49 protein-coding genes (2 of these 49 running past the window's edge) are annotated in these 57,671 nt (G+C 45.5%); 33 read left to right on the forward strand and 16 right to left on the reverse strand.

Translation table 11 applies throughout. From position 1 onward, the window contains the following. From MSG38_RS16990 to MSG38_RS17005, 4 genes are all read left to right on the forward strand, one after another. Nucleotides 1-417, forward strand: partial view of a sugar ABC transporter permease gene (locus tag MSG38_RS16990; protein WP_050619981.1) — the 3' end only. Its footprint begins 504 nt before the window's first position; 417 of the gene's 921 nt are visible here — the last part of the coding sequence; its start codon lies off the left edge, out of view; its stop codon occupies nt 415-417. Next, entirely contained in the window at nt 417-1,268 is an 852-nt protein-coding gene (locus tag MSG38_RS16995) for a carbohydrate ABC transporter permease (protein ID WP_050644910.1), read from the forward strand. Before MSG38_RS16990 ends, MSG38_RS16995 begins: the two co-directional genes overlap by 1 nt. A gap of 177 nt (nt 1,269-1,445) precedes the next feature. Next, entirely contained in the window at nt 1,446-2,672 is a 1,227-nt protein-coding gene (locus MSG38_RS17000; RefSeq protein ID WP_050649667.1) for an extracellular solute-binding protein, read from the forward strand. 162 nt (nt 2,673-2,834) lie between these two features. Beyond that, nucleotides 2,835-5,951 (forward strand): beta-galactosidase, encoded by a 3,117-nt coding sequence (locus MSG38_RS17005; protein WP_248402265.1) that lies wholly within the window; start codon nt 2,835-2,837, stop codon nt 5,949-5,951. Nucleotides 5,952-6,124: 173 nt separating this feature from the next. On the opposite strand, the gene ygjK is transcribed toward MSG38_RS17005, so the two are convergent. From ygjK to ebgR, 7 genes are all read right to left on the reverse strand, one after another. Continuing rightward, a complete protein-coding gene (ygjK, locus tag MSG38_RS17010) occupies nt 6,125-8,506 on the reverse strand; it encodes an alpha-glucosidase (RefSeq protein ID WP_248402266.1) in 2,382 nt (793 codons plus the stop codon). Between the two features lie 15 nt (nt 8,507-8,521). Next, nucleotides 8,522-9,586 (reverse strand): protein YgjJ, encoded by a 1,065-nt coding sequence (gene ygjJ / locus MSG38_RS17015; protein WP_248402268.1) that lies wholly within the window; start codon nt 9,584-9,586, stop codon nt 8,522-8,524. A 407-nt stretch (nt 9,587-9,993) separates the two neighbouring features. Further along, nucleotides 9,994-11,427: an amino acid permease gene (locus MSG38_RS17020; protein ID WP_248402269.1), complete on the reverse strand. Its 1,434-nt coding sequence runs from the start codon at nt 11,425-11,427 to the stop codon at nt 9,994-9,996. Between the two features lie 572 nt (nt 11,428-11,999). Further along, complete coding sequence (locus MSG38_RS17025) at nt 12,000-13,424, reverse strand: amino acid permease (RefSeq protein ID WP_048605567.1); 1,425 nt, start codon at nt 13,422-13,424, stop codon at nt 12,000-12,002. A 198-nt stretch (nt 13,425-13,622) separates the two neighbouring features. Further along, the gene (locus tag MSG38_RS17030; RefSeq protein ID WP_050644914.1) at nt 13,623-14,075 is read right to left on the reverse strand and encodes a beta-galactosidase subunit beta; all 453 of its coding nucleotides are present in this window, start codon (nt 14,073-14,075) and stop codon (nt 13,623-13,625) included. A gap of 3 nt (nt 14,076-14,078) precedes the next feature. Next, complete coding sequence (gene ebgA / locus MSG38_RS17035) at nt 14,079-17,180, reverse strand: beta-galactosidase subunit alpha (protein ID WP_248402270.1); 3,102 nt, start codon at nt 17,178-17,180, stop codon at nt 14,079-14,081. A 324-nt stretch (nt 17,181-17,504) separates the two neighbouring features. Continuing rightward, nucleotides 17,505-18,488: a transcriptional regulator EbgR gene (gene ebgR / locus MSG38_RS17040; protein ID WP_050711725.1), complete on the reverse strand. Its 984-nt coding sequence runs from the start codon at nt 18,486-18,488 to the stop codon at nt 17,505-17,507. A 393-nt stretch (nt 18,489-18,881) separates the two neighbouring features. Between ebgR and galE the strand changes: the two genes are divergently transcribed. The 4 genes from galE to galM all read left to right on the forward strand — a co-directional run bounded on the left by galE (nt 18,882) and on the right by galM (nt 23,726). Then, nucleotides 18,882-19,892 (forward strand): UDP-glucose 4-epimerase GalE, encoded by a 1,011-nt coding sequence (galE, locus tag MSG38_RS17045; RefSeq protein WP_248402271.1) that lies wholly within the window; start codon nt 18,882-18,884, stop codon nt 19,890-19,892. Nucleotides 19,893-20,087: 195 nt separating this feature from the next. Next, complete coding sequence (locus MSG38_RS17050; RefSeq protein WP_050652440.1) at nt 20,088-21,143, forward strand: UDP-glucose--hexose-1-phosphate uridylyltransferase; 1,056 nt, start codon at nt 20,088-20,090, stop codon at nt 21,141-21,143. 231 nt (nt 21,144-21,374) lie between these two features. Then, nucleotides 21,375-22,535, forward strand: coding sequence for a galactokinase (gene galK / locus MSG38_RS17055; RefSeq protein ID WP_048612261.1), 1,161 nt, complete (start codon nt 21,375-21,377; stop codon nt 22,533-22,535). A gap of 111 nt (nt 22,536-22,646) precedes the next feature. Beyond that, nucleotides 22,647-23,726 (forward strand): galactose-1-epimerase, encoded by a 1,080-nt coding sequence (gene galM / locus MSG38_RS17060; RefSeq protein ID WP_248402272.1) that lies wholly within the window; start codon nt 22,647-22,649, stop codon nt 23,724-23,726. A gap of 219 nt (nt 23,727-23,945) precedes the next feature. Here the strand turns inward: galM and MSG38_RS17065 are convergent, their stop codons facing one another. Continuing rightward, on the reverse strand, nt 23,946-24,944 hold the full coding sequence (locus MSG38_RS17065; RefSeq protein ID WP_048605550.1) for a substrate-binding domain-containing protein: 999 nt from the start codon (nt 24,942-24,944) through the stop codon (nt 23,946-23,948). 197 nt (nt 24,945-25,141) lie between these two features. Here MSG38_RS17065 and MSG38_RS17070 point away from each other — a divergent pair, with 197 nt between their 5' ends. Beyond that, nucleotides 25,142-25,474 (forward strand): tRNA-binding protein, encoded by a 333-nt coding sequence (locus MSG38_RS17070; RefSeq protein ID WP_017060796.1) that lies wholly within the window; start codon nt 25,142-25,144, stop codon nt 25,472-25,474. A gap of 46 nt (nt 25,475-25,520) precedes the next feature. On the opposite strand, the gene MSG38_RS17075 is transcribed toward MSG38_RS17070, so the two are convergent. After that, on the reverse strand, nt 25,521-26,075 hold the full coding sequence (locus MSG38_RS17075; RefSeq protein ID WP_059020042.1) for a gamma-glutamylcyclotransferase family protein: 555 nt from the start codon (nt 26,073-26,075) through the stop codon (nt 25,521-25,523). A 288-nt stretch (nt 26,076-26,363) separates the two neighbouring features. Here MSG38_RS17075 and MSG38_RS17080 point away from each other — a divergent pair, with 288 nt between their 5' ends. Next, nucleotides 26,364-27,548, forward strand: a complete 1,185-nt coding sequence (locus MSG38_RS17080; protein WP_248402273.1) for an NnrS family protein — start codon at nt 26,364-26,366, stop codon at nt 27,546-27,548. A 68-nt stretch (nt 27,549-27,616) separates the two neighbouring features. Here the strand turns inward: MSG38_RS17080 and MSG38_RS17085 are convergent, their stop codons facing one another. Further along, nucleotides 27,617-28,624, reverse strand: coding sequence for an adenosine deaminase (locus MSG38_RS17085; RefSeq protein WP_248402274.1), 1,008 nt, complete (start codon nt 28,622-28,624; stop codon nt 27,617-27,619). 354 nt (nt 28,625-28,978) lie between these two features. Between MSG38_RS17085 and MSG38_RS17090 the strand changes: the two genes are divergently transcribed. Next, on the forward strand, nt 28,979-29,296 hold the full coding sequence (locus MSG38_RS17090; RefSeq protein WP_017056240.1) for a DUF3622 domain-containing protein: 318 nt from the start codon (nt 28,979-28,981) through the stop codon (nt 29,294-29,296). Between the two features lie 201 nt (nt 29,297-29,497). Here MSG38_RS17090 and MSG38_RS17095 read toward each other — a convergent pair whose 3' ends face one another. Then, complete coding sequence (locus MSG38_RS17095; protein ID WP_017060792.1) at nt 29,498-30,544, reverse strand: succinylglutamate desuccinylase/aspartoacylase family protein; 1,047 nt, start codon at nt 30,542-30,544, stop codon at nt 29,498-29,500. 271 nt (nt 30,545-30,815) lie between these two features. Here MSG38_RS17095 and MSG38_RS17100 point away from each other — a divergent pair, with 271 nt between their 5' ends. Further along, nucleotides 30,816-31,355 (forward strand): DUF3332 family protein, encoded by a 540-nt coding sequence (locus MSG38_RS17100; RefSeq protein ID WP_248402275.1) that lies wholly within the window; start codon nt 30,816-30,818, stop codon nt 31,353-31,355. Nucleotides 31,356-31,494: 139 nt separating this feature from the next. Here the strand turns inward: MSG38_RS17100 and MSG38_RS17105 are convergent, their stop codons facing one another. Continuing rightward, on the reverse strand, nt 31,495-32,967 hold the full coding sequence (locus tag MSG38_RS17105) for an aminoacyl-histidine dipeptidase (protein WP_248402277.1): 1,473 nt from the start codon (nt 32,965-32,967) through the stop codon (nt 31,495-31,497). Nucleotides 32,968-34,031: 1,064 nt separating this feature from the next. On the opposite strand from MSG38_RS17105, the gene MSG38_RS17110 reads away from it, so the two are divergent. From MSG38_RS17110 to pgpA, 14 genes are all read left to right on the forward strand, one after another. Continuing rightward, nucleotides 34,032-35,321, forward strand: a complete 1,290-nt coding sequence (locus tag MSG38_RS17110; RefSeq protein ID WP_017060789.1) for an NCS2 family permease — start codon at nt 34,032-34,034, stop codon at nt 35,319-35,321. A gap of 84 nt (nt 35,322-35,405) precedes the next feature. Next, on the forward strand, nt 35,406-35,870 hold the full coding sequence (gene tet(34), locus MSG38_RS17115) for an oxytetracycline resistance phosphoribosyltransferase domain-containing protein Tet(34) (RefSeq protein WP_009847475.1): 465 nt from the start codon (nt 35,406-35,408) through the stop codon (nt 35,868-35,870). A gap of 89 nt (nt 35,871-35,959) precedes the next feature. Continuing rightward, entirely contained in the window at nt 35,960-37,213 is a 1,254-nt protein-coding gene (frsA, locus tag MSG38_RS17120) for an esterase FrsA (protein ID WP_050619967.1), read from the forward strand. Between the two features lie 144 nt (nt 37,214-37,357). Continuing rightward, nucleotides 37,358-37,747: a sigma factor-binding protein Crl gene (gene crl / locus MSG38_RS17125; RefSeq protein ID WP_017060787.1), complete on the forward strand. Its 390-nt coding sequence runs from the start codon at nt 37,358-37,360 to the stop codon at nt 37,745-37,747. 76 nt (nt 37,748-37,823) lie between these two features. Further along, the gene (proB, locus tag MSG38_RS17130) at nt 37,824-39,008 is read left to right on the forward strand and encodes a glutamate 5-kinase (RefSeq protein ID WP_248402279.1); all 1,185 of its coding nucleotides are present in this window, start codon (nt 37,824-37,826) and stop codon (nt 39,006-39,008) included. 66 nt (nt 39,009-39,074) lie between these two features. Beyond that, nucleotides 39,075-40,325, forward strand: coding sequence for a glutamate-5-semialdehyde dehydrogenase (locus tag MSG38_RS17135; protein WP_017060786.1), 1,251 nt, complete (start codon nt 39,075-39,077; stop codon nt 40,323-40,325). Between the two features lie 156 nt (nt 40,326-40,481). Further along, nucleotides 40,482-40,931, forward strand: coding sequence for a transcriptional regulator NrdR (gene nrdR, locus MSG38_RS17140; protein ID WP_004734394.1), 450 nt, complete (start codon nt 40,482-40,484; stop codon nt 40,929-40,931). Between the two features lie 40 nt (nt 40,932-40,971). Next, nucleotides 40,972-42,090, forward strand: coding sequence for a bifunctional diaminohydroxyphosphoribosylaminopyrimidine deaminase/5-amino-6-(5-phosphoribosylamino)uracil reductase RibD (gene ribD / locus MSG38_RS17145; protein ID WP_248402280.1), 1,119 nt, complete (start codon nt 40,972-40,974; stop codon nt 42,088-42,090). A gap of 46 nt (nt 42,091-42,136) precedes the next feature. Continuing rightward, nucleotides 42,137-42,793, forward strand: coding sequence for a riboflavin synthase (locus MSG38_RS17150; protein WP_048612249.1), 657 nt, complete (start codon nt 42,137-42,139; stop codon nt 42,791-42,793). Between the two features lie 108 nt (nt 42,794-42,901). Then, on the forward strand, nt 42,902-44,011 hold the full coding sequence (ribBA, locus tag MSG38_RS17155; protein WP_048615539.1) for a bifunctional 3,4-dihydroxy-2-butanone-4-phosphate synthase/GTP cyclohydrolase II: 1,110 nt from the start codon (nt 42,902-42,904) through the stop codon (nt 44,009-44,011). A gap of 295 nt (nt 44,012-44,306) precedes the next feature. Then, nucleotides 44,307-44,777: a 6,7-dimethyl-8-ribityllumazine synthase gene (gene ribE, locus MSG38_RS17160; protein WP_004741508.1), complete on the forward strand. Its 471-nt coding sequence runs from the start codon at nt 44,307-44,309 to the stop codon at nt 44,775-44,777. Further along, nucleotides 44,777-45,244, forward strand: a complete 468-nt coding sequence (gene nusB / locus MSG38_RS17165; protein ID WP_248402281.1) for a transcription antitermination factor NusB — start codon at nt 44,777-44,779, stop codon at nt 45,242-45,244. Before ribE ends, nusB begins: the two co-directional genes overlap by 1 nt. A 114-nt stretch (nt 45,245-45,358) precedes the next feature. Next, nucleotides 45,359-46,333, forward strand: a complete 975-nt coding sequence (gene thiL / locus MSG38_RS17170) for a thiamine-phosphate kinase (RefSeq protein ID WP_017060783.1) — start codon at nt 45,359-45,361, stop codon at nt 46,331-46,333. Further along, a complete protein-coding gene (gene pgpA / locus MSG38_RS17175) occupies nt 46,333-46,839 on the forward strand; it encodes a phosphatidylglycerophosphatase A (protein ID WP_017060782.1) in 507 nt (168 codons plus the stop codon). The genes thiL and pgpA overlap by 1 nt, the downstream gene beginning before the upstream one ends. Before the next feature lie 111 nt (nt 46,840-46,950). Here the strand turns inward: pgpA and dxs are convergent, their stop codons facing one another. From dxs to xseB, 3 genes are read right to left on the reverse strand one after another with little or no spacing between them, the layout of a single operon-like run. Further along, nucleotides 46,951-48,834, reverse strand: coding sequence for a 1-deoxy-D-xylulose-5-phosphate synthase (gene dxs, locus MSG38_RS17180; RefSeq protein WP_248402282.1), 1,884 nt, complete (start codon nt 48,832-48,834; stop codon nt 46,951-46,953). A 21-nt stretch (nt 48,835-48,855) separates the two neighbouring features. Then, complete coding sequence (ispA, locus tag MSG38_RS17185) at nt 48,856-49,740, reverse strand: (2E,6E)-farnesyl diphosphate synthase (RefSeq protein ID WP_048612246.1); 885 nt, start codon at nt 49,738-49,740, stop codon at nt 48,856-48,858. A gap of 20 nt (nt 49,741-49,760) precedes the next feature. Beyond that, nucleotides 49,761-50,003, reverse strand: coding sequence for an exodeoxyribonuclease VII small subunit (gene xseB / locus MSG38_RS17190; RefSeq protein ID WP_004734405.1), 243 nt, complete (start codon nt 50,001-50,003; stop codon nt 49,761-49,763). Between the two features lie 298 nt (nt 50,004-50,301). Between xseB and pomA the strand changes: the two genes are divergently transcribed. From pomA to rlmM, 7 genes are all read left to right on the forward strand, one after another. Further along, nucleotides 50,302-51,066, forward strand: coding sequence for a flagellar motor protein PomA (gene pomA / locus MSG38_RS17195; protein ID WP_017060778.1), 765 nt, complete (start codon nt 50,302-50,304; stop codon nt 51,064-51,066). 12 nt (nt 51,067-51,078) lie between these two features. Beyond that, nucleotides 51,079-52,026, forward strand: coding sequence for a flagellar motor protein MotB (locus MSG38_RS17200; protein ID WP_059020020.1), 948 nt, complete (start codon nt 51,079-51,081; stop codon nt 52,024-52,026). Nucleotides 52,027-52,342: 316 nt separating this feature from the next. Beyond that, entirely contained in the window at nt 52,343-53,791 is a 1,449-nt protein-coding gene (gene thiI / locus MSG38_RS17205; protein ID WP_017060776.1) for a tRNA uracil 4-sulfurtransferase ThiI, read from the forward strand. Between the two features lie 671 nt (nt 53,792-54,462). After that, nucleotides 54,463-55,371: a transcriptional regulator GcvA gene (locus MSG38_RS17210; RefSeq protein ID WP_248402283.1), complete on the forward strand. Its 909-nt coding sequence runs from the start codon at nt 54,463-54,465 to the stop codon at nt 55,369-55,371. Next, nucleotides 55,364-55,987: an alpha/beta fold hydrolase gene (locus MSG38_RS17215; RefSeq protein ID WP_041472884.1), complete on the forward strand. Its 624-nt coding sequence runs from the start codon at nt 55,364-55,366 to the stop codon at nt 55,985-55,987. The genes MSG38_RS17210 and MSG38_RS17215 overlap by 8 nt, the downstream gene beginning before the upstream one ends. Continuing rightward, nucleotides 55,977-56,375 carry a DUF423 domain-containing protein gene (locus MSG38_RS17220; RefSeq protein WP_017060774.1) on the forward strand — a complete coding sequence of 133 codons (399 nt, stop codon included), beginning with the start codon at nt 55,977-55,979 and terminating at the stop codon, nt 56,373-56,375. Before MSG38_RS17215 ends, MSG38_RS17220 begins: the two co-directional genes overlap by 11 nt. Further along, nucleotides 56,372-57,463 (forward strand): 23S rRNA (cytidine(2498)-2'-O)-methyltransferase RlmM, encoded by a 1,092-nt coding sequence (gene rlmM, locus MSG38_RS17225; RefSeq protein WP_017070491.1) that lies wholly within the window; start codon nt 56,372-56,374, stop codon nt 57,461-57,463. Before MSG38_RS17220 ends, rlmM begins: the two co-directional genes overlap by 4 nt. Before the next feature lie 77 nt (nt 57,464-57,540). Here the strand turns inward: rlmM and xni are convergent, their stop codons facing one another. Next, nucleotides 57,541-57,671, reverse strand: the final stretch of a protein-coding gene (xni, locus tag MSG38_RS17230) for a flap endonuclease Xni (RefSeq protein ID WP_048612242.1). It continues 643 nt past the right edge of the window; the window shows 131 of its 774 coding nt (coding positions 644-774); its start codon lies beyond the right edge, outside the window — the gene reads right to left on this strand; its stop codon occupies nt 57,541-57,543.

A 57,671-nucleotide genomic window follows, 5' to 3' on the forward strand; every position in this document is an offset into this window, starting at 1 on the left:
GACTATGTGACCTACGGAATCATCGCTGCTGGCTTATGGCCTCAGATCTCTTATTGCATGATCTTATATTTAACTGGGCTGAATAACCTCGATCCTGAGCAGTTAGAAGCGGCTCGACTTGATGGTGCAAAGAAGTGGCGCATGTTGTGGTATGTGGTGCTTCCACAGTTAAGACCCGCAACCTTTATCGCCGTGGTTGTCACCGTAATTGGTGCCCTGCGTTCATTTGATCTAGTGGCGACCATGACGGCAGGCGGCCCTTGGGGCAGCTCGACAGTACTTGCGTACCAGATGTATGAAGAGTCTATTTTTAACTATCGAATGGGTTACGGTGCAGCGGTTTCTGTGGTGCTATTTCTGATTATGGATATCTATATCGCTTACTTCTTGTGGCGCATGTTAAGGAGTGAAAAATAATGTTTCCGCAACCAATTCAAAAAGCCGGTCGCTTTACTAATATCAGCTATCGAGTAGCGTTACCTATCTCGATCGTGATGTGGTTATTACCACTTATCGCCGTAATGATGACCTCGATTCGTTCGATGGAAGACATCAACAAAGGTAATTACTGGGGCTGGCCAAGCGAGATTCAGTTCATTGAGAACTACACCCAAGTATTTACCTCGACGTCGATGGGGCAGTACTTAATCAATAGTTTGATCATTACATTGCCAGCGGTTGCTGGTGCCGTGGCGCTATCTACGCTGGCTGGTTATGCCTTGGCTAAATACAACTTCAAAGCCAATGTGTGGATTTTTGCGATGTTTATCGCGGGTAACTTTGTTCCGTTCCAAATTCTGATGATTCCAGTGCGTGATTTAACGATTGGACTCGGTCTATACGACACTCACTGGGCATTGATTTTTTTCCATATCGCTTTCCAAGCCGGTTTTTGTACCTTGTTCATGCGTAACTTTATTGTCGGGATCCCTGATGCCTTGATCGAAGCGGCGCGTGTTGAAGGGGTGAGTGAGTGGAAAATATTCTGGCATGTCGTACTCCCTTTGGTTCGCCCTGCTTTAGCGGCGTTAGCCGTATTGGTGTTTACCTTTATTTGGAACGATTTCTTCTGGGCTCTAGTACTGGTTCAGAGTGATGACGTTCGTCCTGTAACTGCGGGTTTGAGCTCACTTCAAGGCCAATGGCTGGCGTCTTGGCAGTTTATGTCGGCGGGTGCAGTGGTCGCGGCTATCCCACCGGTAGTGCTGTTCTTTACCATGCAAAAGCACTTTATCGCAGGCCTGACATTGGGTGCGACCAAAGGGTAAATCACGAGATAAGAATCGATACACGAATCTAGCAATAGCGACGGCTTTAAGTCGTTATTGCTAACGACATCCCGAATGGATGAATCATTAAAGAGAAACTAAAACACGAACAACCCTACGAGATAAAACAATAAGAATTGGACTTAGAGAGCTTAGCTCCATAACAAGGACCTCAATATGAAATACGTGAAACATATCGCTGCCAGTGCAGTGCTCGCTGCCTCCATGTCTGCAACATCGTTTGCAGGGACACTCGTTATCAACTCAGATGCTTCTGATCCTGCGCCAAAAGAGGCGTGGGGTGAGATCATTAACCGCTTTGAAAAAGAAAACCCAGATATTACGGTGAAGTACAACTTGTACGATCACGAGTCGTATAAAACAACGATTCGTAATTGGTTGGTCACTTCGCCGCCGGATGTGGTTTTTTGGTATGCGGGTAACCGAATGAAAGCCTTTGTTGACCGTGGCCTGTTTGAGGATGTCAGTGATATTTGGGCTGACAACAACATGAAGCAAGACTTTGCGGCTGCCGCGCCTGCGATGACAGTACAAGGTAAGCAGTTTGGTGTGCCGTACACGTATTATCAATGGGGTATCTACTACCGCAAAGACATCTTTGAGCAATATGGAATTGCGGAGCCGAAAACGTGGGATGATTTGAAATCTGCGTCTGCAACACTTAAAGAAAATGGTGTAGCGCCGTTTGCGATTGGTACCAAGTATCTTTGGACCGCTGCTGGTTGGTTTGATTACATCAACATGCGTACCAACGGTTTGGATTTTCATATTCAGTTAATGGAAGGCAAGGTGCCTTACTCTGATGAGCGAGTGAAGAAAACCTTCGCTAATTGGGCTGAGTTAGTTGAGCCTGGTTACTTCCTAGAAAACCACGCGTCTTATTCATGGCAAGAAGCTCAACCTTTCTTGTACAACGGTAAAGCGGCGATGTACCTGATGGGTAACTTCATCACGCCTAACTTCCCTGCTGAGTTGGATGGCAAGATGGATTTCTTCCAGTTCCCGGTGATCGACCCAAGTATTCCTATGTCTGAAGATGCACCAATGGATACGCTGCACATACCTTCAAAAGCGAAAAACAAAGAAGATGCTCGTAAGTTCTTAGAGTTTGTTGCTCGCGCTGAAAACCAGCAGCTGATCAATGAGATGCTGTTACAGATTCCAACCAACAACAAAGCTAAAGCGAAGTCTGACCCGTTCTTAGACAAAGGCGTCGCGATGTTGGCATCCAGTGATGGTACGGCTCAATTCTATGACCGAGACACCGACCCTGCGATGGCAAAAGAAGGCATGAAAGGCTTCCAAGAGTTTATGGTTCACCCTGAACGAATCGATAAAATATTGAAAAAACTCGATAAAGTGAGCAAGCGTACCTTTAAGTAATATTTCAATAGCCGCAGCTGTTCTGGCTGCGGCTTTTCTTTCTTCTCTTAAGGGATTATTGCAAGAGCTGCTTGGTTGGCGTTCGTAATGTTTGAACGCAATGAGGCGCCGAGCATCACTTGCAATGGTTCACGTTAAACGGCTTTTGGTAAGGAACACGTCATGAGAACTTTCTCTCAAATCATCTCTGCCCGTGAGTGGGAAAATCAACACATCACCCATCATAACGTTGTTGAGGCTCATGCTCCTTTAAATAGTTACACCTCGTTGGTTGAGGCTATGACGAAGAGCTCGTCGAGTGTTATGTCTCTCAATGGGACTTGGAAGTTTCAGCTGTTCGATTCACCAGAGTTGGTTTGCGAAGAGGTAGTATCGGAACATTTTGATGATTCTTCATGGAAGTCGATTTCAGTGCCAAGCAACTGGCAGATGCAAGGCTTTGATAAACCGATCTATACCAATGTGAAATATCCTTTCGCTGATAACCCTCCCTTCGTCCCTAGCGATAATCCAACAGGGCTCTACCGAACGCATTTTAACTGCATGGAACCGGAGCTATTAGATACCCATAGGCTGACCTTCGACGGCGTGAATTCTGCATTTCATTTGTGGTGCAACGGCAAGTGGGTTGGCTATTCGCAAGACAGTCGATTACCGGCTGAATTTGACGTGTCTGAATACTTGCAAGCGGGCGAGAACACGTTGGTAGTGATGGTGCTGCGTTGGTCTGATGGTTCTTATCTTGAAGACCAAGACATGTGGTGGCTCAGCGGCATATTCCGTGATGTGACTTTATTGAGAAAGCCCAAGGTCGCAATCGAGGATGTTGGTATTGAGACTCAGCTAGATGCTTGCTATCGCGATGCGGTTTTAAATATTTCTACGCAAATAACCAAGCACAGCAATGATGTAGAAAGCTGCTTTAAGCTGAAATCTGAACTTTATGATGCTCAAGGACAGTTGGTTTTCGAACCTCAAATAGTGGGTTTTGGTGAGCGTTATGTCGATGAAAAAGGGCCGTGGTCTGAAGTCGCAGAACACCGCATTTCAGTGGTGAACCCGAACAAGTGGAGTGCCGAGTCACCCTACTTATATCGCTGTGTGGTGTCATTGCTTGATGAACATGATGAGCTTATCGATTGTGAGGCTTACGATGTCGGCTTTCGAAGTGTTGAAATTACCGATAGTTTGCTCAAAGTTAACGGAAAACCGTTGCTGATTCGTGGCGTCAATCGTCATGAACATCACCCTGAATTGGGTCACACCATGACTCGAGAGGGGATGATTCAAGACATCAAACTGCTCAAACAAAATAACTTCAATGCCGTTAGAACCGCTCATTATCCGAATCATCCATTGTGGTATGAACTGTGTGATGAGTATGGTCTGTATCTGGTTGATGAGGCGAATGTGGAAACTCATGGTCAATTTCCGATGTGCCGTTTATCCGATGATGCGTCATGGTTAAATGCGTACATGAGACGAATGACAAGGCTGGTGGAGCGCGATAAAAACCACGCCAGCGTGATCATTTGGTCGCTGGGTAATGAATCGGGTATTGGTCGCAATCACCATGCGATGTATCAATGGGTGAAACAAACTGATCCAACACGTCCCGTTCAGTATGAAGGTGGCGGGGCAGATACAGCAGCGACCGATATTTTATGTCCTATGTATGCACGAGTTGATTGGGATTTACCTGTGGTTGAGAGTCAACCACAGGTGACACCTCGCGTGGGCATTCGTAAAGCGATAGCTCTACCAAACGAGCATCGTCCTCTTATTCTCTGTGAGTACGCCCATGCAATGGGGAACAGTCTGGGCAGTTTTGATAAATACTGGCAAGCGTTTAGAGACAACCCAAGATTACAGGGCGGATTTATCTGGGATTGGGTAGATCAAGGGATCACCAAAACCGATTCGAGCGGCAAACAATATTGGGGCTATGGTGGTGATTTCGGCGACGAGATTAATGATCGCCAGTTTTGCATTAATGGTTTGGTATTCCCAGACAGGACGGTGCATCCAACGCTACATGAAGTGAAAAAAGCACAGCAGTTTTATCAATTCAAGCTGGTTTCTGCATCACCACTGGTGATTGAGATTACTAGTGAGTATTTATTTGATTCAGGGTCTGTCGAAACGCTTAATTGGAATATAACTCAAGATGGAATTGTTCAATGTCATGGCAGTATTGAGCTGCTTGTTGAAGCTCAATCCAGTGTGCGGATTGAGCTTGATGGTGTGACTATCCCGAAGACGGCTAATGCGCTCAACTTCCTTAATCTTGAAGTGGTATTAAACACCAATACTGCATGGGCGGATAAAGGCCATGTGACCGCGATTGAACAGCTTAGCTTACCTATTCAGCCGCAATTGATGTTGGATGCTAACCTCTCACAATACCCACCGAAAGTGACTGAAACCGACACGCCGCTGACGGTGATTGGTGATACTTATCAAGTAGAGTTCGACAGATTGTCTGGGATACTAGAGAGCTGGAAAATTAAAGGGGTGGAACAACTTGCTAGTGGCCTTCGAGATAACTTTTATCGTGCACCATTAGACAACGATATCGGTGTCAGTGAAGCAAACCGCGTTGACCCTAATTCATGGATAGCACGCTGGCAGGCGATGAGGTTAGATAGGCTCACTCCAGAGTGCATCGAATTTTCATCCATCACTCAGAAAAATAGGGTGTCGGTGACTGCAAGAATTGCCCACACGGTGGAAGATCAGGTTCGTTTGTTGTCGACGTGGCGGTACCAATTATTTGCCGATGGTGAGGTCAAATTAGATGTGGATGTTCAAGCGGCGAAAGGTTTGCCGTCTCTGCCACGAGTCGGATTTGAGTTTGCTTTGAAGCATGTGCCTGATGGGGTGGAATGGTTTGGTCGTGGGCCACACGAAAACTACCCAGATCGAAAGATGTCCGCACATATGGGGCTATATCAGCAAAGTATTGAACAAATGCATACCCCTTATATTTTCCCATCTGATTGCGGCTTGCGTTGTGATGTTCGTGAGGCAAAAGTGGGCGCATTCGAATTGCAAGGAGACTTCCATTTCTCAGTCAGTCGTTTTGGGTTACAGCAGCTACAGAAGGCAAAACATACTTGTGACTTAACTGAACAAGAGCAGCTGTTTGTTTATGTCGATGGCTTCCATATGGGGGTTGGCGGTGATGACTCATGGACGCCAAGTATCCATGATGAATTCAAATTATTGAAAGAGCATTACCATTATCAGGTGTGCTTCCATTGTGGTGATAAAGGCTAACGTGCAGCGAATTGAGTAAAAGGATCATGGTAGGCCAAATAGTCTAAGTGCTTGTTGTTCGCTTATTTTGCTTCAGGTGTAAAAAAGGCACTCAGCGAGATACTGAGTGCCAAAGCCTGAAATTTATGAGGTTATGTTTTCATTGAATTCCAGAAGACAGGTATAGGTTTGATTTACTCTGCGTCAGTAAAGAAATCGTTGTAAAGCATGTACAGGTGAGCCGCACTCCAAGAGAAGTTTGGTGCGCCTTGTTGTTCACCGTTCAATGGGTTGTAGTTCTCACGGATAGGACCGTCTTGAACTAACCCATCTGCGTGGTCAAAGAACGCGCCTGCCATTTCAATTGCGTCATCACGGTAGCCGTAGCTGTCCATGCCTTTTAGACCGAAGTAGAATTGGTCTACCCAAACGCGTCCACGCCAGTAAATATCTGGGCCGAATGCTGGGCTAGAAAACGCTGCTGTGCCTAGTGGAACGTAGGTGTTGAACTCTTCCGTATCTTTCATCACAGAGACAACTGCATCAGCGTGACCTTGCGTTGCTGCGCCATTGAACAGTGGTGACCACCCTTCAGGGCCTTTACCACGTTCTACAATCGGTTTGCCTGCACAGCCATTGGCTAGTGGTTTGTCTTCAATGCGAATGTCGTAGAAGAAGTTAGTGCTCTCATCGAACATACAAGTGTTGATGTAGTTCGATAGGTGCTCTGCTTTTTCACGGAACTCTTTCGCTTCTGCGTCTTTACCTAGAATGTCAGCCATTTCTGCTAGGTACTTGTTATCGCTATACATGTAGCTTGCTTGGTCGACAGATTCTTGCAGTAGCGAGTAGCCTAGTAGTGTGCCGTCTTCAGCACGGTTTTGAGCGAACTCAACATCCCAATCGCTGCGCTTACCACCGTTTGCAACGTATGCGTCTAGCTGGTCTTTATCAATGAAGCCAAATGCGGCTGCATCGTCGCGACCTGACTCCCAAGACGCGGCAGTTTGTGCCGGGCTCTCGATGTAATCGTAGTTACCCTCTGCAATCACTTTATCTAATGCTGCTTGGCCTACGACTGTTTCGTGCTTATCGCCACGAACCACGGTGAAGTACATTTCACCTTCAGGTGTGTTGTGTGCTTTGTCGCGTGCTGCGCCGTATTCAGGCACACCGTTGCCGTTGTTATCACGGTTGCGTAACCACCAATCATGGTATGCCACTAGCTTTGGATACATCTCTTCAAGCCAAGCTTCGTCGCTGGTGGTCTTGTAGACTTCCATTACTGCCCATGCTGCTAGGCTTGGTTTGGTATTACGTTCGTTCCAGTTACCGCCGTCGCCGCCACGTTCTGGGCTTAGGTTGTAAGCGAGTAGGTCTGGCACGTAGCCTTCATCCCAAGGGCGAACGGTATCGTCGGCTTGGATTTGGTAAGCGAACATTGCACGGATGTTGTCTTTCGCTACGTCTGGGTTGAAGTGAGCCATTGCGTAGGCTTGTTTCCATGTGTCCCAAGGCCAAGTTTGGTTGCCCGAGAACCAACGTGCGGTCACTGATGGTGTTACAGAGTCAAACTCCATCGCACCTGCTGCGCCACGCCAGTTACCGTTTAGGGTTTCCATCGCTTTTACTGCAACACGCTCTTGCTCTGGTGTTGCGTTCGGGTTGGTTAAGCCCATCTCTAGGTAACCTTCCCAGCGTTCTGCTGATGCAGTTAAGAAGTCGGTAGGGTTTGCCATGATCTTTTTGATTTCTGGCTGTTCAGCTTTCGCTTCTTCTGCCGTCAGAACATGCGAGTAAGTCGTGTAGATGGTGGTCGATGCTTCAATGTTTGCCGTTGAAGTAAACGCCAAACCATCCACTGTGGTTTGTGTTGGAATCGACTTGTGAACTTGGTACTCAGACTCACCAGAAGTCAGTAGGTCCCATGTCGAGCGTACCTTACCAAAGGTTACTTTTAGGCCATCGTCAGTTGCGACGATTTGACGGTCATACTCAGGGTAAGTTTCAGCAATGGTTTTGTCTGTTTGCGAAACGCCTTCTTTGGCGTGGGTCTTTTCTAGTAGTTCACCATCCCACACTAATTCAACCGGGGAATCAGTGGTGATTTTAGTTTCTAGTAGAGAGGTACGGTTTGAAGCAAAACGCATCGTCATTTCTACGGTGACATCGTCAGATTTTAGTGTCTGAACCAATGCACCTGGCAGGCTGTAAGCTTCCATGGTAAATGCGACTTTTTTGCCATCTTTGAACACGCTTAGGCGGTCAAAGTTATCAGCCATGAAGTTGATGTATTCTTCGGTAAGCAAAGCAGTTCCTGGGAAGCCGCCCATGCCTTCAGCTGTGTCTGGCAGCAAGTGACCGTGCCATGCACCTAGGTCGAAGAATGGGTTGAAGCGCTGGTGGTCATCGAAGTCGTAGTCACGCATGTATTCTGGTGAGCCAGTGCGGTCGATAACGTTCTTAAATTCGTTTGCTTGCAGTTGCTCTGTGTCAGAACTTGAGTTTGATGTACAGCCAGTAACAACAAGTGCTGCGCCGATAGCGAGAGCTGCGAATGATTTATTCAGTTTCATGATGAGTTCCTGTTATTACCAGTAGAAGTATTGCATTGCGAACACTTGCGCGTCGCCGATTTCAGTGTCGCTGCCTACGCCAAAGCGGCTGTCGAACGCAGTAGCAAATGCGCCGTTTCCGTATTCGTACCAAACGCCAGCATTGATGTAAGAGGTGATTTCTTTGTCGCCATTGTCACCGTCAAAGTTTGCGTAGTTGTAGGCTGCTGATAGGTAAACGCCTTGTGCGGCTTCATACCATGCACTGGTTTGAATACCTGATTCGCTACCGAAAGATTCTTGGTTGCCTTTGTCGGTATCGTGCCAAACACGAGTGGCGAAGTTTTTGTACTCAGCTCCCAATAGTAGAAGTTCGCCGCCATCGTTGTTACGCACTTCACCGCCACCCATTAGGGTTAGGTCGTCAGTGAGGTCATATTGGAGGTAACCGTTGACCATGGCGTTCTTGTCTTTCCATTGGTCTGCGAAGCTGTCGTATTTACCGAAGTGAATGAGAGCATCGTCTTCAGAGAAGTCAGATTCTGGAGCGAATGAAACACTGTAGCGAAGTTTGCCTTCTAGGTTTTGAATCTTCACACCAACGTGAACATCACGCGTGTTTGAGATTGCGTAGCCGTACTCGACTGTTGGGTCACCCCACCATTGAACGTCATCCAGTGACGAGTCCATACGACCGACAATAAATTCTGTTTTTTCGTCGGTGCGGTAGCCAGCGTAAAAGCGGTTAAAACCACCTTCGAAGCCGCCCCAACCGTGGCCTGTCGCCCAAGCATTACCTTCGTCATCGGCCTGTACTGTCCAGCCTTCCATGTAAGCTAAACCAAACCAATTACCGTGTTCGATAGCCAAGCCTGCTTCAATGTAAGTACCGTCTGCATAACGGCCTTTGTCATCACCTTCTAGTGCCACGTGACCACCAAGGCCAAGCTCACCATAAAAGTTAAATAGGGTTTCAGTTTCTGTTTTAGGAGGCTGAGTATCACTGTGGTTTGCTGCGGACTCTTCCGCGTGGGCAGTGGTACTTAGGGCAGCAAGAATACAGCTTGTAATAAGAGTGGTTTTAGTAAAACTACTTTTCATTTTAATCACTTCTGTGTCGGGGTTATCAATGAAGGTTCGCAAGCAGTTCTGACTTCTAATATGGGGTGCTCTTCAAGGCGTATTGGTCAGGTTACTTACGATCGCAAAACCGATATTAATGATAAATTTGGTGTTTAAAATTAATTCAGTTTAAAAGTGTGATCTATTTTTAGTAAATATTTACTTTGTTTTTATTTTGACTTTAAGTTGAATGTGTAGAGGCATGGCTAGGGTGATAGCTATTCAGTTGGTGAATTACTTTATAGGTGGTTCGATTGTGGACTCGAATGTCTTCTTTCTTGAAGGCTTTGGTGGAATTTAGGTGTTGAGTGGGAATGTACCGACAAATAAAAAGGCACTCACCAAATGCGAGTGCCTTAAGCTTTCAATGAGAGTGTAGGGTAAAGCTAAGCGTTCGCCGGTTCAGGCTTTGCTTCTAGTTTTTTCTCTTCTGGAGATAAGCTTTTCTCGTATTGACCGTACTTCCACCATGCGTAGCCAAGGAAGATCACAATACCACCCACGTTGTAGAAGATGATGGTCATGATGTCTGCGCCTGTTGGGAAGGTAGAAGCGAAGAAGCCAACCGTAAAGATAGCGATAAGAATCGATACTGCAGTAATACCGACCGTACGAGAACCCATGCGGAAATCACGAGGAAGGTGATCCAGTTTCACGCGCAGGTGAAGGTAAGCAATCATGATGAACAGTGGCGGTAGCATAGAAGCTGCTGCAGTCATGTTAATGATGGTGCTCATCAAGTCTTGCACTGTGTCAGAGGCCAACGTTGGGATGAACATCAGTGGAATCACGATGAAGAACTGAATCCATGCCGCGTGCTCTGGAACGCCTTGTTTGTTAAGCGCGACAGTTTTCTCGCCGAAGATGCCTTTAGGGATTTCAGAGAAGAAAATCTTAACGGGTGTTGCCGTCCACATTAGCAGGGAGCCCAACATTGCAGTGAATGAAACCACACCAACGAAGCGGTTCATCAAGATTTCAGACAGGCCAAAGTGTCTTGCTAGCCCTTCAAATACCTGAACTGAGCCGCCTGTGAATTTAAGCTCTTCACGCGAAACAAACACGTTCGCCAACACAGATCCTACCGAGTAAAGCGCGCCGATGAAGATACCCGCGATGATGATCACTTTAACGAAAGACTTGTGACCGCCTTTGATGTCGTTAACGTAAACCGCGACCGATTCTGCACCGCCTGCCGCCATGAAGATCCAAGTGATTACGCCAAGGAATGCCCAGTTGAAGCTTGGTGTCATGGCTTCAATAGTGATTGGGTCAGCTGGCTCGATACCGCCTACCAAAGCACCGCCAGATAACAAGATGTAAGACATCGTTAACAGCAGCATCAGTGAGGATGTTAGTGAGGTGATAGGGCCCAGTAATTTCGCGCCGTTATTCGAGATATGAGTCGCGACCGCAAACAAAATGGTACTCAGAATTGCGGTGGTCATTGGCGTGAATATGTACTCGAAACCTAAGAACGCATACGACGCATAAGCGATGATCCTAGGCAGCAGAGAGGTGAAGAAGAACAGGTTAACAAACCAGTAGGTGTAAGCTGAAATAAACGCCCAGCGACCGCCTAGAGAGCTTTTAACCCAAGAGTAAACACCCGCTTCAGAGTCTTTATTCAGTGACACAAACTCTGCAACGATCAAACAAAATGGCACAAAGTAAAAGATGGTTGCTAGAAAGAACATCGGAGCCGAGGAAAGGCCGATCTCGATGTTGTTATTAATGATGTTATTGAAGCTGTATACCGCCGCGAAGGTCATAGACAGTAGGGCAAATTTGCCTATCGTACTGCGTTTATTTTCGGACATGATGTTCTCCGGTGAATCACGTTGATGATCGTTATAACTTGGTCCTAGAGAGGGAAGCTCTAGGCCGCACTTTTATTGTTATGTTGGTTTGGCAAACACCCGCTTTGTTTTGTCAGGGTTGGCTCATTGTTGTTTTTATAGATTTACGATCGGACTTCTTTGGGCTTTTTCTCTCTGGTATTTCAGTAAAGTTATTACCAAAACAAAGAGTTAAAGATTAAGAAGTTCATTGAAGAGATTGCTGGTTTCATGAGCGACGATTTATAAGGCTTGTAGGGGCTTTTTGTCGCTTTTTTATATGAATCAGTTTGTCTCTTCAGCAAGAAGATTAAAGATTAAGCGGCGGGAAGTTAATCGAAATTGATCAAATATGTGACCTTGAGTAAACAAATTTAGTTAATGTTTTACTTTGGTTTTTATTCGAGTTTTATTACCTATTAATTGGTGTTTTTCGTGAACTGAAACCTTGACGGAATGCCGTTTTTATTTTTGGGTTTGTTTTTAATTGTCTGATTTAAAACAAAAAAAAGCGCCGGATAGGCGCTTTTAAAGTTGGGGGGTAATGCAGAGTGCTACGATTGCTTAGCTGTTTCTAGCTTTGCGTCTTTACCTGCCTGCTTTTTTTCAAAGCGAGAGATCCACCACCAAGCAAGACCAGAGAATACCGCTGTCATGAATACGTTGATAAAGAAGGCTTGAACTAGGTCAACACCTGTTGGGAATGCAGATGCCGTCATACTCACAACGAAGATGCCGATAAGTACAGATACAACAGCCATACCTTGAACTCGAGTACCCATGCGGAAATCACGCGGTGTGTCGTCATGCTTCAAGCGGAATACAAAGTACGCCACCATGATGAAGATAGGCGGAAGCATTGCTGTACCAGCCGTTAGGTTGATTGCTGTGTTCATCATGTCTTGTACTGATTCAGAGCCGAAGCCGTTCACCACAAGCATCACGAATACAAACGCGAACTGCCACCAAGCTGCACGTACTGGCACGCCGTGTTCGTTGAGCTCTGTTGTCTTCTCGCCGTAAACACCTTTAGGGATTTCAGAGAAGTGAATTTTTACTGGAGCTGCTGTCCACATCATCATTGAACCGAACATGGCTACGAATAGGATAATACCGACGAAGCGACCCGTTAGAGATTGTGAGATGTCGAAGTAGTTCGCCATACCTGTGAAGATTTCAACCATGCCGCCAGCGTAGGTCAGTTCATCACGAGCAACGAATACGTTAACAAGTAAAGAGCCCACTGCGTACATTGCGCCGATTGCGATACCTGCACCAATGATAACCTTGATGAAAGACTTGTGACCGCCCTTAACATCGTTTAGGTAAGCGGCTGCGGTTTCTGCACCACCGGCTGCTTGGAAGATCCAACACATGATACCTAGCGTTGCCCAGTTGATGGTCGGTGTCATTGCTTCAAGCGTGATTGGTTCTACTGGCTCATGGTTGCCGCCCAGTGCCATTAGTGCACCGATAACGTAGATTGCAAACAGAGCGAATACACCGTAGGCCACGATCTCGGCAATCTTACCTAGCCAGCTCGCGCCTTTGGTTGAGATGTGGGTTGCTGCTGCAAACAGAGCAATCGAGATAGCCGATGTAACGACTGGCGAGAAGGCGTATTCATAGCCCAACATCGCGTAAGACGCATAAGCGATTACGTTTGGTAGCAGGGATACAAACCAGAAAAGGTTTACGAACCAGTATAGGAACGAACCTAGGTAGGCTGCTTTTGAGCCTAGTGGTTTTTTAAGCCAGTCATACATGCCTGACTCTGAATTTTTATTTGCTGATACGAATTCAGCAATAATGAATACGAACGGAATGAAGTAAATAAGGGTCGCAAGCAAAAAGATAGGAGCAGAACTCAATCCCAATTCGATGTTGTTGTTTACAATGTTGCGAACGTTAAATACCGCTGCAAATGTCATGGAGAGTAGGGCAAATTTGCCTAACTTACCGCGTACAGATTCAGACATAGTGTCCTCCAAGGGTCACGTAATTATAGTCGTTATATCTTTAAGCTTCCTTGTAGGGAAGAAGCATAAAGGCGTTTGCAGTGTGGCTGAGCCTTGAACGGCAAGCCTCAGTCACACTGTGAATAGATCTTGTGGTTGCTACTTTCGGCTGTTTGGCTTCGGTAGCTTAATGTCGGTTACTTATTTAGCTTCCGTTACTTACTTATTGAGGAAGTAGCCGTCTTCGATAGTCACTTTCAGCACCACTTTGCGAACTCGGTTATCACCGTGAAAGCGGTAAGCTTTGCTGTTATCAAAGATTGCTACTTGGCCTTCAACTAACTCACGAGTCTCGCCGTTACCCATGAGGTGTTCACGGTCGGTTTCATCGCTGTAAGCTTGGGTCTGTTCAAGCTGAGACTTATCAGCGAACTCAACCGTTTCACGACCTTCCAAGTAGTAGTGCACATCAAAGTAACGGCGGTTACCGGTGAAGTTTTCTGTGTTACGAGCCACGCCGTCTTCAATCATGTAAGCCAGTGAGTCACCAATGGAATACATCACGCCATCTTTGATTTTGCCGATGTTTTCAATCGCTTCTACACAGCGCTGCCATTTACGACCGTCGCGGTAAACGACTTTAAATTGCTCTAGGTTGTCTAAAACGATCATCGCTTATGCCTCGTTCTGTTGTGGTTGAGTTGTTGGCGTATTCGCCGTGAAGAACTCGTCACCAAAGTTGTGATTGATTAGGTGTTGTGCGTCGCAATCGCCTGCTTGGAATGGAATCAGAGTTAGGCCGTAGCGGAACTCGTCCATGTACACGCGGTAAGAATCCAACACTTCGCTGCCCCAAGAATTTGAGCCTAAGCCCATCACTTGGTGGTCTAGGTTTAGGGTGATGTAGCCACTCTTCTCTAGTTCAATCGTGTGCTGTGCTTGATGTAGGTTTTGGTTGGTGTAGAACCATGCACTGAAGTTGATTTCTTGCTGTGGTTTTACTGCAATACCATTGCCAGCACGGCTTGAAAGCGCAGCCCAGCGAACGTGTTGGCGGTTGCCGTTATTTTGTGGGAACGGGTAGTTCTCGAACATGTCAGCCACGGTTGATTGGTAAACATCAATCATGTTGGCTTGCTTGCTGTCTTGGTAGTTCTCTTCAGGGCCGCGGCCGTAGTATTGAACTTGGTCGAAGTCGCCGTTGATGCCCATGTCGAAACCAATGACTGGAATCACGTGAGGGTAATCACCGTAACGCTCGCCGCTCAGTTCAACGTTTAACTGACCTTCGGCACTGATCTGGTAGCGATATTCACAACGCATGCCGAAATCAAATACTGGTGGAGCAATGATGCTGGTGGTGGTGATCTCTACCTTACCGTTTACCTGTTCAACGTTAAGCGTACGGAAGTGTTCCTGCATGATCTGTAGGTGTGCAGGTTCCCAGTAACCGTCGTGCTCTTGCTTATGGTTATCGATCATTGGCTTGAAGAAGTTCAGCTTAGGCTCAGACTTAATCAGTTCCTCGCCATTCACTAACCATGACGTCAGTTTGCCGTTCACTTTCGAGAAGTTCAGAGCAAAGTTGTGACCTTTGATTAGGTAGGCTAAGCGAGATTCTTCAACATTCAGTGCTGTCGCATTGTTGTTGGTGAAGGCTTCAAGTTGTGCTGTGTTCTCTTTCACTTGGAACTGGTAAACCGCGATGTCGTGGTTCGCTTCGCTGTATGAAGTACGAGAATCCTTACGAACCGTGAAGTTCACAAACACTTCACGCTCATCAAGCTGTGGCAAGTTTAGAGTCAGTTCACGGCTAGAGTTTTCAGCTAGCTCTTCAACCTTGATGTGTTGCACAGCAATGGTTTGACCTTCAGCGCGGATTTCCGCAGTGATGGTGTAGTCATCGATGTTTGAGAACCAAAGCTTGTTATCGACAGTGAAGGTGCCCGTTTGTGCATCGAAATCACGAAGCTTCACTGGGGCAATCACTTGTTTGTACTCTTTCAAGCCAGGGCCTGGCGTTTGGTCTGGGTAGATCAAGCCATCCATGCAGAAGTTGTAGTTGTTCGGGTAGTCACCGTAGTCACCGCCGTATTTGTAGAACTCTGTGCCCGCTTCATCACGCGCTAGAATGCCGTGGTCACACCATTCCCAAACATAGTGACCTTGAATTGCGTCATGCTTGTAGAACACATTTTGGTATTCAGTTAAACCACCCGGGCCGTTACCCATTGCGTGTGCGTATTCGCAGATGATGCGTGGCTTTTCGTGTGGGAATTCACCGAAGGCATTCATCAGTTGAGCACGTGAGTACATGGTTGAAATGATGTCGACTACTTCAGCATCACGGTCTTCTTCGTAGTGAACCAGACGCGTGTCATCAATTGCTTTTGCAGCATCGTACATAGAGCGGATGTTGCAGCCGTAACCAGACTCGTTACCTAGAGACCACATGATGATAGAAGGGTGGTTCTTTTGAGCGTGGATATGACGTTCGATACGTTCAACAAACACCGCTTCCCATGCAGCATCGTTAGTGATGCGGCTTAGGTCACCAACGTTAGCAAATCCGTGTGTTTCAACATCGGTTTCGCCCATCACGAATAGGCCGTAGATATCACACAGTTCGTAGAATCGTGGATCGTTCGGGTAGTGTGCAGTACGTACTGAGTTGATGTTGTGTTGCTTCATCAGCACTAAATCTTTCTCTACGCGATCCATGCCAACAGCACGACCTTTCAGGTGGTCGTTGTCGTGACGGTTCACGCCGTGCAGCATCACGTATTTATTGTTGATGTAGAACAGACCATCGCGAACTTTAATGTCGCGGAAACCAACGCGCTGTGGAATCACTTCCAACACCTTGCCGTCAGCGTCTTTCAGCGTAAGCAGCAGTTGGTACAGGTAAGGGTTCTCAGCGTTCCATTGAACAGGGTTAACCACATCAATAGAGAATTGAGTATTCGCATTGCCATCGACACTTAAACTATCTACTGAGCCTTGCGAGATAACTTGGCTGCCATCAAGCAATGCGTACTCAAGGGTTGCGTTTGCCGCTGCTGCTAGGTTTTCTAGTTCCACTTTGCACGACAGGGTAGCGCTTTGGTAAGCGTCGTCGAAGTCAGTGCGAACGGTAACGTCTTGAACGTGCAGTTGTTCTTTACCTACTAGGTAAACGTCACGGAAGATACCGCCCGTCCACCACATGTCTTGGTCTTCAATATAGGTTGAGTCGGCCCACTGCATTACACGAATAGAAAGTAGGTTGTTGCCTGCTTTTACTTGGTTAGAGATATCGAACTCAGCGGTTAGGCGGCTGCCTTTGCTGAAGCCCACGTATTCGCCGTTTACGTAAACTTCGAAGTAAGTTTCAACGCCATCAAATTTGATGATGGTTTGTTTCTCGTCCCAGCTTTCGCCAAGGAAGAAAGAGCGTTGGTATGCGCCGGTTGGGTTGTCTGATGGTACGAAAGGCACATCAATTGGGAATGGGAAACCTTCATCTGTGTATTGGAGATCGCCGTGGCCTTCCATTTGCCACATGTTTGGAACCGTGATGTTGCCCCAGTCGCTCATTTCCTGAGAATAGAACTCTTCAGGAACCAATAGCGGATTGGTGAAATAGCTGAAATTCCATTGGCCACTCAATAGTTGGAAGTGGCTGCTCAGTTCACGCTGAAACGTTTTTGCATTTTTTTCTGATGCGTACGAGAAGAAGTATGCACGCGGTGCCATACGGTTCTCATGTAAGTTCAGGAAGTTTTCCCAGTTGTTCACGTTGCCTCTCTCTCGGCCTGAATGCAGTTTGCTGACCGACGTTCTTATGCGTAATTGGGTCGTAGTGAATACGAGTATTTTTGGACTGAGGTAATTATTAGTAAAAATTTTACTAAATTAAATTGGTGAAAACGTTTTACTTTAACTTCATCACGTTTTTTATGGTATTTTTACGGTGCTGTGTGATCCACTTAAAAGAATGCTATTGGCTGATTTATGCAGTAGGTTAAAGAGGGAGATATGTGTCGATTGATGTATGTGACGGGCACAAAAAAGGCCACCTTCAACAAAGGCAGCCTTTATTTATCTACTTGATATATTTAATTATTTTGTTGTATCGCGCAGCTTAAGTTTGCTTGGTACATAGACGCGTAATGGGATGGTTCGGCCGTCGCGTACTTTTTCAATCAGCAGGTTAACGCCTTGAATTCCCATTAGTTCAGAGTGAATACGAACAGTCGATAAAGATGGGAAGGTAAATTTAGCTGTTGGGATGTCGTTTACACTGATCAGCGCAATATCTTCAGGAATGTTTAATCCGTGCTCATGAACTGCTCGTAAAACGCCAATTGCGATGGAATCTGACGCAATAAACATGGCTTTAGGGTAGTCGCCCGTCGCGAGCATCTGTTTTGCAAGCTTGTAACCTGATGAGCTAGAGAAGTCACCACGGTAGATGTCTTGCTCACTGACAACATTTTTGAGGCCACCATATTCAGCAAAGGCGACTTCACGAATATCAGGGGTGTTGACGTCGTCTTGACCACCAATAAAGCCGATACGCTCATAGCCTTGGTTGACAAAGAAGTTGGTGATCTCTTTGCTGATCAAAGTCAGGTCGATATCGACAGAGTCATAAGGTTCTGAGTGATCGGTAAAATCGACATAACAGATATTATCGCTCAGCTTCTTAGCTTGCTCGATAACCTCTGGTGTCATTCTACCCACCAACAAAACACCTGTGATTGGCGCTGAATTGATCTGTATTTTACTTTCATAACAGTTGGTTAGCTTAACTTCCATCTTTTCACATTGGGTTTCAATTCCATGGCGAATCGATAGGTAGTAAGGGTCGTTAACCTCAGCTTCTTGCTTGTAGTTATACAGTGCTAGGAAGTGATGGTTTTGTTTTTTACTGCTAACGGTTTTTCGTGAGCTGCTGGTTTTGTATTCCAACTTCTCTGCAATTTCAAAGATACGCCTTTTGGTCTCTTCCTTGACGCTTAATGTTGGATCTTCATTGAGAACCCTTGAAACTGTAGCCAATGATACATTCGCTTCAGTCGCGATATCTTTTAACGTTGCCATACTCACTTCCTGTTATTGGAACATTGCGCTGCTTTGAAATTGGTATTTAGTAAAAAAGCAATGCACCTCTTTATTCTACAGACCTATTGTAATCAAACTGGACGTCATTGCATTAACTTTTAGTAAAATAAATGCTCAACTCATCTGTGATGTCTCAAATCTAACTATCTATAATTATCTTATTAAAATTCAATGAATTAGAGGTTAACAGCTATACGTTCTCTCTATGTCATGATCAGTACCAATGATGAAAGTCAGTGTAAACGTTTACACTTCGTGGTTTTGATCACAGAATTATAGTCAAAATGGCTGCTACTATTTCTGACATACGGTGCTACTGAGCTGAATGTCAGTTCGAGTTAGCCCACGAATGACGACAAAGAGAGGTTGATTGTGAAAGTACTGGTTACGGGCGGCATGGGTTACATCGGAAGTCATACATGCATTCAAATGATACAGGCAGGTATGGAGCCGATCATTGTTGATAACCTTTGTAACAGCAAAGAGCTAGTGCTGGAACGAATCGAGTCGTTAACTGGCAAGCGCCCAACGTTTTATCTTGGCGACATTCGTGACCAATCCTTTCTAGATAGCGTGTTTTCAGAAAACGATATCCAAGCGGTGATTCACTTTGCTGGCCTGAAAGCGGTAGGGGAGTCGGTGGCTAAGCCTTTGGAGTACTACGATAACAACGTCAATGGTTCACTAGTGTTAGCTCGCAGTATGAAGAAAGCGGGCGTGAAAAGCATCGTATTTAGTTCTTCGGCTACCGTTTACGGTGATCCAGAAGTAGTGCCGATTACTGAAACTTCACCAACTGGCGCGACAACTAACCCTTATGGTCGCAGCAAATATATGGTGGAAGAGTGCTTGAGCGATCTGTTCAACGCGGAGAACGATTGGAGCGTCACTTTACTGCGTTACTTCAATCCAGTTGGCGCACATCCATCGGGCACTATGGGTGAAGACCCACAAGGTATCCCAAATAATTTAATGCCGTTTATTGCTCAAGTAGCCGTCGGTCGCCGTGAAAAACTGGCTGTTTTTGGAAACGATTACCCAACAGTCGATGGCACAGGCGTTCGTGACTATATTCATGTAATGGATTTAGCGGACGGTCATGTCGCAGCACTAAAAGTGGTTGGCGAGAAATCGGGTTTACACATTTACAATCTAGGTACGGGCAAAGGCTCAAGTGTACTCGAGATGGTTGAAGCCTTCGCACAAGCATCGGGCAAACCGGTTCCTTATGAACTTTGCCCACGCCGCGCAGGTGATATTGCCGAATGTTGGGCAAGCACTGAAAAAGCAGAGCGCGAGCTTGGCTGGAAGGCGACGCGTAGCGTGATGGAGATGACGGGGGACACGTGGAATTGGCAGTCGAATAATCCGCAAGGTTACTAAAGAAATTTTAAGTTGTTGAAAAAATAGAGATTCCAGAAATCTCGTACCTCGATTCTGGAATGAAGAATTTTAAAACTACGATTTATGAACGTCATTCCCTACAGCGAGGCACGAGCGTGATAGGGAATCTCCTTGTAGAAGAATTATTCATCTTGGTGAATTGGCCAAGACACAAAATTTGAGAGCAATCTAAACATGTCAAAAGTTGAATTTAACCCAGTAGACCACCCGCATCGTCGTTATAACCCATTAACGGGTCAGTGGATCTTAGTATCACCGCACCGAGCAAAACGTCCTTGGAGTGGCCAAGATGAAAAACCATCGAACGCGCAGCTTCCTGCGTACGAGAAAGAGTGTTTCTTGTGCCCAACCAATACGCGTATCTCAGGCGACGAAAACCCAGATTACGACGGCACTTACGTATTCAGTAATGATTTCGCGGCCTTGATGCCCGATTCGCCTGATGCTCCAGAGTCTGAAAACCCTCTATTCAAGACTCAAGGTGTTCGCGGGTTGAGCCGTGTGATCTGTTTCTCTCCGGACCACAGCAAAACGTTGCCAGAGTTACCAGTAAACAAGATTCGCGGTGTTATCGACACATGGAATGAACAGATTGAAGAGCTAGGTAAAGACTACCTATGGGTTCAAGCGTTTGAAAACAAAGGCGAGACCATGGGCTGTTCTCAGCCACACCCACACGGTCAAATCTGGGCAAACAGCTTTTTACCCAACGAGATTGAACGCAAAGAGAAACTGTTAAAAGAGTACTTTGAACAGCAAGGCTCAAACCTATTAGTGGATTACGTTGAAGCTGAAATGAAAGACGGTTCTCGCACTGTGGTTGAAACTGAACATTGGATTGCGGTGGTTCCTTATTGGGCGGCGTGGCCATTTGAAACCATGTTGCTACCAAAAACACACATCCGTCGTATGAGCGAACTGACTGACGAACAACGTGATGATTTAGCGCTTGCGATTAAGAAGCTGACCAGTCGCTACGACAACTTGTTCCAATGCTCATTCCCTTACTCAATGGGCTGGCACTATGCGCCATTCTTCGAAGAAGGCACGGACATCGAACACTGGCAGTTGCATGCATTGTTCTACCCGCCGCTACTGCGCAGCGCATCAGTTCGTAAGTTTATGGTGGGCTACGAAATGTTGGCTGAGTCTCAGCGTGATTTAACTGCAGAACAAGCCGCGCAACGTCTGCGTGATTTGAGTGACGTTCACTACAAAGAGCAGGAATAGCCTACTTCGTAGATAACGAGTGAGATTTCTGATATTTCGTCCCTCTATTCTGGAATGACGACAGGTGAGAAGCCCACAAGTGTAAGAGCTTAGAAGCTTAAAAGTTCAGTCGCTGATGTTGTCATTCCCTACCGTGAGAGACGAACGAGATAGGGAATCTAAAAGAATTAAAGTGGTGCCGTGAAGGGGCCATAACCAATTGAACAAAGAGTTTAACCAGAGAGTTTACTTATGTCTGACCTAATCCAAAACGTGAAAGCATCTTTTGAGCAAGTCCTTGGTTACCAAGCGACTCATATTATCCAAGCACCAGGTCGTGTGAACCTGATCGGCGAGCATACCGACTACAACGATGGTTTTGTTCTACCGTGTGCCATTAACTACCAAACGGTAGTCGCCGCGGCTAAACGTGACGACAACATTGTTCGCGTAGTATCAGTGGACTACGGTAATGCAGTCGATGAGTTCGATTTAACTCAAGAGATCACCTTCCAACAAGACAAGATGTGGGCTAACTACATTCGTGGTGTGGTGAAGTGCTTAAAAGGTCGCGGCTTTGAATTTACAGGTGCAGACATCTCTGTAACGGGTAACGTGCCTCAAGGTGCAGGTTTAAGTTCTTCTGCGGCACTGGAAGTGGTGATTGGTCAAACATTCAAGGTGCTTTACAACCTAGAGATCAGCCAAGCCGAAGTAGCGCTTAATGGTCAGCAAGCCGAAAACGAATTTGTGGGCTGTAACTGCGGCATCATGGACCAAATGATCTCTGCAGAAGGTCGCGCAAATCATGCGATGCTTTTGGATTGTCGCAGCCTAGAAACTCAAGCGGTTTCAATGCCAGAAGATATGGCTGTGGTTATCATCAACTCAAACAAGAAACGTGGCTTGGTCGACAGCGAATACAACACGCGTCGTGAGCAGTGTGAAGAAGCGGCGCGCATCTTTGGTGTTCCGGCACTTCGTGATGTGACCATTGAGCAGTTCAAAGCGAAAGAGTCTGAATTGGATGAAATGGTCGCGAAACGTGCTCGCCACGTGATTACTGAAAATGATCGTACCGTTGAAGCGGCTCAAGCTCTGCGCACTCATGATATGAAACGCATGGGTGAGCTAATGGCTGAATCGCATGCATCAATGCGTGATGATTTTGAAATCACGGTTAAAGAGATTGATACGCTGGTTGATATGGTCAAAGAAGTGATCGGTGAACAAGGTGGCGTGCGTATGACTGGCGGTGGTTTCGGTGGTTGTATTGTGGCATTGGTTCCACCTGCATTGGTTGATGAAATCAAAACAACCGTTGAACAGAAATATCAAGCGGCGACGGGTCTAAAAGAATCTATTTATGTGTGCCAAGCGAAAGACGGAGCAGGCTTAGTTGAAGTAATCTAACGGCTTCGAGACTTAATATAGCGCTTACCAAGTAAAAAGATCATGGTAGGCCAAATGCTAAAGCCTTTACTTCAGGTAGAGGCTTTTTACTGGCACTAGAAGGAATTTAGAATGACACAAGAGCAAAACCTGCATCAATCCATGACGCAGACTCCAGCCTATGATGGCCAACCCGCTCAGTTAGTGACGCTATCAAATACGCATGGCATGCAAGTGACATTCATGGATATTGGTGCAACATGGTTGAGCTGTATCCTGCCAGTAAAGGGAAACAAAAGAGAAGTTTTGTTGGGTGTTAACTCAATGGAGAACTTCGATAAACAAGCCAGTTATATGGGCACAACCGTCGGCCGTTATGCTAACCGCATTGCTAATGGTCGTTTCAAAATTGATGGTCAGAATTACAAGCTGGAAACCAACCAAGCGGGCAATACCTTACATGGTGGCCCGAACGGATTTGATAAACGCCGTTGGAATATTGCCGAGCAAACCGAAACGTCAGTGGTGTTCACTCTAGAGTCTGCTGATGGCGACCAAGGATTCCCGGGGAATTTGAATGTGTCGGTGCGTTATGACATCACCGAAGACAATCGAGTTTCCATTCATTACTCTGCAACCACAGACAAGCCGACTGTAGTCAACCTAACGAATCATGCGTACTTCAATCTACTTGGCGCTGAAGCTGGACACGACTGTTTGTCACACATTGTCAGTATCAATGCTAATCAGTTCTTACCGACCAATTCGGTGGGTATTCCGTTAGGTAACCTTAAATCGGTGAAATCGACCAGCTTTGACTTCAATCAGCCTATGATGATCTCAGAGCGTTTGTTGGGCGATGAACAGCAGAAAGCAGCAAAGGGTTACGACCACTCTTTCTTATTGGCTGATGGCTGTAAACGCACTCAATGTGCCGCGACCGTAACCTCACCAGATGCGCTCGTCACACTAAAAGTATTTTCAACCAAACCTGCAATGCAGCTATACACCGGAAACTGGCTTGGTGGCACACCAAACCGAAGTGGTGGCAGCTATGAAGACTACGCTGGTTTGGCGCTAGAAACCCAGTTCTTACCTGACTCTCCTAACCACCCAGAGTGGAAGCAGGACAGTTGTATTCTCAAGCCTGAACAAGAATATAACTACAGTACCTGTTACCAGTTTGAATTTTCGGGGGATTCTTCAAACTAGTACGCTCTAGCTCAAAGCGGTTACGCCAATGTCTTTTGCTTGTGAATAGGACGACGTGAATTATCGCGTTGTTCTTGGGGGATGAGCAAAAGTGGCGCTCAACAAGAGTGCGGTTTATTAAGTGCGATTGTTGAGTATCTGAGTAAGGTAGGAAAGCCCTAACAGAAGCGATTCTGTTAGGGCTTTTTTTTGTTTATTGTTTGATGATTAGACTAGAGCTTAGACTTTCTCTACCGAATTGCGGCGTACCAGAGTTGGAGAGAACATCATTGGTTCAGTGGAGGTGTTTTCACCTTTGGCTAAGTGCAGCGCGAGTCGTGTCGCTTTCTCTGCCATCATCTGAATCGGGTAGCGAATAGTGGTGAGCTTTGGATGAACATAGCGGGCAATCAAGCCATCATCGAAGCCGATGATCGACATTTTGTCTGGCGCTTGAATACCGTTTTCATCAAGGACAGACAAAGCACCAGCTGCCATGTAATCGTTGTACGCCACAATGCCAGTGATTGGCAGTGATTTAGTCAGAAGGTTAGTCATGGCGTATTCGCCACCGTCACTGGTGGGCGCTGAGTATTCAATATAGCTGTCAGAGAGAGCTATTTTGTAATCTGAGAGTGCCGCTAAGTAACCTTGGATACGCTCATCGGCATCTTCAATGCTATGAGATGAGGCGATACAGGCAATGTTCTTATGGCCATGGCGGATCAGATATTCCGTCGCAAGATACGCGCCTTTCTTGTTGTCCAAGAAAATACAACGGTTGGCAATCTCAGCAATATAACGGTTGATCAGCACTAAGCCTTTGACCTCTTTTGCATAGGCGATAAGTTCTTCGTCGGTGAGGCCTTTTGAGTGGATCACCAAGGCGTCACAACGGCTATTAATCAGCAACTCAATCGCTTGTCTCTCTTCTTCACGATCGTGCGAGCCATTACCGACAAGGATATGTTTTCCGTTCTCACGAGCGACATTATCGACAGCCTTAACCAATGTGCCAAAAAAGGGATCGGAGATGTCACCGACCAATACACCAACAGTGTTTGTGCTTTGGCTTACCAGCGCACGAGCATTGGCATTCGGGCGATAGCCGAGTTTAGACATCGCTTTAGTTACAGACTCTACCGAGCTTGCACTCGCCTTGGGAGACTTGTTGATCACTCGAGATACGGTTGCAACAGAAACACCAGCTTCCTTTGCTACATCTTTAATTGTTGCCATTTTTAACCTCTATACATTGCTGCATCTATTTAACACCGACAATGATAGTAAGGCAACGAAACTCTCATTTTACTTCCAGTAATGAGATCTTTACCGCTTGTAATTATTAGGCTTAATGCTAGTGTAAACATTTACATTTTACTTAATTTTAGTAAATGATTTAATGCGTGAAAACAAATCAATATAGGAAGTGAGAAATGGATACTGTCTCTTATGGTGACTTTGCTAAGTTAGAAATGCGTGTGGGTAAGATCATTGAGGTTGTGCGTCATGAAAACGCCGACAAGCTGTACATCGTGCAAGTGGATGTTGGTGACAAGACGCTGCAAACGGTGACCAGCCTAGTTCCTTACTACACAGAAGAAGAGTTGATGGGTAAGCAGGTTGTTGTTTTGTGCAATCTAGCGAAGGCGAAGATGAGAGGCCACACTTCTGAGTGCATGTTGCTATGTGCAGAAACGGAAGATGAATCTGAAAGTGTATTGCTAACACCTGAACGTGCGATGCCTGCAGGTATTCGTGTCGTTTAAGCTCACTTTAGGTTGGTGAGTCAATGTGTTCACCAACCTAAATCAACTAGCTGCGTACAGTCAGTATCAAGCCATCAATCACACTGTGGTGGTGATCGGAAACCCCAGCAAGGTTGCCGTATTTAGGCTGGTGGCGATCATTTTCTAATGGGTGGTGCCAACCTTGTGTGTGTTTAACAAAATGCGCCGCAAAGCTTTCAGACACCTCTAAACATCCTGCCAATACCGTATCGACGTAGGTTTGAACGATAGGGCTGTTTTCGCAAGGTGCTTCAATCTCGTCTTTGATGTAAACCCAGATCGATTGATCCTGTTTGAACTCATCTTGGCTTTCTATCTGAGAGGCCTTTAATTCGATTCGGTGATAACCACGCTCACGGCGATCAAACTCAGCCAGTGCAATATCATTCACCTCAAGCAACACACCATTCACTTGTCCTTCGCCAAGATTGACGATCAAAGGTGATAACACATAGCTGTCATCGATCTTGCTCCAATGGCGAATTAAGCCATGAACAATCGCAGGGATCGCTTGCCCTGTCTGACCGGTAAGCTGGCGTGAAGATGAGTTGATTAAGCTGCCATAACCAAAAATATACATCGCATTCCTTGTCTGAGTTGTTCCATTTAAGTCTAGTCTTACTATATGTGGCGAGATACTAAAAGTCAGTAAGTTTCTATTTATACACCTATAGGTCTTTATGACTCTTTCGGTTGTGTTTTTTTGACTTGTTTATTGGCTAGTGAATCTCATGAGTCGCTGTTTTTACTGGTTTTATCTAATTGGCGCGTTTCATGCAATGTGATCTGCATATTGCATCGGGTTTGATGCACACCAAATTTGGTTTAGGTAATACCTTGGCCGCTTATCTGAGAATTAGGAGCGAGTTTGTTAAATATCACAGATAAAAGTGTAGAAGACGCGATTCCAGCCTACCTGCGTTTAGGCTTTCGACCTTTCTTCTTTTTAGGCAGTCTCTATGCCGTGATCGCGATTGTCGCTTGGGTCATCATGTTCCAAAACGGTCAGCCTGAAATGCTAAAAGTACCGGCGCTTTGGTGGCACGTACATGAAATGCTGTTTGGTTTCTCAATGGCGATAGTGGTTGGTTTTGTGTTAACGGCGGTACAAACGTGGACCGGTGTCAACGGCACCAAGCACTATCGATTAGCTGCGCTAGTCGGTTTGTGGCTCGCACCTCGTATTCTATTTTGGACACCCGCACCGTTATGGCTGATCTCGTCGGTTGAGGCGCTGTTCTTAATCTTCGCCGCTTACGAAATTGGTTTCCGAGTCGTGAAGTCGAAAGGCTGGAAGAACCTGTTCTTTGTGCCGCTGTTTATATTGGCTATCGTGGCGAACTTTGCTAGTTACGCGACCATTAAGGGCATGCCTCCATTCCCATCGTCTGCAGTATGGCAGGCTATGTTGTGGTGGTTTACCTTGCTGTTATCAGTGATGGGTGGGCGAGTGATCCCATTCTTCACAGCGCGTCGTTTTGATTTTGAAAAAGCACAGCCCTTGGTTTGGTTGGAATGGTTAGCCAATCTACCTTTGGTTGGTTTATTTGTGTTGAGCTTCTTCCCATTGACCTTTGCTCAAGTCGGCAATGAGTTGATGGTATTTGCAGGTGTGACACAGTTGGTGCGCTTTATCCGTTGGAAACCTTGGACAACGCTATCAGAACCTTTGGTGTGGTCGCTGCATGCGGCTTACCTATGTATCCCTTTAAGCTTGCTGTTACGTGGTCTGTTAGACAACCCGTTCGCGAGCCACAACATGCTGCACTTGTTTGCGATTGGTGGCTTGAGTGGGTTAATTCTGGCGATGATTACGCGCGTGACAATGGGACACACGGGTCGTGCTATCTATAAAGGGCCAAGTATGGCTTTGGCGTTCTCGGCTATTTTTATCGCGGCACTCGTTCGTAGTTTAGGTGTGACATTCTTCCCAGCGTATTTATTTGAGATGGTCAATATCAGCGCTGGTTTATGGACGTTAGCGTTCGGGCTGTTTATCTGGAAGTTCGGCATGATGCTGTTAACGCCAAGAGTGGATGGTCACCCGGGTTAAGCCAATTAATTATCGATTGATACAGAAAGGGAAGCTCAGAGCTTCCCTTTTTTAATCTTGATAACTCATTAAGTATTCGCAGCAAGATATTGACGTACCTGTGTGATGAGATCTTCTTTGGCATGAGGTGAGATAAAACTGGCTTCGATGGCATTAATACTGAACTGCGCTAATTCGTTTTTGGTTACTGGGTGAGCATTGGCGACCGCGAGGAAGTTATCATTCATATAGCCGCCGAAGTAAGCCGGATCATCGGAATTGATGGTGACGCACAGCCCTTTTCTCAGCAACTCGACGATGTTGTGCTCTTGCATGGTCTCAAACACCTTGAGCTTGGTATTCGACAGCGGGCAGACGGTCAGTGGTGTACGTTTTGCTATTAGCTGTTCCATCAACTCTTCATCTTCTACACAGCGAACGCCATGATCAATTCGGGTAATGCCTAACAAGCTCAGTGCGTCGCTGATATTTTGTGCTGGGCCTTCTTCTCCGGCGTGCGCGACAGTCAGAAAGCCTTGGTTGATCGCTTCTTGGAATACATGTTTAAACTTCTCTGGCGGATTGCCCTGTTCTGATGAATCTAACCCAACGGCAATGATCTTATCTTTATAGGGAAGGGCTTGTTTGAGCGTTTCAAAAGCGCTGTCTTCATCAAGGTGACGCAGAAAGCACATGATCAGTTGGCTGCTGATGCCAAGCTCTTGCTCCGCCTGATTCAAAGCTCGAGTGATTCCGCTTATGATGACTTCAAAGACAATGCCGCGTTCAGTGTGAGTTTGAGGGTCGAAGAAGATCTCAGTATGAACCACATTATCTTGCTGGCACTGGAGTAGATAAGCCCACGTAAGGTCGTAGAAATCTTGTTCATGAATCAGTACGTTTGCACCTTGGTAATAGATGTCGAGAAAGGATTGAAGATTGTGGAACTGGTACGCGTCTCGGACTTGGTCAGGGGTCTCAAAAGGAATCGACACGGCATTACGCTTGGCGAGTTGGAACATCAGCTCTGGCTCTAGTGTGCCTTCTATATGTAAGTGCAGCTCAACTTTGGGTAAATTTTTGATGAAGCTATCCATAGCAACTCCTTAGCTATTTTAATTATGGGCGGAGTAGGTGAGACAGTAGAGTCTATAAACCTGAGCAAGCAGGTACCTCTTTCATTTATCTCTGTTTGAGCATAGTCCATTTCATTGTTGTCGATAAAACAGGACAGAAGTTGATGGTGAACCGAGAGTTATGAACCGATTGAAATCAGGCGCAAACGATTTGCAGCATTGGAGTGTGATCCGCTGCAAATATTTGCAGCAATATTCATTGATTTGTGCTCTAATACCGCGCTTACCAAGGGATGGTGTTAAAAGATGCTCACTTAGATGGAGTTATCAAAGTTGACCGATCCCTTAATGATCTCCCTTAGGAAAAAATAGAACATGTCTAAGAACAAAAAATTTGATATCCGCCTTACAGAAAAACGCAACGGTTGGTGTGCAGAGATTACTCGTCAAGTAACGTCTCGCAGCACTACAGTATCTAAGCGTGAGTCTGGTTTCGAAACTGAAGCTCTAGCACAAGAGTGGGCAGAGAAAGAGCTAGCATCTTTCATCGCTAACCAAGCTGAACGTAACGAGCGTAAATCAGAGCAGCGTAAAGAGCGTGACGAACTACGTCACACTAAAGAGCTTAAAGCTGAGCAAGCACGTGAAGCGCGCGCTAAAGCTCGTGCAGAAGAGCAAGAAGACGCTGAATAATTCAGTGCATGACTAATTTATAGATCCCTTAATTTTAAGATAAGGGATTTGTGAAAAAAAGCCCCGATACAACTTTTTTCTTTATAGTTAAAAGTGTATTGGGGCTTTTTAGTTTGTGGAGTTCTGTTTTATTGTGTTTAAGAGCTCGGTTTGGCTTCTCGCTTTTAACGTCGAGTTCTTAAACTGTTAAGCATTGTCTGATCAGTTATTCAGTGCAGTTAGCCAGTCATCTTCTGCCACTTCTTCAATGTAGCTTTCTACTGATTGTCCTACTTCTTCGTCGTCTTGCTTGAAGTAAGCGATGTGGAACACAGCATCACCTTCGTTGACCAAAGGTAGAGTTTGCTGACCAATCACAATACCGCCTTTGGTTGTGATCACTTGGCCTTCTTGGTGACCCAATGGAGAGCTGATGTAAGCAAGGGTTTGTCCTGCTTCAACCTGTTCGCCAAGTCTTACCATGTTACGCAAAATACCGTCTGATTCAGCGCGGATCCAGCTGGTGGATTTACTCAATACTGGCTCTGGTAACTTCTTACGGTTAGGGCGCAGCATGCCGATTTCTTTCATCACTTGGTGCACGCCAAGGTAACCCGCTCGAATTGCTAGGTGATCAAAACGCAGTGCTTCACCACCTTCGTAAGTTAATACAGGAATACCCAGTTTTTCCGCTTCGCTACGCAGTGAACCGTCACGCAGTGGAGAATCAATAATCACGGGTGTTGCGAATGCTTTTGCGATGCGCAGTGTTTCAGGGTTCGATAGGTTTGCACGAATCTGTGGCAGATTGGTACGGTGAATCGCGCCCGTGTGTAGATCCAGAATATAATCACAGTGCTTTGCCACGTTCTCGAAGAAGGTGTAAGCGATGCGTGATGTTAACGATCCTTTCTCACTGCCAGGGAAGCAACGGTTTAGGTCACGACGGTCTGGTAGGTAACGAGATTTATGGATAAAGCCAAACACGTTAACGATAGGCACAACAATTAATGTCCCTTTCAGTTTCTTTGGATCAATCGCATTGGTCAGTTGTCGTGCAATTTCAACACCGTTTAGCTCATCGCCGTGGATAGCCGCATTTACCATCAGTGTTGGGCCTGCTTGGCGACCGTGAATAATTTCAATCGGGATCGAAAGTGGAGAATGCGTGTAAAGCTGAGCCGCTTGCAGTTCAATCTCCATTCGCTGTCCTGGCTGAACAGTATAACCAAGTAATTCGAATGGTTGATTAGGTTTTAGTCTTGCCATTTAGGTTGTTCTCAACATGGTGATAATTCGTTAACACGGAATGTAGCAATCGTTGATTTTTAGTACGAATCAATCGCTTTACGGTGACGACAAAAGTTTTTTATGAAGGGGCTTCTGAATTGGTTTCAGTTTTTTATTTGGCTAATTGAAGGGTGTTTCAAATTGTGAATTTTCTGACAATACATTGATTTAGCGCTGATATTTGTCATTCAGTTCGTTGGTATTATCCACCGCCATTTTTTGGCGGCCAAATTTAAATATTGAGATAAAAATGAAAAAAACAATTTCAAAAGTTGTAGCACTAGCGGTGGTATCTGTTGCTTTATCTGGCTGTGTTGGTAGCAACGCAGTAACGGGTTACCTAATGAAGTTCAACATCAAGGCTGTTGATAACCGTTACGCTCGTGGTGGTTTGAACATGCTACTTGCACCTGCATACGGTCTAACAGTTGCTGCCGACTACCTCGTATTCAACTCACTAGAGTTCTGGACAGGTAGCAACCCACTAACAGGTGCTCCGCACATCTTTGATACTAAGACTGATACTTACCTAGACATCAACCACCAACTTGATCCGTCTCTAACGGAAGCGCCAGTGGGTCCTATCACGAGTGCAGATGTGATCGAAAAAGGTCAAATGCAGCAGATTGATGAAAACACGATCCAAATGGACATTACTTACCAGTCTGGTGAGCGTGCGACGTTAATCGGTGTTCGTGATGGCGAGATGGTGACGTACTTCATCGATGGTGAAATTGTGGCACAAACTTCAATTGATGAGCTAGAAAGCTACGCGGCTTCACGCGCTTAATTGCTTCTTTAGTCACAAATAGTCGATTACAAAGATTAGAAACAAAAACAGGTACTCATTGAGTACCTGTTTTATTTTGTCTCAGAAAAACGGTGTTTGCTGTAAAACACCATTTACTGAACAAACATAGCTTATCGAATTAAGCTTTTTCTGGGATCGCTTCAAGCAATGCAACCATTTGGTTCCAGAATAGCTCAACGGTGTCGATCTTCACTTTCTCATCAGGAGAGTGCGGGAACTTGATGGTTGGGCCGAAAGAAACCATATCCATGTTCGGGTAAGGTTCTTTGAATAGACCACACTCAAGACCAGCATGGATAACCATGATGTTTGGCTTGTGACCGTAGATACCTTCGTACATGTCGCGGAAGATATGCATGATTTCTGAATCTGCGTCTGGTTTCCAACCTGGGTAAGCACCAGAGAACGTGATGTTAGCGCCTGCTAGTTCAGCAACAGAGTGAAGCATGCTTTCTACTTGGCTACGACCTGAATCGATAAGAGAGCGGATCAGGCAAAGCACTGTGATTGAGTTCTCTTCTGTTGTGATAACACCTACGTTTAGAGACGTTTCCACAACACCTTCAATCTCGTCACTCATACGAATCACGCCGTTTGGACATGCGTTAAGTGCCGCGATAAAGCGAGCTTGGTCTGCAGCCGCTAGAGCGCCCATTTCAACAGAAGCTTCTTCATTGAAAGTCACGATGCTGTCTTCTACTTTACCGAGCTCTGTTGAAAGCAGCTCAGTGTAGTAGTTGTATAGTGAAGCCAGTTTTTCTTGGTTTGCCTCAGGAACAGCAACCGTTACGAAACCCTCACGAGGGATCGCGTTACGAAGGCTACCACCTTTGAATTCGACGATGCGAAGGTCTAGCTCTTTTGCGTGACCCGCTAGGAAGCGAGCAAGCAGTTTGTTTGCGTTTGCACGACCTGTGTGGATGTCACAACCAGAGTGACCGCCTTTTAGGCCTTTTAGCGTTAGCTTACGTGTTACGAAGTCAGCTGGAATCGCGTTACGAGCAATTTCAAATGTCATTGCGCCGTCGATACCGCCAGCACAACCCATGTACACTTCGCCTTCTTGCTCTGAATCGGTGTTAAGAAGGATATCGCCTTCTAACCAACCCGCTTCAAGACCGAAAGCACCTGTCATGCCTGCTTCTTCATCTACTGTTAGTAGAACTTCGATAGGGCCGTGTTGGATTTCGTTTGAAGCAAGAACCGCTAGGCACGAAGCCATGCCCATGCCGTTATCAGCGCCAAGCGTTGTGCCTTTAGCTGTAACCCACTCACCATCAATGTATGGTTGGATTGGATCTTTAGCGAAGTCATGAACTGTGTCTTCGTTCTTTTGTGGAACCATATCGATGTGAGCTTGTAGCACCACACCTTTTTTGTTTTCCATACCCGCCGTTGCAGGCTTTTTGATGAATACGTTGCCCGTTGGGTCACGACGTACATCTAGGCCTTGCTCTGTTGCCCAAGCAATAATGTATTGAGCAAGCTCTTCTTCATGCTTAGAAGGGTGTGGGATTGAGCAAATCTTATCGAAGAACTGCCAGATAGGGGCAGGGGATAATTTACTGATCTCAGAATGGAATTCAGACACGGATGACTCCTTTTTTATTTGATAACCATATATTTAGGTTTTGTATGGGTAAAAACCTAGAACAAAAATCTAAAATATGGGTCTGTTTTGATGGCAACAGCATACCACTTGAGCGTTTTGACGAGTAGCGGTTCTAAACCTCAAATAGCTCAAATTTTGAAAGCGATCTTGTCCACCTGATCACAATTAAGCGCCTTGATGCTTATAAATGGCGCAAGCAAACGTTTGTTTAATTCTATTCTGTAATTTAATTACGAAAATAAGTTTGCAAAATAACCGCAAATGGCAAAAAGTGTGACGTATAGCAAAAAATACTTGTAATCTTTTTTCTTTAGGGTATATTAATAACCAACTTCTGAGATGAAGAGTAAATGCTCAAAGGATGAGTCCGTTTTATCGCCTCCAAGGAACCGAGAAATCAAATTCGTTTTTTATTGATTTATTAAGGTGATAGTTATGAAAGGTTTACCATCTGCAATGTTCTGGATTAACAGCTCTGTTTACACTAGCAACTTTGCATACCCTACAAGCTTTGGTTACTAATACCGTAAGCATGTAACTCGAACAGTTTTGTTCACCCCTATATATTGGAATTCTTTTACAGCCCTTTTGGTTGACAGATTCTACCGCCACTCAGTTTTGAGTGGCGTTTTTTTTGCCTGCTACTTTTCCAAACCGCTTTCGTTTGTCACTTTCCCTGCAGTTCTGCGCGGTTGTTTTTTAAACGCCGAAATATCAATTTGCGCCTTATTACTGATCCTGTTGAAAAATACATAACTATTGTGGGTTTGAATTCAGAATTTACTGGCTAGATTCTCAATGAAAATAACCGATGGTAGAAAAAACAACCAACTAATTTCATTGAATGTAATGTTATTAATTGTTTGTTTTTAAACACTATTTACCGCTAATGTTTTTATTTTTAATCGCTTTGTTTCATACGGCATTCTGATAAATATCGATTAGAGCCTTAATTCTATCTGGAATTTGTTATTTGATAACTTTATAATCCACAGCCAATCGATTACGCAACCGTTTACTTTTTACCCTTATAGGATTCGATAATGTTCGAAAAGCTATTCAAACTCAGTGAAAATGGCACCAATGTGCGCACTGAAATCATCGCAGGTCTAACAACCTTCCTAACAATGGCTTACATCATTTTTGTAAACCCAATGATTCTAGCTGATGCTGGTATGGACCATGGCGCTGTATTTGTAGCAACCTGTTTAGCGGCTGCTATTGGCTGTTTCATCATGGGCTTTGTTGCTAACTACCCAATTGCTCAAGCTCCAGGCATGGGTTTGAACGCATTCTTTACCTACGCTGTTGTAATGGGTATGGGTTATACGTGGCAAGTTGCTCTGGCAGCGGTTTTCGTATCAGGCGTAATCTTCATCTTCTTAAGCATCTTTAAGATCCGTGAATGGATTATCAACTCGATCCCTATGTCTCTGCGTGTTGGTATCTCTGCTGGTATCGGTCTTTTCCTAGCGTTTATTGCTCTTAGCAATGCAGGCATCGTTGTTTCTAACCCAGCAACTAAAGTTTCACTGGGCGATATTACCGCGATTGCTCCTATCCTAGGCTCACTTGGTTTCTTCCTAACGATTGCTCTTGTTCACCGTGGCGTGAAAGGCGCAGTAATGATTGCGATCCTAGCTATCACAGCTCTTGGCATTGTTATTGGTGACGTTCAATACGGCGGCATCATGTCTACACCACCAAGCCTTGCACCGACATTCATGCAGCTAGATTTCTCTGCGGTATTTGAAATCGGTATGATTTCAGTGGTATTCGCATTCTTGTTCGTCGATTTGTTCGATACAGCGGGTACTCTGGTTGGTGTTGCAACGAAAGCAAACCTAATCAAAGAAGACGGCAAACTACCTCGTTTGAACAAAGCACTACTTGCTGACTCTACAGCAACATCTATTGGTGCACTGCTAGGTACTTCAAACACAACGTCTTATGTTGAGAGTGTTGCGGGTGTTGCTGAAGGCGGTCGTACCGGTCTAACGGCTGTTGTTGTTGGTATCTTATTCCTACTGGCTCTTTTCTTCTCGCCACTTGCAGGTATGATTCCGGCTTACGCAACATCTGGTGCACTTTTCTATGTAGCAATTCTGATGATGTCTGGCCTAGTTGGCATTGATTGGCGTGATCTTACGGAAGCAGCACCAGTCGTGGTAACATGTCTGCTTATGCCGCTGACGTACTCTATCGCTGAGGGTATCTCACTAGGTTTCATCGCTTACGCTGCAATTAAGCTGCTAAGTGGTAAAGGTCGCGACGTTTCACCTGCTGTGTGGGTAATGTCGGCTATCTTTATTCTTAAATACATTTTCGCTTAATCGTCTAGATTTCTGCTTAATCGCTGAAGAGGCTATGTTTGAGATAGCCTCTAATAACATGACAAAATTATTAGGTTTTATACTATGAGCAACAAATTCGTTATCACTTGGGACAACATGCAGACTTACTGCCGTCAACTTGCTGAAAAGCAAATGCCAGCAGAGCAGTGGAAAGGCATCTGGGCAGTAAGCCGTGGTGGTTTGGTTCCTGGTGCAATCTTGGCTCGTGAGCTAGGTATTCGTCACGTAGATACGATTTGTATTTCTAGCTACGACCACGATCACCAACGTGATATGACAGTAGTTAAAGCACCTGAAGGTGACGGCGAAGGCTTCCTAATCGTTGAAGACTTGGTTGATAGTGGTGACACTGCACGTAAGCTTCGCGAAATGTACCCTAAAGCGAAATTGATCGCTGTATGTGCAAAACCATCTGGTGCTGATTTGCTAGACGAGTACATTGTTGATATCGCTCAAGACACATGGATTGAGCAACCTTGGGATACTAGCCTAAGCTACGTTGAGCCAGTAAATCGCAAGTCAAAATAAGCGTAAACTTAGTTTTTTGAGAAATGACCCTTTATAGGGTCATTTTTTTTTATATTATTAGTGACAACCATTTCTTATTAAGTATCCCAATGTCTGAACCAGAAGAAACGAGCTCGAACCTTTCGGAAACTTTGTTTGTAAAGCACAAGCAGGCGAAAGAGACCTCAATGTTGACACAATACATGCCAAGCTCTGAAGCGTTATTGGATGAGAAGCGTGAACAGCAAAACTCATCATGGTATCGAAACCTAAGACGTCTTCAGTGGGTATGGCAAGGCGTTAATCCAATAGAGCAAGAAGCGGTATTGGCTCGCATCGCGTCATCAGATAACTCTCGTACAATCGACGAGTGGCTTGATACGGTCATGGGTTACCGAAGCGGTAACTGGGCATACGAATGGACTAAGCTGGGTATGCAGCATCAAAATCGTTCTAATGAGAAGAGCGGTGAAGAGATGGCTGAAGAGCTGTTTTCAGCATCGCTGTGCTTTAGTATTGCGGGTTACCCACATCTCAAGAACGACAACTTGGCGGCTCAGGCTCAAGTGTTGGCCAACGCAGCCTATTCTGAAGCGATCAAGCACACTAAGTTGATCGTCAAACAGATTGATATTCCATACCAAAACAAGAAGATCAAAGCGAATTTGCATCTAACCAAGACAGATAAACCACAACCGGTTGTGATTGTCAGCGCGGGTCTAGATAGCTTGCAAACCGATATGTGGCGCCTGTTTAGGGATTATTTAGCACCTAAGAACATTGCCATGCTAACGGTAGACATGCCATCAATAGGGCACAGTGCACATTGGCCGTTAACAGAAGACTCATCTTGTCTTCACCAAGCAGTGCTGAATGAATTGCCTAACATCCCATGGGTCGATCACCATAAAGTTGGTTTGTTTGGTTTCCGCTTTGGTGGCAATGCGATGGTGAGACTATCTTTCCTTGAGCAGCATAAGATTAAAGCGTGTATTTCTTTAGGCGCACCAATTCACGATATCTTTGTTCATGCAGACAAACTTAAGCAGATGCCCAAAATGCATCTAGATGTGTTGGCTTCGCGTCTTGGTAAAGGTGCAGTTGATATCAATAGCCTTTCTGGGCAGTTGATGGCGTGGTCACTCAAGGTACAAGGTTTGCTGTCAAACAGTAAAACCAGTGTTCCTATCTTGGCATTAGCTCTGGAAGGTGACCCGGTTTCACCGCCAATGGATAATCAACTGGTTGCTATTTACAGTGATTACGGAAAAGCGAAGAAAATCAAAGCTAAGTCAATTACACAAGGTTATGAGCAATCCCTCGAATTGGCGATAAAGTGGCTTGAGGATGAATTATTTAGATGACATTTCTCCTAAATTAGTTAAGCATGAAAAGTGTACAAACTAAGTACCTGATACTCAGAGATAATTTATAAAATCCAAATGCGTAGTTTCTACGTATAACAGTCTGAGTAACGTCATTCTTAACATTGAAAATGGAGATTCAATATGTCAGAAGTGACACAACAACCTACGCATTACCGCTTGTTGAATGTTTTAAAGGCGATCGGGCCTTATTTAAGGGAACCGCAATCAGAAGAAGGCCACTATATCTTTGATTGCTTGTCTGTATGTGTGAACGATAAAAAATCACCAGAAGAACGCGAATTTTGGGGCTGGTGGCTGGAATTGGATAAGTCGGAAGAGGGATATTCGGCGAAGTACAATATCGGCAAGTACAACATCGATGGTAACTGGGATTCTTTGCCGTTACCTAAAAAGGCGGTCGCTGAGGTCTCTCGAACTCAAGAAGCCTTCCACAAAAAACTGGTTGATGAACTTCAAAGTAAGTTTGAAATCAGTATCCAATTAGACGAAGAGTCTGTCGAATTCGTCTAATTTTAAAGGTTACTCTTCTATATAAAGCAAAAAGGTGCGATTTCGCACCTTTTCTGCTTGTGAATTCCCCTTTTGATTGCTAAAACATCACCTCTTATTTGTTTTATCCATAAAAGACTTCATGACAACAAATCATCAAAGCGGGACAACAACACAGCGTAAAACTGTCGTTGTTAAACTGGGTACCAGTGTCTTAACTGGTGGAACATTGGCATTAGACCGCGCTCATATGGTTGAGCTGGTTCGTCAATGTGCTGAATTAAAAAAACAAGGCCACTCTGTGGTTATGGTTTCGTCTGGCGCAATTGCAGCAGGACGTGAACACCTTGGTTACCCCGCACTTCCCAACTCAATGGCGAGCAAACAGTTGCTTGCGGCAGTTGGGCAAAGCCAGTTGATTCAAGTTTGGGAGTCTTTGTTTGCTATCTATGGCCTTAAGATTGGCCAGATGCTACTGACTCGTGCTGATCTCGATGATCGCGAGCGTTTTCTTAATGCACGTGACACGATCAACGCACTTGTTGATCACGATATTATTCCGGTAGTAAACGAAAACGACGCAGTAGCCACCAACGAAATTAAAGTGGGCGACAATGATAACTTGTCGGCCTTAGTGGGTATTTTGTGCGGTGCTGATAAGCTTTTGCTACTAACAGACCAAAAAGGCCTATTTACGGCTGACCCTCGTAAAGATCCAAATGCTGAGCTCATCAAAGAAGTGAAAACCATTGATGACACATTGCGTAAGATCGCAGGCGGTAGCGGTACGACGTTAGGTACCGGCGGCATGGCAACAAAACTGCAGGCGGCTGATATTGCTCGTCGCGCAGGCATCGAAGTGATTATTGCTGCGGGCAGTGCTGAAAATGTGGTGTTTGACTCACTGAGTGACAACCCACAAGGCACACGTTTCTTGCCTTTAGCGGAAGCGCTTGAAAACCGTAAACGCTGGATTTTGGCGGGCCCTGCTTCAGCAGGTGACATCGTGGTCGACGACGGCGCAGTAAACGCAGTCAACACCAAAGGCAGCAGCTTGTTGGCGAAAGGGGTTGTTCGAGTTAAAGGCGAATTCTCTCGTGGTGAAGTTACCCAAGTCACAGACAGCAAAGGCAAAGTAATTGCGCGTGGTATTGCCAGTTATTCAAGCCAAGACCTAGCAAAAATTGCAGGCAAGCACAGTAAAGATATTGGCGACATTCTTGGATACGATTATGGGTCAGAAGTCATTCACCGTGACGACCTAGTTGTGATTCAAGAGTAGCTCGTGATGATAAGGCGAATCGCCTTTTTGCATCCAAAGACAGACAGAATTTAGGGAGAGTTAAACGTGGATTTAACTAACATGGGTATCGCAGCAAAAGACGCTGCTTTCCACCTAGCGACCGCATCTACGGCGCAAAAGAATAAAGCATTGGCGATTATCGCTGATGAGCTAGAAGCAAACGCAACAACGATTTTAGAAGCGAACGCGAAAGACATCGAATTAGGTCGCGAAGCGGGTTTAACTGACGCACTGCTTGATCGTCTACTTCTTAACGAAGAGCGCTTAACCGGTATCGCTAACGATGTTCGTAACGTGATTAGCCTGAATGACCCAGTTGGCAGCGAGATTGACAGCAAAGTACTGGAAAACGGTATGTCGCTGTCTCGTCGTCGCGTGCCACTTGGTGTGGTAGGTGTTATCTATGAAGCGCGTCCAAACGTAACTATCGATATTGCAGCTCTGTGTCTGAAGACAGGTAACGCAAGTATCCTACGTGGTGGTAAAGAGACGTTCTTCTCGAATATGGAACTGGTTAAGGTTATCCAGTCTGCATTAGAGAAAGCGGAGCTTCCAGCGGCTTCTGTTCAGTACATCGAGAAGCCTGATCGTGAACTCGTTTCTCAACTGCTTAAACTGGACGACTACGTGGATATGATCATTCCTCGTGGCGGCGCTGGTCTGCACAAGATGTGTAAAGAGAACAGCACCATCCCAGTAATCATCGGCGGCTTTGGTATCAGCCATATCTTCGTTGATGAAAGCGCTGATCTTGAGAAATCTGTCGATGTGGTCGAAAACTCAAAAGTTCAACGTCCATCGGCGTGTAACTCGTTAGATACACTGCTAGTGCATGAAGCGGTTGCTGAAGCTTTCCTAACTAAGCTGAAACAGCGTTTAGCCGGCAAGGTAACCTTAGTTGCTGATACCAGTGCAAAATCGCTGCTAGCGGGTTTTGAAGACCAACGTGATGCGGTTGAAGGCGACTTTGACACTGAATGGCTAAGCTACACGCTCGGCGTGAAAGTGGTAGCGGATGTGGCAGAAGCGATTGACCACATGCGTGTACACAACGCGAGTCATTCAGATGCGATCATGACCAATAGCCTAGAGAGCTCAGAGCGTTTCATTAACTCTGTTGGTTCTGCGGCGGTTTATGTGAATGCATCAACACGTTTTACTGATGGCGCACAGTTTGGTTTAGGCGCTGAAGTTGCCGTGTCTACTCAGAAATTGCATGCTCGCGGCCCAATGGGTTTAGAAGAGCTGACAAGCTACAAATGGGTAGGTAAAGCGAACTATTTAGTTCGCGGTTAACGCTGGTCGTTAATTTTACTCCTAAGCTCATTTTTGAAATGGCGATCGAGTAGCAATAATCAATGAATCACCACACAAAAGGGCCTTAATTGGCCCTTTTTCTTTCCTAACGTTTGGCAATTCCGTTACACTGATATTCAATTATTTGGAGGTGATATGCATTGTCCTTTTTGTTCAGAGAACGACACTAAAGTAATCGATTCAAGACTGGTAGCCGATGGCCATCAGGTTCGTCGTCGCCGTCAATGCCTTGCATGTAGTGAACGTTTTACTACGTTCGAATCGGCAGAACTTGTGATGCCTAAAGTCATAAAGTCGAATGGAAACCGCGAACCATTTAATGAAGACAAAATGGTGGGTGGTGTACAGCGCGCCCTAGAAAAACGCCCAGTGAGTGCTGATGCGATTGAACTTGCGATCAGTACGATTAAGTCACAACTCCGTGCAACTGGTGAGCGTGAAGTACCAAGCGAGATGATTGGTAATCTTGTGATGGGCCAATTGAAAGAATTGGATAAAGTGGCGTACATCCGTTTTGCCTCTGTTTACCGCAGCTTTGAAGACATCCGAGAGTTTGGCGAAGAAATCGCTAAATTAGAGGATTAACTCCTCAATCATGTCAAACTTTACTCCCCTAGATTTTCAAATGATGTCGCTTGCTATTCAGTTAGCAAAACGCGGCATTTACACTACTGCACCCAACCCGAATGTGGGTTGTGTCATTGTACAAACCGACGGTCAGATCGTTGGCGAAGGTTTTCATGCCAAAGCTGGTGAACCTCATGCTGAAGTACATGCCATGCGAATGGCGGGCGACAAAGCAAAAGGTGCGACGGCTTATGTCACGCTAGAGCCTTGTTCGCACTATGGCCGAACACCACCTTGTGCGGAAGGTTTGATTAAGGCTCAAGTAGCTAAAGTGGTTTGCGCCATGCAGGACCCAAACCCAAAAGTCGCAGGTCGTGGTATCAAAATGCTACGCGATGCGGGTATTGAGGTTGAAATCGGTTTACTAGAGCAAGACGCTCTCGACTTGAACCCTGCATTTATCAAGCGTATGCAAACTGGCATGCCATTCGTTCAGTTAAAGATGGCCGCTAGCCTTGATGGGCAAACGGCATTGGAAAATGGTCAAAGTCAGTGGATCACATCGCCAGAAGCGCGTCGTGATGTTCAGAACTACCGAGCAAAATCAGGCGCTGTGTTATCAACTAGCCAGACGGTGATTGAAGACAATGCGTCGTTGAATGTTCGTTGGACGGAGTTGCCAAGCAGCATCAAAGATCATTACGCTGAAGACGAGCTGCGTCAGCCGATTCGCGTGATTCTTGATCGTCAAAACCAACTGCGTCCTGAGCTCAAGTTATTCCAGACTCCAACATCTGTGTTGAGAGTTGCCGAAGCATCTGCTGATATTGAAGTCGGAACCACAGATGCAGGTCAGCTCGATTTGCACGATCTGATGCGTCAATTACCTGCGAATCATATCGACCATATTTGGGTCGAAGCGGGCGCTACATTGGCAAAAAGCTTGATTGAAGAACAGCTGGTGGATGAGCTAATCCTCTATTTAGCACCTAAACTTATGGGCAGTGACGGACGAGGTTTGATGGGCGCATTAGGGCTCACTTCAATGTCTGACGTTATTGACCTAGAAATTAAAGATGTTCGACAGGTTGGTGTGGATATTCGCATCGTGGCTAAACCAATAGTCGCGAAACCTATTGTGGCAGAACCAAGAGTGGGAAAACCACTCTCGAAATAGCTACTCCAACTGCATACGTGTCGTTGACAACAAAAAGAGTTTTAAAATGTTTACAGGAATTGTAGAAGCCGTAGGTACATTGAGTGCAATCACTCCCCGCGGAGAAGACATCACCGTAACGGTTAACGTTGGCAAGCTTGATATGGCTGACGTTCAGTTAGGCGACAGTATCGCAACCAATGGTGTGTGTTTGACGGTGGTTGAATTCAACGACCACAGCTACAGTGCAGACCTTTCGCTTGAGACCTTGAAAAAAACGGGTTTTGTCGATTACCAAGCGGGCGATAAAGTTAACCTTGAGAAAGCAATGTTACCAACCACGCGTTTCGGTGGACACATCGTGTCTGGTCACGTTGATGGCGTGGGTGAGATTGTTGAACGTAACCAAGTCGGTCGTGCGATTGAGTTCTGGGTAGAAATGCCAGCAGAAATCTCAAAATACGTGGCTCAAAAAGGTTCAGTAACGGTCGATGGCATCAGCCTGACTGTGAACGATTTACGCAAGAACGCATTCAAGCTGACTATCGTTCCTCACACTTCTTCAGAAACCACCATCGACCAATTCAATGTCGGTCGTAAAGTGAATCTAGAAGTCGATGTATTAGCGCGTTACATGGAGCGTTTACTGCAAGGTCAGCAACAAGAGTCTGAGCCTGAATCTCGCTTAACGATGGAATTCTTACAGCAGAATGGTTTTGCCTAACCGTTGATACAAAGTGCGTTAAGCGAGACTTTGTAAAGCGAAGCAATATCATCAGGTTTAAATAGTGTCGGTTCTAGGAAGCAGAACCATTTCAAAGGATATAGAACAATGCCAATTAGTACTCCTCAAGAAATTATTGAAGACATTCGCCTAGGAAAAATGGTTATCCTGATGGATGATGAAGATCGCGAGAATGAAGGCGATCTGATCATGGCAGCAGAACATGTGACGCCAGAAGCGATTAACTTCATGGCGATGTATGGCCGTGGCTTAATCTGTCTGACGCTAACCAAAGAGCGTTCAAGCCGTATGGGCCTAGCCCCTATGGTTCAAGACAACAATGCACAGTACACCACGAACTTTACGGTTTCGATTGAAGCGGCTGAGGGTGTAACTACGGGTATTTCTGCGTCTGACCGCGCGGTGACCGTTCAAGCGGCAGTGGCGAAAGATGCAAAAGCGGCAGACCTTGTTCAACCTGGTCATATTTTCCCACTGACAGCGCAAGATGGCGGTGTTCTGACTCGCGCAGGACACACAGAAGCAGGTTGTGATTTAGCACGCCTAGCAGGCTGTGAGCCAGCATCTGTTATCGTTGAGATCCTAAACGACGACGGCACCATGGCTCGTCGTCCTGATCTTGAAGTGTTTGCTGAAAAACACGACATCAAGCTAGGCACCATTGCAGACTTGATTGAATACCGCAACAACACAGAAACAACGATTGAGCGTGTAGCACAATGCCATTTGCCAACTGAATTTGGTGATTTCGAGCTGGTGACTTACCGAGATACAATTGATAACCAGATCCACTACGCGATGCAAAAAGGCGACCTATCTGAAGGTGCTCCTTTGGTACGTGTTCACCTGCATGACACGTTCACCGATCTGCTTCATTCAGACCGTGGTACTGAGCGCAGCTGGTCTCTAGATAAAGCGATGAAGCGCATTGGCGACGAAGGCGGTGTGTTGGTTATTCTTGGTAACGAAGAGTCATCTGATTCTTTGATTCACAAAGTGAAGACATTCGAAGCGCAAGACAAGAACGAGCAGCCAACCATGGCGAAGAAGCAGGGTACCTCGCGTCGTGTTGGTGTCGGTTCTCAGATCCTTCAAGACCTAGGCGTGCACGATATGCGTCTGCTTTCTTCAAGCACTAAGCGTTACCACGCATTGGGTGGTTTTGGTCTTAACGTTGTCGAGTACGTTTGCGAATAAATCCTGTGTCAGCGAGCAGACGTTTCTCCGTTTGTAGCGACATAATTTACCGATGATTTCAGTGGCTCTTTTGGTGATAAATCTAGCCAAAAGAGCAAAGTAGCCAAGTTCGAATCAAAACGTGTTCAATACACAAACTTGGCTCCTCGCTGTTCCTATATGCTTGGGATCAGCGCTGCATTATCATCTTTACATTGCCGGTGTCTGTTCTTCTAAATTACCATTAGATATTGCTCACAGTTTTGTGCTAGAATCCGGCGATTCTCACTTGATGAAAATAGTTAAAGGAAGGCTTATGAAAGTGATCGAGGGTGGCTTCCCAGCGCCAAATGCAAAAATTGCTATCGTTATTGCTCGTTTCAACAGTTTTATTAACGAAAGTTTACTTTCTGGTGCAATCGATACTTTAAAACGTCATGGACAAGTAAGCGAAGACAACATCACTGTTGTTCGTTGCCCTGGTGCAGTAGAACTTCCACTTGTAGCGCAGCGCGTTGCAAAAACAGGTAAGTTCGATGCGATTGTATCTCTTGGTACAGTAATTCGTGGCGGTACACCTCACTTTGACTATGTTTGTAGTGAATGTAATAAAGGTTTGGCACAAGTGTCTCTGGAATATTCTCTTCCAGTAGCGTTTGGTGTTCTTACTGTTGATACGATCGATCAAGCTATTGAACGCGCAGGAACCAAGGCTGGTAATAAGGGTGCAGAAGCAGCACTTAGCGCACTTGAGATGATCAACGTTCTTTCTGAAATCGATTCCTAATGGGGGCCAGTGTGAAACCAGCCGCACGTCGTAACGCACGTCAATTTGCTCTACAAGCAATTTATTCTTGGCAAATTACTAAAGAAAATATTGCTACCGTTGAAGAACAGTTCTTATCTGGTGGTAAGTATGATGAAGAAGAGCTTCATGCTGCAGAGCCTGCTCTTGCTATGCCAGAAACAGACGTTGCATACTTCCGCGACCTACTAACTGGTGTTGCTCTTAGCCACATGGAACTTGATAGCAAGCTTCGTCCATTCGTATCTCGCCCTATGCAAGATCTGGATCTGATGGAACTAGCGCTTCTACGTTTAGCTATGTACGAGATGACTCGTCGCGAAGATGTACCATACAAAGTGGTTATCAACGAAGCTATCGAGCTTGCAAAAGTATTTGCAGCAGAAGACAGCCATAAGTTTGTTAACGGTGTGCTTGATAAAGCTGCACCGCACGTTCGTAAGAAATAAGACGTTCGTATATTGAATCTAAAGGTCAGCTTTCATGCTGGCCTTTTTTGTAACTAAATTTCTGTAATATCCATGATTACGGTGATTTTTATGAGACTAAAGATAGGGCATGTGATGTCTGGCGAATTTAACCTGATTGAAAAATATTTTGTAAATCGACAACCACAACGTAAAGACGTACTTCTGGCTGCTGGCGATGACTGTGCTTTGGTCAAAGCGCCGGGCAATGTTGAGATAGCGATCAGCACGGACACCTTAGTGGCTGGTACTCATTTCTTAGCTGAAGCGAATCCGGCTTGGGTGGCACACAAGGCGTTGGCTTCCAATATCAGTGACCTTGCTGCAATGGGCGCGACGCCTGCGTGGGTGTCATTTGCTTTAACCATGCCTGAAATCGATGAAGCATGGCTTGCTCCCTTCTGTGACTCCTTTTTTAAACTCGCAGACTACTTTGGTATTCAGTTAATTGGTGGTGACACCACCAAAGGCCCACTAAGCCTGACACTGACGGTACAGGGCTTTGTTCCTGAAGGACGAGCGCTGCGCAGAGATGGCGCGAAAGTGGGCGACTGGATTTACGTAACAGGTAATCTAGGTGACAGCAAAGCTGGCTTAGAAGTGTTACTTAACCCTGAGCAGAACAGAGCGAAGCCGTATGCTGCTGAGCTTGAAGAGAGACATTATGTGAGCGCCCCACGAGTGTTAGCGGGTCAGGCTCTAGTGAACCTTGCTTCATCGGCGATTGATATCTCTGATGGCGTTATTGCTGATTTAAAACATATCCTTAAGCGTTCTCAAGTTGGTGCAAGTATTGATGTAAGCACGCTGCCTATCTCTGCTGAGTTACGTCAGTTCGCTCCTGATATCACTTCAGCTCAGCAATATGCGCTGACCAGTGGTGAAGAGTACGAACTGTGCTTTACTGTACCAGAAGAGAATAAAGGGTCGTTGGAAAGTGCTTTGTCACACACTGGTACAAAAGTCACCTGCATTGGCCAGATAAGACCTGTAGAATATTTTGAATTACACAATAATGGTGAACCACTAAGCTGGAACTTAACTGGTTACGATCACTTTAAGGTTAATTGATGACAAACCCACTTTCTCTTATTTCTCTTAAAAACCCTTGGCATTTCTTAGCAACGGGTTTTGGCAGTGGCTTATCGCCTATTATTCCCGGCACAATGGGTACGCTCGCGTCTATTCCGTTGTACCTGTTGTTGGTTCAGTTACCGTTTCCTGCTTACGTTGCTGTGGTGGTGGTAAGCTGCATTATTGGTATTAAGATCTGCCAAGTAACGTCTGATGATATGGGCGTGCATGACCACGGTTCTATCGTTTGGGATGAGTTTGCGGGCTTTTGGATCACCATGAGCTTAGTGCCTATGCTGAATATCCCTGCTGATGACTGGAAATGGCTTCTGACTGGTTTTGTGCTTTTCCGCTTTTTTGACATGGTAAAACCATGGCCGATTGGTTGGCTAGATGCGCGAATTCACGGCGGCTTGGGTATCATGATTGACGATATTGTAGCGGGTATTATGGCGGCTATTTCGTTGTATGCCGTGGCACATTTCGCAGGTTGGTTAGTGTGAGTTAACTGAAGGGCTAAGGTTTAGTTGGCGATACACCAAACTAATTAGCAGATACTAAAAAGGTTGACCCTAGGGCCAACCTTTTTTGTTTGCGGAGCTTACGTATTAAGGCTATTTAGCAAGGTAGTCCGAGATAGACTTCTCAATGCCTTTCGCGTCCAAGCCTAGCTCTTCATGCAGTTCGCCTTGAGTACCTTGAGCAATGAACTTGTCTGGTAGGCCAAGGTTCAATACTGGCATCAGCAGTTTCTCTTGCATCAAGAATTCAATCACACCTGCGCCGGCACCACCTGCAATCGCATTCTCTTCTATAGTCACCAGAACATCGTGGTCAGCAGCAAGCTGTTTGATCAGAGCTTCATCGAGTGGTTTCACAAAGCGCATATCTGCAACTGTCGCATCGATGGCGTCAGCGGCTTGAAGTGCACTCTCAAGGAAAGTACCGAAGCTTAAGATAGCGACTTTCGAGCCATTTGCTGCTTTTTCGCTTTCGCGAACGATACGACCTTTACCAATCTCAAGCGCGGTAAATTCACTTTGTATCTCAGTGCCCATACCATTACCGCGAGGGTAACGAACGGCACTTGGACCAGTGTGCTGGTGGCCTGTGTAAAGCATTTGGCGACATTCGTTCTCGTCGCTTGGCGCCATGATCACCATGTTTGGAATACAACGCATGAAGCTTAAGTCGAACGCACCTTGGTGTGTTTGACCATCGGCGCCGACAAGGCCTGCACGGTCGATAGCGAACATGACCGGTAAGTCCATGATAGCCACATCGTGGATCAGTTGATCGTAACCACGTTGTAGGAACGTCGAGTAGATAGCGACAATCGGCTTGTCACCTGCAATCGCCATACCCGTTGCTAACGTCACAGCATGCTGCTCAGCAATCGCTACATCGAAGTATTGTTCTGGGTACTCTTTCGAGAAACGCACCATGCCAGAGCCTTCACGCATTGCAGGCGTGATCGCCATCAGCTTAGGATCTTGCGCGGCCATATCACACAGGAAGTCGCCAAAAATCTTAGAGAACGTTGGTTTAGAGCTGGTGCTCTTAGGCAGACTTGAGTGTGCTGGATCGAATTTCGGTACGCCGTGGTAACCGATTGGATCTTTCTCAGCTGGCTCGTAGCCTTTGCCTTTCTTCGTCATGATATGCAGGAACTGAGGACCTTTAAGGTCTCTCATGTTCTTAAGCGTTTTAATCAGCTCATTGACATCGTGACCATCAATTGGGCCAATGTAGTTAAAGCCTAACTCTTCGAACATGGTGCCAGGGACAACCATGCCTTTTAGATGTTCTTCTGTACGACGAACTAGCTCTTTAATCGGCGGAACGCCTGATAGCACTTTCTTGCCGCCCTCACGAATTGACGTGTAAAGACTGCCAGAAAGAACTTGAGCTAGGTGGTTGTTTAGCGCACCTACGTTTTCAGAGATCGACATCTCGTTATCATTCAGGATAACCAGCATGTCATTGTGAATATCGCCCGCGTGGTTCATGGCTTCAAATGCCATACCCGCAGTAATCGCGCCATCACCAATTACACTCACGACTTTACGGTTCTTGCCTTCTTTCTTCGCACTGATAGCCATACCAAGTGCAGCACTAATCGACGTTGAAGAGTGACCAACAGAAAGGGTGTCGTATTCGCTCTCTTGACGCCATGGGAATGGGTGCAGTCCATCTTTTTGACGGATAGTCGACAAGCGGTCGCGACGACCAGTAAGAATTTTATGCGGGTATGCTTGGTGGCCAACATCCCAAACCAACTGGTCAAAAGGCGTGTTGTACACATAGTGCAGAGCAACTGTCAGCTCTACTGTACCTAAGCCTGACGCTAAGTGACCACTTGACTGGCTCACTGAGTTAAGAAGATAGGTACGTAATTCATCACAAAGCTGTGTCAGCGTCTCTTTTGGAAGTAGACGCAAATCCTCTGGCTTATCAGCCAAAGCAAGAGTTGGGTACTTTGATATATCAAGAGTCATAGGTAATGCGCGCTTATTGTCTTAGTTCTTGCGCTCGATGACGTATCGGGCGAACTCTTCGAGTAACTGGGTATTGTATGGGATTGCAGCCAAAGCTTGAAGCGCTTCCTGTAGCAGAGTTTGCGCTTTTTCTTGAGCGCCCTCTAAACCTAGCAAAGAAGGGTAGGTGCTTTTGTTCAATTCTTGGTCAGAACCCTGTGGCTTACCCAAAGTTTCAGTATCGCCAGTGATATCTAAAATATCATCTTGAACCTGGAATGCTAATCCAATGGCATCGGCGTACTTGTCTAATTGAGGCATCACTTCAAACGCTTTTTCACCAGCAGCGAGAGCACCTAAACGAATCGCACATTTCATTAGCGCGCCCGTTTTATTGCGGTGAACTTCTTCTAACTCTTCTAGCGTGACAGAGCGGTTTTCAGCTTCAATATCAAGTGCTTGTCCAATGCACATACCTTGTGCACCAGAGGCTTCAGCTAGGCGTTGAATCATTCGAACGCGATTGCTTTCACCGTCAGCACTTAATGTACCTTCCGCAAGTATAGTAAACGCGAGAGTTTGTAGTGCATCGCCAGTTAAAATTGCCGTTGCTTCATCGTATTTGATGTGACAAGTCTGATGGCCACGACGCAGCTCATCGTCGTCCATTGCTGGAAGGTCGTCGTGAATCAGAGAATAGGCATGAATACATTCGATTGCAGATGCTGGAGTGTCGAGTTCTTCAGCGGTGCAGCCGAGCATTTCCCCTGTAATGTAGACAAGAAATGGACGTGCGCGTTTACCGCCTAAAAGTAACCCATAACGCATCGCGTTGATCAGGTTCTGATTTTGGTGTGGCAGGCGATCAAGCCAAAGGTTCAGTTGCTCGTTATTACGTGCTTGATAAGACAATAAAGTCTCGATCATAGGGGATCTCATACAATTCGTTATTCTGGTTGTGGGTTAAAGTCACTAAGTTCTGCGTTTTCATCATTTTGCAGTAGGATGCTAACACGCTGTTCAGCATCGTTTAGTTTGCTTTGACCGGCACGAGCGAGGGAAATGCCTCGTTCGAACTTTTTCAGCGCATCATCTAAAGCTAGATCACCATTTTCTAGTTGATCAACCAAGCCATCAAGCTCTTCGATTGCTGCTTCAAAGCTCATATTTTCAGGTTTCTTAGTAGCCATAATAAATCTGCGTTTGGAAAGATGAACGAACGTTACCCTAGGCCGCTGAGATGGTCAAATGTAACCAAGAAATTTTGCTAGAAAGTTCGTTTTTAAGGGGCTTGAACGCACTTTGCTTGAATAACCTTAGCTTTATCGAGTTTATGCGCTACGTATAAGAGCAAAGTAAGCCAATAGTTGGGATTCAAAAACGAAAAGTGTGATACTTAGGCCAAGAATTTACTAAAAGATCTTATAGTCTTGCCGATACAAAGATTATCGTCGACATAGAGCTACAAAAAAGCATGAGGAGTGCTCAGTGGATTTAGCAACCCTAATAGGTTTGATTGGTGGATTTGCCTTTGTAATTATGGCAATGATCCTAGGTGGAAGCCTCGGGATGTTCTATGATACGACATCCATTTTGATCGTAGTTGGTGGCTCAACCTTTGTTGTTCTAATGAAGTTCACCATGGGACAGTTCTTTGGCGCGACTAAAATCGCAGGCAAAGCTTTTATGTTTAAAGCGGATGAGCCTGAAGATCTTATTGCGAAAGTTGTAGAGATGGCTGATGCGGCTCGTAAAGGTGGTTTCTTAGCACTGGAAGAGATGGAAATTAACAACAGTTTCATGCAAAAGGGCATCGACCTATTGGTAGATGGCCATGACGGTGATGTGGTACGCGCTGCACTGCAAAAAGACATCGCATTAACCACAGAACGTCACGAACAGGGCGCGAAAGTGTTCTCTGCATTTGGTGATGTTGCCCCTGCAATGGGCATGATTGGTACCTTGGTTGGTCTGGTTGCGATGCTTTCGAACATGGATGATCCAAAAGCGATCGGTCCTGCGATGGCGGTAGCACTTTTAACCACTCTATATGGTGCGATTCTTTCGAACATGGTGTTCTTCCCAATTGCCGACAAGCTTGCGTTGCGTCGTGACCAAGAGACACTCAACCGTCGTTTGGTTATGGATGGCGTACTCGCGATTCAAGATGGTCAGAACCCACGAGTAATCGATGGTTACCTGAAGAGCTACCTAAACGAAGGTAAGCGTACGATTGATGGTGAACCTGCGTAAGAGGAGTTGAAGATGGATGAAGAAAATCCATGTAAATGTCCTCCTCCGGGGTTGCCTCAATGGATGGGGACATTTGCTGACTTGATGTCACTGCTGATGTGTTTCTTCGTACTGCTGCTCTCATTCTCTGAGATGGACGTACTGAAATTCAAACAGATCGCTGGCTCGATGAAATTTGCGTTTGGTGTACAAAACCGCTTGGAAGTGAAAGACATTCCTAAAGGCACAAGCATCATTGCACAAGAGTTCCGTCCTGGTCGCCCAGAGCCGACACCGATTGATGTGATCATGCAGCAGACGATTGATATTACGCAACAAACGCTTGAGTTTCATGAAGGTGAATCTGAGCGTGCTGGCGGTACCATGCGTGACCAAGGCAAGATGACCGGAGGCAAGTCGCCAGAGGTTTCGACTCACGACAATCAAAACTCTGAGTCAGACCAACAGCAACAACAAGCTGAAGCTCAATCGCAAGAGATGGAAACCTTGATGGAAAGCATCAAGAAGGCGTTGGAGCGAGAGATAGACCAAGGCGCGATTGAAGTTGAAAATCTTGGCCAGCAGATTGTGATTCGAATTCGTGAGAAGGGTGCATTCCCATCGGGTTCTGCTTTCCTACAGCCTAAGTTCCGACCTTTGGTGAGACAGGTGGCTGAGTTGGTGAAAGATGTTCCGGGTATCGTTCGAATCTCAGGGCACACCGATAATCAACGTCTTGATTCCGAGCTTTATCGCTCTAATTGGGACTTGTCATCACAGCGAGCAGTGTCTGTTGCTCAAGAGATGGAAAAGGTGCGTGGTTTCTCTCATCAACGCTTGAGAGTACGCGGCATGGCGGATACCGAGCCAGTCGAGTCGAACGATACTGAATGGCAACGTAGCCTCAACCGCCGCGTTGAAATCAGTATCATGCAGGGCGAGCCGCTTTACAGTGACGAAGTACCTGTTATTAATGAATAGCCTATACGTGCTCACGCGGTAGCATGCAGATAGCATCGAAAGCCCAACCTTATAATGAGGTTGGGCTTTTTGTTTGCTGGTCTTCAATGGTTCTCTGCGGTATTTATGTCGTTTCGAAACCTGCTACTGTTAATAACAAGCGGTTTAATGAGGGTGTTACAGCAAGCACTCTTTTCCTTGCTTCACTTTCTCATGTATAATTCGCGCCCTTAGATTTAGATATGATCTATTCTTGCTTCAAGTGCTGTGTAAATTCTCTAATTTACTTAGCGATGAGCGTTTTCAAAATTTTGAACATTAATGTTGTGAAAGTACTATGAAATTTATTGTTAAGCCCCATCCGGAAATTTTTGTAAAAAGTGAATCGGTGCGTAAGCGCTTCACAAGGATTCTAGAGTGCAACATTCGTAACGTTATTCAACGTCGCTGTGAAAGTGTTGCGGTATTCAACCGTCGCGATCATATCGAGGTGACGTCTGAGAGTGACCAGTACTACGCAGAGGTGTTAGAGGCTCTGACTCACACTCCAGGTATTCACCACTCTCTTGAAGTACAACAGTCTGAGTTCAAAGACTTGCACGATATTTACGAGCAAGTACTAGAACGCAGCCGTGCTGATATTGAAGGCAAGACTTTCTCTGTTCGTGCTAAGCGTCGTGGTAAGCATGACTTTACCTCTATTGAACTTGAACGCTACGTAGGCGGCGGTCTAAACCAAGCGGTTGAGTCAGCTAAAGTTCGACTTAAGAACCCTGATGTAACCGTTAAGGTTGAAGTGGCTAACGATAAGCTAAACCAAGTTCTAGCTCGTCACAAAGGCCTAGGTGGTTTCCCTCTTGGTACTCAAGAAGATCTACTAAGCTTGATCTCTGGCGGCTTTGACTCTGGTGTTTCAAGCTACCTGCACATCAAACGTGGCTCTAAGGTTCACTACTGTTTCTTCAACCTTGGTGGCCCAGCGCACGAGATTGGCGTTAAGCAAGTAGCTCACTACCTATGGAATAAATACGGCTCATCTGCAAAGGTGAAGTTCATTTCTGTAGACTTCGAACCCGTGGTTGCTGAAATCCTTGAAAACGTTGAAGACGGCCAAATGGGCGTTGTTCTTAAGCGTATGTTCATGCGTGCTGGTGGTATGGTTGCAGAGCGCTTCGGTATTGAAGCTCTAGTAACAGGTGAAGCACTTGGCCAGGTTTCTAGCCAAACGCTAACTAACCTTCGCCACATCGACAACGTGACAGACACTTTGATTCTTCGTCCGCTTATCAACTGGGACAAAGAAGACATCATCGACCTTTCTCGTATCATCGGTACTGAAGACTTCGCTAAGGTAATGCCTGAGTACTGTGGTGTTATCTCTAAGAAGCCAACAGTGAAAGCGAAGAAAGGTAAACTGGAAGCAGAAGAAGCTAAGTTTAACTTTGAAGTGCTGGATCAAGTGATCGAGAACGCTCGAGTTATGGATATCCGTGACATCGAGAAAGAGAGCCAAGAGCAAGCGCCTGAAGTTGAACAAGTTCAAGCTGTTGCTGAGCACGCTATCGTTCTTGATATTCGTAGCCCAGAAGAAGAAGACGAAAGCCCACTAGAGATCGAGGGTGTTGAAATTAAACACATCCCATTCTTCAAGCTTTCTACTCAGTTTGGCGACCTAGACCAAGCGAAAGAGTACTTGCTGTACTGTGACCGTGGTGTAATGAGCCGTCTACAGGCACTTTACCTACAAGAGCAAGGCTTCCATAACGTTAAGGTTTACCGCCCATAGTGGTGTATTGACCAAGCGTTAATCATTTTGCAAAGCCGCTTACTGAAAAGTAAGCGGCTTTTTTATTTTCTATTGTGAATGATTTACAGTAGTCAGACAGAGGCGTGAGTTTGGGCGTGCTATCGTCATGCTCAGCTTTGAAATTTTTGATTGATAGAAAGAGTGAGCTCTAAACGGGTTTATAAGTACCGAAGAAGTGTGAGTATCTTGAAGTATTCTGTTACTTTTTAGTGCAACTCAATGGTGCTATTTGTATGTGTTCAGTTGATTATTTGAGTGGGTTTCTGATTCTGTGATTGGCGATGAAAAATAATAAAGATTAATTAGCACAGCTATTGATAAACTTGTTGTTACATTTCTTTGCACATAAAAAAACACCGCCCATAAGGCGGTGTAAACAAATTTGACAGACAGGTCAAAATAAATACAGGAAGTACATGCCTCGTTTCAGTTTAAACTGCAACAAAACATTTGGTAGAACTCTACCCAACTCGAAAAGAACGAGTTTGCAAACACAACATCGCAGGAGCTAAGCCAATTGATTCTAGAGAGAATCAAGCCGTTCAGGCTAGCTGCTGCGGGATGAAATATAGAATTTCTCTGGCCGCTAGGCAATGGACAAATTATAATGTTTCAGATAAAAAAAACTAATGCTTATTTAGAGAGTAACTATGTCTCGTCGATTACCCCCATTAAACTCGCTAAGAGTGTTTGAAGCAGCAGCTCGACACTTGAGTTTTACGCGTGCCGCAGAAGAGTTGTTTGTTACTCAAGCGGCGGTCAGCCATCAGATCAAAGCGCTTGAAGAATTCTTATCTTTGAAGCTGTTTCGCCGAAGAAATCGCTCTTTGCTGCTGACTGAAGAAGGCCAAAGCTACTTCTTAGATATCAAAGATATTTTCACATCACTGGCAGAAGCGACGGATAAAGTGCTTGAGCGAAGTGAGAAGGGCGCATTGACCATCAGTTTACCGCCGAGTTTTGCGATTCAATGGTTGGTACCAAGGCTCGCTGACTTTAATCAGCAAGAACCTGATATTGATGTAAGAATCAAAGCCGTTGATATGGATGAAGGCTCGCTGACCGATGATGTAGACGTGGCTATTTATTATGGTCGAGGTAATTGGTCGGGGCTTAGAGCCGATAAGCTTTACCAAGAATACTTGATCCCTCTTTGCTCACCTTCCGTGCTGCTAGGAGTAAAACCATTAGAATCTCTTAGTGATTTAGCATGTCATACGCTATTACATGATACCTCTCGAAAAGATTGGAAACAGTTTGCTAAGCAAAATGGCATCGACGGGGTAAACGTTAATCACGGTCCTATCTTCAGTCACTCAACCATGGTGCTGCAGGCAGCGACTCACGGACAGGGCATTGCTCTAGGTAACAACGTGTTGGCGCAGCCTGAAATCGAAGCGGGTCGTTTGATTGCGCCTTTTGATGAAGTGTTGGTGAGTAAGAACGCCTTCTATGTGGTTTGTCATGAGAAACAAGCCGACATGGGTCGTATTGCTACCTTCCGCGACTGGATGCTAGCGAAAGCGCAAAGTGAACAAGAGGACTTACTCGATGAATAACGTCATCATTGATGGTGAAGACAATCCGATCACCTTTATCTTTGCCCATGGTGCTGGCGCAGGCATGGATCATGAGTTCATGCAATCGGTAGCCAAAGGGTTAGCCTTTAAAGGGATACGAGTAATTCGTTTCAATTTCCCTTACATGATTAAACGTGCTGAAGATGGTAAGCGTCGTCCACCTGACAGAGCACCTAAGCTACTTGAAGCCTACCAAGAGATTATTGAGCAGGTTGATGGCGATAAGCTTGTGATTGGTGGTAAGTCGATGGGAGGGCGTATGGCGAGCCATTTGTCTGAAGTTGATAAAGTGGCAGCAATGGCGTGTTTAGGCTTTCCTTTCCACCCACCAGGTAAGCCTGAAAAGTACAAAGGTGAGCACTTAGCTGAGTTAGCAAAGCCTTGCCTCATTTTACAAGGTGAGCGCGATACCTTTGGTAAGCGTGAAGAGTTTGCTGACTTTGATCTGTCTGATTCTATTCGTGTTGAATTTATTCCCGATGGCGACCACAGCTTTAAACCTCGTAAGAGTTCTGGTTACACCGAGCAGCAGAATATTGCGTTAACCGTTGAGAAACTAGCGGCGTTTATTAAAGAGGTACTCAATGAGAAGTAAGTATTTACTCACGTTTGCTGGCATCTCTGGCGCGGTTGCTGTGATGCTTGGCGCCTTTGCAGCTCACGGTTTGAAAGCTATCTTGCCTGAATATCTGCTAGGCGTATTTGAGACCGGTGTTCAGTACCAATTTATCCATACTCTGGCGATATTGGCGTGTGGTGCTCTGCTTCAGATGAAACTTGGCGCTAAATCACAAAAATATTTTTTCATTGCGGCAATTTGCTTTATCATCGGCATCCTTTGTTTTAGTGGCAGCCTTTATGGCTTGGCACTGACAGGAATAAAATGGTTTGGCCCTATCACTCCGTTTGGCGGTCTACTATTTATCATTGGTTGGGGAGTCTTCTCCTTCGCTGCTTTGAATATAAAAGAGGTAACTCAGTGAAACACGTACTACTTTATTGTCGCTCTGGTTTTGAAAAAGAATGTGCTGGCGAAATTCAAGACAAGGCAACACAACTGGAAGTGTTTGGTTTTCCTCGCCTAAAGAACAATACAGGTTTTGTATTGTTTGAATGTTACCAAGCAGGTGAAGCGGATAAGTTGATCAAAGAGATCGATTTCCAATCACTGATCTTTGCTCGTCAAATGCTGGCAGTGGCTGTTGAAATTAAAGACCTGCCAACCGATGACCGTATTTCTCCAATTCTTGAGGCGCTTTCTGAGAAAGAAGGTTTCCCTCGTTGTGGTGATATCCGTATCGAAACGCCAGACACTAATGAAGCAAAAGAGCTTTTGAAGTTCTGCCGTAAGTTTACTGTGCCGATGCGTCAAGCAATGCGTGGTAAAGGCCTGATGACTGCGAAAGATAACGCTAAGAAGCCTGTGCTTCATTTATGCTTCATCGCTCCGGGTCACTGTTTTGTTGGTTACTCTTACCCAACGAACAACTCACAGTTCTTTATGGGTATCCCTCGTCTGAAATTCCCATCAGATGCGCCAAGCCGTTCTACATTGAAGCTAGAAGAAGCATTCCACGTATTCATCCCTCGTGATGAGTGGGACGAGCGTCTGGCTCCAGGTATGTGGGGTGTTGATTTAGGTGCGTGTCCAGGTGGTTGGACTTATCAATTGGTTAAGCGCTCGATGTTCGTTCACTGTGTTGATAACGGCATGATGGCAGACAGCCTAATGGAAACGGGTCAAATTAAGCACCACATGGTGGATGGCTTTAAGTTTGAACCAGACCGTAAGAACGTAACTTGGATTATCTGTGACATGGTTGAGAAGCCAGCTCGTGTTGCTCACCTTATGGGTGAGTGGATCATCAAAGGCTGGGCGAAAGAAGCACTGTTCAACCTTAAACTGCCTATGAAAGGCCGTTACGATGAAGTACTGCAAGATATCGAGAACCTAAAAGTGTTCCTTATTGAGAACAAAGTGAAGTTCAAGATGCAGGCTAAGCACCTTTACCACGATCGCGAAGAGATCACGGTCCACATTCAGGCGCTTTCAAACATCTCACCGCACTAATACGCAGTTAATAAACAAAAAAAACGCTCCTTGTTAGGAGCGTTTTTTTTATATCAATATTATCGAGTCACTGCGACTTAAGAATTTGCTTCGTAACGAATATCTTGCAGATTGAACCCTAAATCAATGTCTGTTTTGAGTGCTGATACTTGTTTACATACACGAGCGGATTCGATGTGTTCGTCGAACTTCTTACGATATTTTTTCG

The organism is Vibrio sp. 1CM24A, from assembly GCF_023161725.1.
Classification (GTDB): domain Bacteria; phylum Pseudomonadota; class Gammaproteobacteria; order Enterobacterales; family Vibrionaceae; genus Vibrio; species Vibrio coralliirubri.

What these genes read in the sequence shown, in the direction of transcription:
- MSG38_RS16995 (WP_050644910.1), top strand. Translation starts at nt 417, where the DNA reads ATGTTTCCGCAACCAATTCAAAAAGCCGGTCGCTTTACTAATATCAGC.
- MSG38_RS17000 (WP_050649667.1), top strand. Translation starts at nt 1,446, where the DNA reads ATGAAATACGTGAAACATATCGCTGCCAGTGCAGTGCTCGCTGCCTCC.
- MSG38_RS17005 (WP_248402265.1), top strand. Translation starts at nt 2,835, where the DNA reads ATGAGAACTTTCTCTCAAATCATCTCTGCCCGTGAGTGGGAAAATCAA.
- ygjK (WP_248402266.1), bottom strand. Translation starts at nt 8,506, where the DNA reads ATGAAACTGAATAAATCATTCGCAGCTCTCGCTATCGGCGCAGCACTT.
- ygjJ (WP_248402268.1), bottom strand. Translation starts at nt 9,586, where the DNA reads ATGAAAAGTAGTTTTACTAAAACCACTCTTATTACAAGCTGTATTCTT.
- MSG38_RS17020 (WP_248402269.1), bottom strand. Translation starts at nt 11,427, where the DNA reads ATGTCCGAAAATAAACGCAGTACGATAGGCAAATTTGCCCTACTGTCT.
- MSG38_RS17025 (WP_048605567.1), bottom strand. Translation starts at nt 13,424, where the DNA reads ATGTCTGAATCTGTACGCGGTAAGTTAGGCAAATTTGCCCTACTCTCC.
- MSG38_RS17030 (WP_050644914.1), bottom strand. Translation starts at nt 14,075, where the DNA reads ATGATCGTTTTAGACAACCTAGAGCAATTTAAAGTCGTTTACCGCGAC.
- ebgR (WP_050711725.1), bottom strand. Translation starts at nt 18,488, where the DNA reads ATGGCAACGTTAAAAGATATCGCGACTGAAGCGAATGTATCATTGGCT.
- MSG38_RS17050 (WP_050652440.1), top strand. Translation starts at nt 20,088, where the DNA reads ATGTCAAAAGTTGAATTTAACCCAGTAGACCACCCGCATCGTCGTTAT.
- galK (WP_048612261.1), top strand. Translation starts at nt 21,375, where the DNA reads ATGTCTGACCTAATCCAAAACGTGAAAGCATCTTTTGAGCAAGTCCTT.
- galM (WP_248402272.1), top strand. Translation starts at nt 22,647, where the DNA reads ATGACACAAGAGCAAAACCTGCATCAATCCATGACGCAGACTCCAGCC.
- MSG38_RS17065 (WP_048605550.1), bottom strand. Translation starts at nt 24,944, where the DNA reads ATGGCAACAATTAAAGATGTAGCAAAGGAAGCTGGTGTTTCTGTTGCA.
- MSG38_RS17070 (WP_017060796.1), top strand. Translation starts at nt 25,142, where the DNA reads ATGGATACTGTCTCTTATGGTGACTTTGCTAAGTTAGAAATGCGTGTG.
- MSG38_RS17075 (WP_059020042.1), bottom strand. Translation starts at nt 26,075, where the DNA reads ATGTATATTTTTGGTTATGGCAGCTTAATCAACTCATCTTCACGCCAG.
- MSG38_RS17085 (WP_248402274.1), bottom strand. Translation starts at nt 28,624, where the DNA reads ATGGATAGCTTCATCAAAAATTTACCCAAAGTTGAGCTGCACTTACAT.
- MSG38_RS17090 (WP_017056240.1), top strand. Translation starts at nt 28,979, where the DNA reads ATGTCTAAGAACAAAAAATTTGATATCCGCCTTACAGAAAAACGCAAC.
- MSG38_RS17095 (WP_017060792.1), bottom strand. Translation starts at nt 30,544, where the DNA reads ATGGCAAGACTAAAACCTAATCAACCATTCGAATTACTTGGTTATACT.
- MSG38_RS17100 (WP_248402275.1), top strand. Translation starts at nt 30,816, where the DNA reads ATGAAAAAAACAATTTCAAAAGTTGTAGCACTAGCGGTGGTATCTGTT.
- MSG38_RS17110 (WP_017060789.1), top strand. Translation starts at nt 34,032, where the DNA reads ATGTTCGAAAAGCTATTCAAACTCAGTGAAAATGGCACCAATGTGCGC.
- frsA (WP_050619967.1), top strand. Translation starts at nt 35,960, where the DNA reads ATGTCTGAACCAGAAGAAACGAGCTCGAACCTTTCGGAAACTTTGTTT.
- crl (WP_017060787.1), top strand. Translation starts at nt 37,358, where the DNA reads ATGTCAGAAGTGACACAACAACCTACGCATTACCGCTTGTTGAATGTT.
- nrdR (WP_004734394.1), top strand. Translation starts at nt 40,482, where the DNA reads ATGCATTGTCCTTTTTGTTCAGAGAACGACACTAAAGTAATCGATTCA.
- ribD (WP_248402280.1), top strand. Translation starts at nt 40,972, where the DNA reads ATGATGTCGCTTGCTATTCAGTTAGCAAAACGCGGCATTTACACTACT.
- MSG38_RS17150 (WP_048612249.1), top strand. Translation starts at nt 42,137, where the DNA reads ATGTTTACAGGAATTGTAGAAGCCGTAGGTACATTGAGTGCAATCACT.
- ribBA (WP_048615539.1), top strand. Translation starts at nt 42,902, where the DNA reads ATGCCAATTAGTACTCCTCAAGAAATTATTGAAGACATTCGCCTAGGA.
- ribE (WP_004741508.1), top strand. Translation starts at nt 44,307, where the DNA reads ATGAAAGTGATCGAGGGTGGCTTCCCAGCGCCAAATGCAAAAATTGCT.
- nusB (WP_248402281.1), top strand. Translation starts at nt 44,777, where the DNA reads ATGGGGGCCAGTGTGAAACCAGCCGCACGTCGTAACGCACGTCAATTT.
- thiL (WP_017060783.1), top strand. Translation starts at nt 45,359, where the DNA reads ATGTCTGGCGAATTTAACCTGATTGAAAAATATTTTGTAAATCGACAA.
- pgpA (WP_017060782.1), top strand. Translation starts at nt 46,333, where the DNA reads ATGACAAACCCACTTTCTCTTATTTCTCTTAAAAACCCTTGGCATTTC.
- dxs (WP_248402282.1), bottom strand. Translation starts at nt 48,834, where the DNA reads ATGACTCTTGATATATCAAAGTACCCAACTCTTGCTTTGGCTGATAAG.
- ispA (WP_048612246.1), bottom strand. Translation starts at nt 49,740, where the DNA reads ATGATCGAGACTTTATTGTCTTATCAAGCACGTAATAACGAGCAACTG.
- xseB (WP_004734405.1), bottom strand. Translation starts at nt 50,003, where the DNA reads ATGGCTACTAAGAAACCTGAAAATATGAGCTTTGAAGCAGCAATCGAA.
- MSG38_RS17200 (WP_059020020.1), top strand. Translation starts at nt 51,079, where the DNA reads ATGGATGAAGAAAATCCATGTAAATGTCCTCCTCCGGGGTTGCCTCAA.
- thiI (WP_017060776.1), top strand. Translation starts at nt 52,343, where the DNA reads ATGAAATTTATTGTTAAGCCCCATCCGGAAATTTTTGTAAAAAGTGAA.
- MSG38_RS17210 (WP_248402283.1), top strand. Translation starts at nt 54,463, where the DNA reads ATGTCTCGTCGATTACCCCCATTAAACTCGCTAAGAGTGTTTGAAGCA.
- MSG38_RS17215 (WP_041472884.1), top strand. Translation starts at nt 55,364, where the DNA reads ATGAATAACGTCATCATTGATGGTGAAGACAATCCGATCACCTTTATC.
- MSG38_RS17220 (WP_017060774.1), top strand. Translation starts at nt 55,977, where the DNA reads ATGAGAAGTAAGTATTTACTCACGTTTGCTGGCATCTCTGGCGCGGTT.